Source organism: Burkholderia sp. PAMC 26561, from assembly GCF_001557535.2.
Taxonomy (GTDB): Bacteria; Pseudomonadota; Gammaproteobacteria; order Burkholderiales; family Burkholderiaceae; genus Caballeronia.
The window spans coordinates 346028-403698 of record NZ_CP014308.1 but is presented as its reverse complement, the minus strand read 5'-3'; the positions used below and the strand labels follow the sequence as shown (position 1 = coordinate 403698).

Genomic DNA, 57671 nt, shown 5'->3' with positions numbered 1-57671 from the left:
TCAATATCGATGAAGACGTTGGCGAACTGGGTTCGCGCCGCAAAGGACGGCAAGCTGGAGAACGTCGGGCAAACCCAGAAACCACTGACAGAGATCGAGGCGGAGCTGAGCCGGCTCAAGCGAGAGTTGGCAGAAGTGAAGATGGAGCGCGATCTGTTAAAAAAGTTTGCAACGTACTTCGCGAAGGAGTCGCGGTGAAGTACGACGCAATTGAGCAGATGCGACAGCAGTACCCTGTGCCGCCGATGTGCCGGTTCCTGGGCGTGTCCACGAGTGGCTACTATGCCTGGCGCAAACGGCCGCTGTCGTTGCACGCGCAGCAGGAGTCTCGGCTCGAAGCGCAGGTGCGTGCAGCTCACGAGCGTAGCCGACAAACCTTCGGCCCGGAACGGCTACAGAAGGATCTGGCGAACCACGGTGTCCAGATTGGTGTTCACCGCATCAAGCGTCTGCGGGCGAAGCTCGGCCTTCGCTGCAAGCAAAAGCGCAAGTTCAAGGCGACGACCAACTCGACGCACAACCTGCCAGTCGCACCGAACATCCTGGACCAGGACTTCAGTGTGAGCGCACCAAATCAGGCCTGGTGCGGTGACATTACCTACATCGCGACCGATGAGGGATGGCTGTATCTAGCCGGACTCAAGGATCTGTTTAGCGGAGAGATCGTCGGCTATGCCATGAGCGAGCGCATGACAAAACAGCTGGTCATGCAGGCGCTGTTTCGGGCTGTCGCGTCGCACCGGCCACCGACGGGCCTGATACAACATACTGATCGCGGTAGTCAGTACTGCGCCCACGCTTATCAGAATCTTCTCAAACAGTTCGGCATGCAGGCATCTATGAGCAGACGCGGAAATTGTTTCGACAATGCACCTATCGAATCGTTCTGGGGCTCGCTGAAGAACGAACTTATCTATCATCGCAAGTTCGCGACTCGCGACGAAGCCATCAAAGAAATCACGGAATACATCGAGATCTTCTACAACCGGCTGCGCACGCAGGAGCGTCTGGACTATCTGTCGCCGGCCGCTTTCACGCAGCGATTCCATTTGAGTAAAATCGCTGCTTAACCCGTTGGCGTCCACGGATTCCGACCGACCTCAGGTATTCCCAAACTCCCTATCGCATGACCTGAACAATTGCGGAGGGTTCGATGAACGGTATTCACGATCTTGGCGGTATGCACGGGCTCGGAGAAATCCACTACAGGGCGCAGGAACTCGCGTTCGCCGACGAGTGGGAAGGGCGCGTCCTCGCGATGTTCCTTTCTCTATTTGCAATAGGAACGATCAATCTCCATGCATTTCGTCATGGCATGGAAAGGATGAATGCAGCACATTACCTTTCCTCGAGCTACTACGAGCACTGGCTGGCCTCAGTGGAAAAGAATCTGGACGAGGCAGGGATAGTTTCGACGGCCGAAATCGAAGCTCGGATGGCTCAACTTAAGGGGAATTGAACATGCCCGTAACCAAAGAAATGGTACCTGGTGTCTTGGCGACCGGCGCATCGGAACGAGTAGACCAGCCTGTCGCCCCCAAGTTCTCTGTGGGCCAGCGTGTTCGTGCAAGAAATCTAAACCCAGCCGGACATACGCGCGTTACCCAGTACGTGAAAGGCAAAGTCGGTACCGTCGAGGCCGACTATGGGGTATTCATTTTGCCGGACACGATGGCTCACGGCAACGGGCCCGCGCCACAGCACGTGTACAACATCAGCTTTGCGGCCGAGGACCTTTGGGGAAGTGTCGCAAACGCTAACAGTACGTTACGCATCGACCTTTGGGATGACCATTTGGATGCTGTCAGTAACGAGGACGACCGATGAATAAATTTTCTGGATCAACGTTGCCGGAAATTATTCGGGATCAGGAAGAGAGGGCTTTCGACGCACCGTGGCAAGCACAAGCCTTCGCGCTCGTTCTGCGACTGAACGAGAACGGTTGTTTCAGTTGGGAAGACTGGGTCCGTGTGTTCAGCGAAAAGATATCAGCCTCGCCGGCTCGACCCGGGGAATCCGTAAACGATGCCTACTTCCGGCAGTGGGTTGATGCGCTCGATGCAATCCTTATCGAAACAGGTCAGCTTGCACCCGGCGATTCGCCCACCCGCGCGGCCATGTGGAAGGTTGCATATCTCAACACCCCGCATGGTGAAGCAGTAAGGCTTGAGCATGCTACTTGCCCACCGGATCACGAGCACATTGCACCGCGCCGCGGGGAGCCGTTAGTAGTCAGTTCGGCGGTCAAGAGCTTCGCCTGAGTCGGCCTTTTCCTGGTTTTTCGAAGTCTGCCTAGCGTGCAGAGAGCTGAGTCGGTTTCGTCAGACGCCAGCCACAGCGTGTACTGCGTTCGCGCCTGGGAATCGTCATCCCTGCATTGTCGGTATAGATCCAATTTTGGAGAACTGAAATGAATGAAGCTTCTCTTGATCCGCTAGTGGAGCCGGTGCCCGTCCCGCTCTGCGATATCGCGCCGTGGGCAATATTCGTTGGCCTGCTGCTTTTACTAGCCATCTATTTCGTGGGCGCCGAGCAAGGGGCAACCTCGATGATTCAAGGCTTGTACGTCCACGAATTTGTGCATGACGGCCGGCATCTTCTCGGTTTTCCGTGCCACTAAATGAGGTGCTGTCATGATCGGAAAATTGCTTATTCGAGGATTGGCCGCGGGTTTCATTTCAAGCCTCATCACGTTTGGATTCGCCACCATAGCAGGCGAGCCCACAGTCGCCCGCGCGATAGCTTTCGAGGAAAGCGTTGCCACGGCAAAGGGCGATGCTCCAGAGCCGGAACTCGTTAGTCGCAAGACGCAGGCTGGAATCGGCCTCTTTACGGCAGTTGCCGTGTATGGAACGTCCGTTGGCGGGCTGTTTGCGTTGGTGTTTGCCTACGCGCACGGGCGATCGGGAAATTTGAGCGCTCGTGCGTTGTCTGGGTACCTTGCAGTAGGGGCGTTCGTAGCAATCGTGCTGGTGCCTGGCATCAAATATCCAGCAAATCCGCCGTCGGTAGGCGAGCCTGGGACGATAGCCTATCGTACCGAGCTCTATTTCCTGATGTTGCTTGTCTCTGTTGTCTCCATGGTCTTTGCTGTAAAGCTCCGCGGTGGACTTGAGCGTCGGCTCGGAGGATGGAATGCATCCATTGGCGCGGGAGCCGTATTCGTCGCCATTATAGTCGCCGTGATGGCATTTCTGCCTAACATCAACGAGGTGCCGGCAGCATTTCCTGCTGTCCTCCTTTGGAGTTTCCGGATGGCAGCTTGGGGGATGCACGCGATCCTTTGGGGCGGAACCGGGCTGCTGTTCGGAGCAATGAGCGCTCGCTTGTTGTCTGGCGCATACAATAGCCAGCGGCCACGACACTTGCACGCCTAGCCTTTGTTCGCGAGAGCGTCCTTTGCGAGGACGGCTCTCGACTGCAACGAGAAGCGGTTGCCAAACCATTTTCCGCACGGAACAACTGTTCGACAACGGGGCTCATTAAATTGCGGTCCGCACGCGTTCGATGAACAGGAAATACAGATCCCTGTCCGACGCTTGATCGCATCTCTTGACTCTAGATCATGTAAATTTCACTATCGTTTTCAGGACAGAGTATTTTCTTGATCTATTATGGTGTATATGCAACAATTCATGCATTGATAGATTACCCAGATGAACATCACCGAAAGCACCTTCGCCTTGGCAGTCTGGTGTGTCTCAAAACGTGTTTATCCGGCTGTCGATGCATGCGGTTTCGAGGCGCGAATACTCATGGACCCACGAACCGTTGCTGGCTAGCTAACATCACTGAAAATGTCGATGTGGGCTATCTGTGCGCATCGTAAACGCAATTGAGACTTTTATCTTGGACGCGAAATGAGAACACTGATTGAGAGGCAATTTTACCGACCGGAAGTCGTCTTGCCGTTGCTGATATTGACTGGCTTGATGGTTACGCTTGACTTCAATCTTCTGCAAGTAAGTCTGGTTGTGGTGCTACGTGGATTACGGCACCTCCTGGGTACGTTTAGCAAAAGACGCGTGGGTCTGCGGGCGTCAGGTGGCCGGGGAAATGCCGGGGAACGGCGATGTCCTGTGATTGGACGGCTATGCGACTGCTGAAGCGCCTCTTCGACCTTTAGCCATTGACCGGGTCCGCAATGGACGTAGGCGCAGTCGGGTCGCCGTTTTTGGAAGCGCGTACGCTCGCATATTGAGGTCAACAGGACCAGTCCCATACCTTTGCATCATTCGTTCAGTTTCTTGCCATATGTAACAATTGATTGGGCAATTCTTGATCGTTGTCTCGGTGTAGTCCACACCGACCCGGACATACGTGTGCACGGACTGCTCATAGTTAGCGCTCTGAGCGCCAAAGCACAAGGACCTTGATGGATGCTGCTAACAATGTAAGAAATGAAAAAGCATAGCGATGAATTTACACAGGCTGCAAATAAAAGAAGCACAGCAGCTTGCCCACCCATCTAACATTGTTATTAGGCCGTATGGGGGAGCTAACGACATTACATCGCAACGTAAGTAGTGCATTGATTTTGGCTGCTCGCCGCTGGCGCCGAACTTGCGCCGCTGTGCTAAGGAATTCAATGTTTCAGAGGCTTGTGCGGCCGCATTGTTAGCGGCCTAAAGACTGGATGTGGCGGTGCGTCAGACAACTCTGGCTGAGCACGTGGGGATTGAAGGCGCATCGCTCGTGCGTTTGCTGGACCAACTTTGTGATGCAGGACTTGTTCGGCGCGTTTCCGATCCGGAGGATAAGCGGGCCAAGATTGTCTCTTTGACGGATCGCGGCCGCACCGCTGCCGTGGAAATGGAGCAGCGGATAATCGCGTTGCATTCGAGAATGTTGGGCGATGTAAGCGCCTCGGAATTTGAAACGACATTGCGCGTATTAACTGCTTTCAGTGCAACAGATCAAAGTGAAGATGATATGAGCGACGAACTCCGGTTAGCGGGGGGAAGTTTGCAAGAGGGCAGTGCTGGTCCATTCAACGGATCCTGACACGCATATGCCAACGCGGGTCCGTTGACGAGTTACGACGCGCTGACACAGGATTTTTTAGTATCGCGGCACCGTTTGATGTCGACATTTGTATGCGATGCCGGACGGCGCTTTCATAGCTTGGCGGAAGTTGTGGGAGCACCGGCGGTCGCGTAGAAAATGGCGAGGTCCACCAACCAGCTCAAATTTTTCCCGCTCGGCGTCTCAGCGGGCTACGTCGACTCGACGCCCATCATCTTGTCTATCGTCGAGGCAAGTATCATCGCGTTGCGATTTTGCGGGGGGAAACGTCCAATAGAAGGGCGGTAGACCGCTTCCCCCGAGCGATTGTTGCCCCGCTTACAGCACACGAACCAGACGCGCGAGCCGACCCAAGTCGCCAGAGTTGCGCGCCATAGTGCGCAACAGTTGGATCGCACCACTCGACTGTTACCGTGGTGGGCGAAGTACGGTCGGTGACTCGAACTACGTAGTTCTTGGACCGGGGACACGTAGAATCGAAGGCAGACTTTGCATTTGCGACCGGCTTCTTCGATCGTACTCCATTCTCGCTGGAGACGGTGCGTAGCGCCTCAATCGTCTGGATCCAGGGGCTTGCTTCTTCTAGCTCGTTCAACATGCTTACGTCCTCACAGATTGCGTAGCCTTGGCCGCTGGGCGGATACTTGATAGCATTAAACTAATCGCTTTAGTGACGTGTGAACTTCGTCATTAAAAGTCACAAGGTGAGGGCGTGCACCGGCATTACCGACTTGTCGCGGGCGTGGGATAGTTCAATCGCCGCACTATAGGTGCGATGCAGGTTGTCCAGCGCAGAACTGACAGGTGTGGACTACCGTTCGTTCACTATGCGCAAGTAGTCATCGCTCGACAAGATATCCTTAGGTAGGTATTAGGCCGAATTCATAAAAATTTTTGAACTGACGAACTGTGGCGTCGCGGAGCAGTCGTTTTAGTTCGAGTGACCTTGCCGAATCTCTGCGCGGTTAGCTGCTGTGGTCGGTCTGGCCTACTCTCTTGGGGTGTGGCGCTGGAGTTGTCCCGCGGGCACACGGGCGCAAACCCCAAAAGGTTTCATGCGCTCCTAGGCCTGCGTCGAATCATTCGCCAGCAACAAACATAGCCTCGTCATCTCCAACAGGGGCTTGCGCCGGATCTCGCGAATAGAAAGCTAACGTCAGCAATAGCGATGTAATTGCAACGGCGGCGGCGGCAATGGCCGCATACGCAAAACCTGACTGGAAGGCTTCGCGCAATGCATTGCCGACGGAGACTTTCAAATCGTCGGGGATAGCATGTAACGCAGCAGCGGCGTCGCCGGCAGAGAACCGCTTCGATATCTCAGCTGCGCGCAAGGGCTCAATACCCAGTTGCTGTGCGAGAGGCGCAAAACGTTTAGTTGCCTTTACTACCAGGATAGCGCCAAGGGCCGCGACACCAAACAGCAACACGGTGAATCGCGTTGTACCTCCGATACCGGAACCCATCCCCGCCCGACTTGCCGGAATAGCACCCTGCATGGCCTTGGCCGTCTCGCCGTTCAAAATCCCAGCACCGATACCTGCCGCCAGCATACCGATCGCGAACGGCGTGTAAGAAACATCTAGATGGGCAAGCAATGCCAATGCAAGGTCGGCAGTCGCAGTAATGGTGAGGCCTAGCCCCAGAGAGAACCGTTGCGACCAGTGAAATCGGGCAAGCAGGCGTGGAACGAGAAACATCGGAAGCGCGAATGGCAGCATCGAGATGCCGGCTCTCATCGGTGACAGGCCGAACGCGTTTTGCAGATAGAGCGGGAGGTAGAAGATCAAGACCTGAGCGCCGGCCGCGTAACCCATCATTGCGAACGCAGCGCCGACGAATGATTTGGACCGGAACAGCGCCAGATCGAACATCGGTCGCGAGACGTTCTTTTCTACAACAATAAACGAGATAAGTAGCGCGATGCCAAAAACCAGGCGCAGGAGCACCGTCGTGGTCAACCATCCAACCGCGTTACCGTCGATCACTGCCCACGTCAAAAGAAAGAGGCCGCTACTAAACGTCCCGATGCCAATATAGTCCAGTCCCTTCGCGTCAGGGTCGCGAGACTCCGGGACAAGCTTCAGAATCCCGGCGATAAGTGCGACGCAGATTGGGATGTTGATGAGGAAGGCCCACTGCCAGCCGAAGACACTGGAAATCACACCCCCGATTATTGGGCCACACGTGATTGCGATACCTAGACTGGACCCCCAGAACGCAAATGCCTTCGCCCGCTCGCCACCTTGGAAAATGTGGTTGATCAACGCCAACGAAGAGGTCATGACCAGGCTGGCTCCGACACCTTGCACTGCTCTTGCCAGGTCTAGTACCAGCGGCACTTTAGCCAATCCGCAGAACAGCGATGCCAGCGCAAAAATGGCCATGCCCACTACAGCGGCGAGGCGTCTGCCAACTTTGTCACTAAACGAACCGGCCGGAAGCAACAGAGCCGCAAATGGAAGGACATATGCTGTGATAACCCACTGGACTTCACCGAAGTCCGCATTCAACGATCGTGAAATCGTAGGTAGTGCGACCGCGACGATGTTTGAGTCAAGCATTACAAGTGATGAGACCGTTGAGACGACAAAGAGAATCGCTCGCTTGTTGGCGGGTGAGGTTGTTGCGTCCATAATCGAATTTCCTATCTTGTTAAACGACTCCGCCTGCATCAACCTATGTACAGCATGCGATCCGCGTCCGACTGCATCCGAATTGCGGAATGGCAGGATTTGCAACGCACCGGAGCCGCGTTTTTGCTGGCGAACAATGGGTTTTATATCTACCGAGCAGAAGCCGCCCCGGTCGGTTGCGTGAACGGCATCTGAAGACGTCGCACGCATGCTACCTGCTTAAACCTTATGTCACGCGATTGCTGAGCAGGGGTAAAGTGCTCCACGATTTCGGCCAACCTTTGAATGAACTGAACTAAGCAAGCGACGTGTAGCCGTGGCCAAGTCGACAGTGCGTTCAAACTATGACAGGCCGCCAGCGCCACACCGCTCGTGTTACCAGCTTGTTTCGAGTAGAAGTGAGAGTATAAGCACGTATTTGACCGGATTTTTCACGAACTAAATATGCCTTTGACCGGTTTTCGGCAGCGCCGCATAACTCTGCGCACGCAATACGATCGAACCAGTAGATTAGCAAACTGACTATGCGAGGACAGATAGGCGTATTTGCATATGCAACGTAGACGGTCAATATTGGATAGGGGTGTCTGGGATAGGACAAATACTCACGGCGGGGCATAGGCCATACCTAAGGACGATTGCGCAGCCGTGCGACGGACAACATAGTCAGTTCGTGGCAATGTACTCGCGGGGGGCGTTGTTGCATTAATCCGGTTGTCGCGCGGAGGCGTGACGTTTACGCGCAACGGTCGGGGCGGCACCTCTGTTAACTCTTTGTGGAACTGCGTAGATTCTCGATATTTGGCGGGAAGATGCGCAAGGACGAACGCAACAGCTGCGAGCCCAAAGGGGTCTATCGCGTCAGGAATTGGTCGGAGTACAACGCGGGGCTGATCGCACGAGGCAGCGTGACTATGTGGATCAATGAGAGCGCATTGACGATGGTAAGCGAAGCGGAACCCGTGGTGCGCGGCAGGCCGCACGTCTACTCGGATGCACTTATTCAGGCACTGCTCACGCTCAAGCAGGTGTACCACTTGACGTTGCGAGCCGCCCAGGGCTTCGCGCAAAGTCTGCGGGAGCTTGCGTTCGCCGAGCTCCCTGTGCCGAACTACACGACACTGAGCCGGCGCGCGCAGGATCTGAAGGTGGCGCTACCCGTCACACCCAGTGGTGAACCGCTGCATCTGGTCGTGGACAGCACGGGCGTCAAGCTCTACGGCGAAGGTGAATGGAAGGTTCGCAAGCACGGCTATTCGAAGCGGCGCACCTGGCGTAAGGTCCATCTGGGACTGGACGCGAAGACCGGTCAGGTGCGCGCGGCACTGATGACGCATCAGGATGTCGATGACGCGAGCGTATTGCCCGGGCTGCTGGACCAGATCCCCGCAGACGAACCTATCGAGACGATCGGCGGTGACGGTGCGTACGATACGAAGCGCTGCCATGCAGCGATTGCAGCGCGCGGCGCCGCGCCCTCGATTCCACCGCGCGAAGGGGCAAAGCCCTGGCCTGAGTGCACGCCCGGCGCAAGCTGGCGCAACGAGGCGATCGGAGACATCGTGCGAGACGGTCGAGGCGAATGGAAGAAGCGCAGCGGCTATCACCGGCGTTCGCTCGTCGAGAACACGATGTACCGCTTTAAGATACTTACGGGTAATCGTCTGTGGTCGCGCCGCATCGGTTCGCAAGCGACCGAGATGGCGATCCGCGTCGGCGTCGTGAACCGAATGGCGGTACTTGCACGCCCTCAGTCCGTTCGCATTGCTTGAATTTAAGATCACAGGAGACGTTGTGTCTTCATGCTCGATTTACGCAACAACGCCCTCGCGGGGCCTTGGAGTTATTACAGCTCGGGTTTTGCGGCCAACTCTTTCCAGGAGAATTTTGGACGATGTCGCGCGACGTGTTCTCCAGCTAAGACGCGAGACATCGCGAGTATGGACGACTCATACCTGCATACATGCCAGCTACGTTTACCTCGAGCAAATCCCTATTTTCCAGACTGTCGCGCTTACTCTTAACGGCGGTCTGCGCAAATAGTGACTAATCCAAATCAGGATCTGAAATATGAGTGGCGAACTGTTTTTGATTACCGGTGCTACCGGCGCAACCGGCGGGCATGCAATCGCAGAGTTGCTGGCAAAAGGTGCCGCGGTACGGGCCATGGTACACAGTCAGGACGAGCGGGCGGAAAAACTTAAGGCGTCGGGTGTGGACGTGGTACTGGGTGACCTTCTCGATCCGCAGGCAGTTCGTAGAGCGGTTGACGGTGCAACTGGCGCGTACTTTGTCTACCCCATTCATCATGGAAAACTGGCCGATGCCTCGGCCTATTTCGCGGAGGCGGCGAAGCAGGTCAAGTTGCGCTCAATCGTTAATATGTCTCAAATATCAGCGCGACCAGACGCAGTTAGCTATGCAGCACTGTCCCATTGGTATGGCGAACGCATATTTGACTGGGCTGGAATTCCGGTAACGCATTTGCGCCCGACATTCTTTATGGAATGGCTTATGTACGGATTCCAACTTCCGCTTATCGCAAACCACGATTTGCTGAAAGTGCCGGCAGGCGAAGGTAGGCACGCCCCTATTGCCGCTGAAGATCAAGGGCGGGTTATCGCGAACACTTTGCTGAATCCGGCCGACCATGCGGGGAAGACCTACAATCTGTTCGGCGCCGCCGAGGTGAACCATGCAGAGCTTGCAGCGGCGGTTGGCGAAGCGCTTGGGCGGAAGATGACCTACGAGAACGAAAGCTTCGACGCATTCGAAGCACGCCTCGCGCAGGTCGGAATGACACCGTACTTCATTCAACATATCGTAAATGTGTACCGCGACTACAACGCGGGTGTGTTTGCCGGAACAAACGACGTTGTTCAGCGGCTAACCGGACGCGCCCCGGTGACTGTGGGAGAATATGTCAAGGCGAACCTCAGCCGCTTCCAACCAGGCTAGGTATTGATGAGACTGCGCGCAGGAATGTCGTGTAAGTTTGAGTCGGTCGGCTGCCGGCGCGATGTTCGGCCGACCTCATTTTACCTCCGCCGCTTACATCAGATCACCGTTTGCACCTGCGTCCCGGATGCTCATTTAACCCGGGATGTCAATGGTCTGCTAATCTAAGGAATTGCTTAGGGCGGCGTTTACGTAAGGGCAGGTGGCTAGGACCGAACGAGCATCAATGCCGGTGTGAGTGAAAGATCAACATACAACTGACGAACTCCGATCAAACGCGGTCGTGTTTGAGGCGCCCGTTGCAGACCCAAAGGCGAAGGTAGCTAAGATTGCATTGAGGGCGGACAAGCTGCGCGCAAAAAACGCCTTTCCCGCGGCAACCTCCTTGCCGTGTAACCCTATCAAGTGACATTTGTTCGCCACGTTCCTGTAGATGTCGAGCGAATTCCGTACACCGCTTCGGATCGCTTTGTTTCGATGCTGTTTTGTCGCAGGACTGATATCTTGTATCAAGCTTGAACTATTCGTGGAGGTCAAAATGCGTAGAAACACCGAACTTCTCATCAGTATCCTTTCCTTCATGCAAGACGATGACAAGCCGACGCAATGCTGTAAGGACATCGAGAAAGGCGCGGGCGAAAAAGAGGGGCACAATTGGTCCGAGGTGAGACTCCATTTGGCATTGCTTAAGGATATGGGGATGGTGACCGAATGCACCACGCCAGCAGAGTATCGGTTGACCAGCGCCGGATACGACGTGATTGAAAGTCCAGATCCAGTTGGGCAAATTCAAACCTGGGCTAAAATGTCTAGCGGCAATAACACGCCCAGCACTCCGTCTTTTTCCACGGAAAAACATCCGCTACCTCCTGCAGTTCGCAGTCAACGTTTCAGTTGATTTAACGCGATCACTGGGCACTACCTGGTGCTTCTCGCTGGAAACACGATTTCATGAACTTGGGCGTTACGTTGCGCCGAATTTTTCGCCAGCGGGCGGCTTTTACTGGTTAAAAGCGTCGTTCAGCCGCTTGCGGTCGAGCCAATTGCAAAAACATTACGAGCCAGATACCGATGACGCCTGGCGGGCTCAAAACTGAAGCGCAACACCAAAGCGTTTGCAGTCAATCGAGTTGTCTCGCTCTATCGATACGGTGGCGATAAGTCGATCTACGCCGAGCCGAGTCCTAGCGAGTCTGCGTCGCCAATCAGTTGGACATTTTGGTTAAAGGGCTAAGGCGCTCAGCCGGCAAGATGAGGCTTGATTGTCGGTATACGACCGCTCATCTTGCGGTACTGACGGCCTAATTTGTTGTGGCGAGTTGCTCCGGCGCATCCCATCCACCGCCCAACGCGCGGAAAGTCCGAACAGCTGCTCTAGCTGCATCGGCTCGTGTCGCATCGAGATCGTCGCGCGATCCAAGAAGTTGTCGGTCGGCATCAAGCACATCGGTCAGCGTGATCGAGCCCGCGCGGTAAGCTTTTTCTGACAGGTCTCGCGCCCGGGTTAGAGCCGATACCTCCTGTTCCAATTCTCGTACGCGTAGTTCCGTTTGCGAGAGCGTGATGAATGCATCCTCAACGTCCTCGGTAGCTTTAAGTGCCGCTTGCCTAAATTGCGCTAGTGCTTCGGCGTTTGCTCCACGTGCTTGCTTCACATCAGCATCGACCTTACCGAAATCGAACAAACGCCACTGGAGTGCGCCGGTGCCAATCGGTTGGAAAGATTTCGCACTGAGAAAGTGATTACTCGTAATACTGTCAAATCCAAGCGCGCCCGAAAGCGAAATCTTCGGATAATAATCGGATATAGCTACGCCAATTTCTTCGCTTGTAGCCGCGAGATGACGCTCCGCCGCAATGATGTCTGGACGTCGGCGCAGAACGTCGATGGGTTGGTCGCTTGCGCCGATGGCTGGGATGTCAGGAATCGCGCCGGCATTGGTGCTGAGCTCGGCGGCATACGTTCCCGATTGTGCACCCATCAAGACGTCGAGACGGTTTAATTGCGCCTCCAGATCGATGCGTAAGAGTGGGATACTTGCACGTGCCTGGCGAAGCAACGCCTCGGCTTGCGCGACTTCGCGTGGAGTGGCTGCGCCCGCCCGCACGCGCGCTTGCACGAGCTCGAGAAGATGCCCGTCAGTTTCGATCTGATTCTGCGCGACTGCTAGGCGCATCTGTAAGCCCCGTATCTGGAGATATGCATCGGCAGCGTCAGCAGCAACCGTGATACGCGTTCCAAGTTGATTTGCTTCGGCTGCCTGCTCTTCATCGCGGGCCGCTGAATGCGCGCGTCTCAGGCCGCCAGCCAGATCGATCTCCCAGCTAGCGGTCGCACCAGCAACGTACTCCTTTTGGTCTCGGCTATAATTGGGGAAAGCGCTCGCCAGTGTGCCAAGCGGACTCTGCGTACTTTGGTGCTCAGCCGTGTATGAGGTGTTAGCTTCAATCGTCGGAAGCAGGGCCGCGCCGGCAGCTTGTGCGGCTGCCCGAGATTGCGCGACGCGCGCGATAGACGCCTGAAGATCGAGATTCTGGTTCAGGGCGCGCTTCACAATCTTTTCCAGCATCGGATCATTGAATCCTGTCCACCAGGCGTCAAGTTTAGGTGCGGGCAATGTCGTCTGCCGGTTTGCCACCGCTTCGTTATTGTGGAAAGGGGTCATTTCCGTCTTGGGAGCGACGTAGTCCGGACCGACTGCGCAGCCAGCAAGGGCCGCGCTTACAATCCAACCGCTGATGATCGCTTTAGGCGTTCTGGAGACAAAGCGATTCATTTGACGTCTCCGGTACCCAACCGTTGAGGCGCGGAAATTGGAGTCCGTAGGCCGAGTTTGCGAACGAAGGCGTAGAACGCTGGAGTGAACGCCAAGCCGAAGATTGTCACACCGAGCATGCCGAAAAACACCGTCGTCCCAAGCGACTGCCGCATTTCTGCGCCGGCGCCGCTGGCTATGGCAAGCGGTGCGACACCGAAAATAAAGGCGAACGAGGTCATCAGGATCGGGCGCAGCCGTACATGAGCGGCGTGCGTCGCCGCTTCCTCGGCGCCCACCCCGTCTTCTTCCTGGCGCTGTCTTGCAAATTCAACAATAAGAATTGCGTTCTTCGCTGCGAGTCCAACGAGCACTACAAACCCAATCTGTGCCAGGATATCAATCGGCATACCTCGGATGTTAAGACCGATTGCTGCCGCAAGAAGACACATTGGTACGATCATGACAATCGCGAGTGGGGTTTTCCAGCTTTCGTACTGCGCGGCCAGCACAAGGAACACGAAAATCGCCGAGGCAGCGAAGATCACAAGCGGAGAAAGAGCTTGTTCTTCCTGCTGGTGCGCAAGATCAGTCCATTCGAACGCAATACCGTTCGGAAGCACCTGATTGGCCAGTTCTCCCATGCGTTTGATCGCTTCACCCGAAGATACACCCAATGCGGCTGAACCCATGACTTCGGCCGCTGGATAAAGGTTGTACCGCGGTATGCGGTAGGGCATGGTGTTTTGCTTGAAGGTCGTGACTGTACTGATGGGCACCATCACTCCAGCCACGTTACGCGCCTTGAGCCGTCCAAGATCTTCAGGCGTTCTGCGGAATGCCTGGTCACCTTGAACTCGTACTTGGTAGGTGCGGCCCAGATAGTTGAAGTCGTTCACATACTGCGAGCCCAAATAGACTTCCATTGCGGCAAAAACGTCCGACGGCGTGAGTCCAACTTTCTCAGCCTTCAGACGATCGATATCTGCATAAACGGACGGTGCACCTGCGTTGAAGAGCGTGAATACGCCCCCAAATGCCTTGTCCTTGTTGGCGGCCGCAACCAACGTATTTGCTGCCTGCGCAAGCGCTTGCGGACCGAGACCGGCTCGGTCCTCTAGCATCAGTTTGAAGCCGCCAGCAGCCCCCAGACCCTGAACAGGAGGGGGATTTATTACGATGACGACGGCGTCTTTGATAACAGACAGACGCTTACGGAGTGCGACCAACATGGTTGCGGCGTTCACTCCCTTGACGTGTTCTCCATATAGCGATGGCAGGGCTGTAAAAATGGTGCCAACGTTGGGCGCGACGGTGCCGGTCGTAACGTCAAAACCGGTCACAGGGGACGTATGTTTGAGGCCTTTCGTTTTCAGAGCGATATCGGTCACTGCGCGAACGACTGCGTCCGTGCGCTCCAGGCTCGAACCTGGTGGCAGCAGCGTAATGATGGCTTGATAGCCGATGTCCTGGTCTGGTATGAACCCGGTCGGCATCCGGGACATTTGAAAGGCTGTTGCGGCAATCAACCCGGCGTAGACGATCAACATTACGGTCGTAGCTCGGACAAAACGGCCAGTAAGCTGACCGTACCGATGGGAAAGCCACTCGAACGACACGTTGAACCTACCGAAGATGGCGTCGTGGAAGCGGCGAATTGCCGTCGCCCCCGCTGGCTTCTCTTCCTTCTGATGCTCTTTCAGCAGAATCGCGCACAGCGCAGGGCTCAAGGTGAGGGAGACAAAGCATGAAATTACAGTTGATGCCGCGATGGTGATAGCGAACTGTTTGAAAAAAAGGCCGGAGATCCCGGGCATCAATGCCGCTGGGCCAAATACAGCGCAAAGCGTTAATGCGATGGCGATAAGTGCAGTCGACACCTCATTCATCGTCTGATGTGCGGCCTCTCGGGGAGTCATCCCGAGCGCCATGTTCCGTTCAACGTTTTCAACCACCACGATGGCATCATCAACCACGATGCCCACCGCCAGAACCAGTCCAAATAAAGATAAATTGTTGATTGATGCACCAAAGAGTGCCAAGATCGTGAACGTCCCAATCAAAGACACCGGAATAGCCACCACCGGGATGATCGTGCTGCGCCAGCTCTGAAGAAACAGATAGACCACACCCACTACGAGGAGAATCGCGATAACGATAGTCTTGATGACTTCCTTAATTGACTGTCCGACGAAGGTTGTCGGGTCGTAAATCTTGATGTAGTCCACTCCCGACGGGAACTGCTTCTTCAATTCAGCCATCTTGTCCCAGACCGCGCTCTCCACCTGCACTACATTCGCATTAGGCGTAGCAATGACGAACCACGGAGCGGCAGGATACCGATCGGCGTAAGCTATAGAGCCGTAGTCTACGGAGCCCAGTTCGACACGACCGATATCTCGAACTCGTGTGACTCGTCCCTGCGGATCAGATTTGATAATTACATCGCTGAATTCCTCGGGCGTAGTAAGGCGACCAAGGGCTTCAACGTTGATCTCGTACGCCCCATTGCTCGAGATTGGAGGCTGATTGAGCACGCCCGCTGAAATCGGGGCGTTTTGCGCGCGAAGTGCGCTCAATATGTCAGAGGCAGTGATGTTGTAGGACGATGCTTTGTCGGGATCAATCCAAATACGCATGGCGTACTGCCGTTCGCCGTACATTTGAAAATCCGACACCCCGGGCAAACGCGCGATCTGATCGCGAATCTTGAGCATGTAGTTAGACAGATATTCCGTGCTGCGGGAACCGTCCGGCGAATAGACGTGTACCCCGAGAAGAAGCGCCTGAATCGTCTTTTTTACCTGAACGCCTTGTAACTGGACGTCCTGAGGCAAACGAGACAGCACGTCTTCCACGCGACTACGAGTGAGCAGGAGTGCCGTGTCCGGGTTCGTTCCGACCTTAAAAATGATTGTGATGGTCAGCTGTCCGTTGCCCGTCGACTGGCTTGTGATGTAGTCCATGCTCTCAACGCCGTTGACGGACTGCTCGATAGGCGTTGCGACTGTGCGCGCGATAGTATCGGCTGACGCACCAGGATACGAGGTCGAGATTTGGATTGTCGTGGGGACGATGTTCGGATACTGGGCCACTGGCAAAGACGCCATTGACACTAGGCCGATGAAAACTGCAAAAATATTTAGCACCGCTGCGAAGCGCGGATGCTCAATAAAGAAATGAGTCATTTTCACGACTTCGTCCCCTGGGGTGCCGCTTCGGATTGAAACTGAATCGATCCGTCGTGCGGCGAGACCTTCGCGCCCGGGTGGACTGTGGGAATACCATCGATGATCACCTTATCAGTCGGCGCGAGGCCGGATCGGATGACTCTTAGGCCGCCACGAAGATCGCCAACTTCTACCTTTCTCGGGGTGGCGACATCATCTCCGCCAACAACGTACACCATGCGATCCGTTTGATCAGCGAGGACCGCTATGTCAGGAATGAGTAAAGCCGGTTGCGGTGTTGTCACCGCTAGTCGAATGCGTGCGAATCCTCCAGGGGTCAGCGAAAAGTCACTGTTTGGAATGACCGCCCGCGCATGTATCGTTCCACTTGAACGGTCTAGAGAATTGTCGACGAAGTTGAGGACACCTTCTCGCGAAAAACCTTCGTCGCCTGTTGGCGAGATATTCACCATGTGCGCCTGTGAACCTTTTTGTTTTGCCCGTACGTTCTGAAATACAGCAAAGTCGTTTTCGCTCATGTCGAAATCGAGGTACATCGGGTCGAGCGAAACGATCGTCGCGAGCAGGGTCGTAGGGCTACTGGCAGCGCGGCTGCCTGAAATGAGATTACCGATTGAAATAAGGTGCGTGCCCATTCGGCCGCTGAATGGCGCGTAGATGCGACATCTATCCAAATCGAACTTTGCGTCGCGAACCTTGGCGTTCGCGTCGTCCAGCGATGCTTGTGCGGCGCTTCGCTCCGCGGCGGTTTGATCGACATTTTCGACCGTGCCGGCCTCCGAGCGCTGAAGTTCTTGAGCACGGATTAGTTGACGTGTGGCCAAGGTCATACGCGCTTTAGCAGACTCTAACGACGCAACCGCTTCACTCATCTTGATTTGATAAGGCTCGGGGTCAATCTCGAACAGCAGATCGCCTTTATGGACGATCTCGCCGTCTTTGAAACGAATTTGCATTAACGTGCCACCGACCTGAGCTCGGATCTCAACACGATCAACCGCCGAAAATTGACCGAGAAAGCCTAGTCGACTCTCGATGTCGCGCTGAAGCGGCGCACTGATTGCGACCGACGGAGGTGGGGGCGCGACGACTGTCGCGGCATTGGACGATTGTAAGTAGTACGTCGTTGCCGATACTGCAACAACCGCGGTCAGCACAACAGCCTTGCCCACCCAACGCGTGCGTCTAGGATTTCCTGGGCCCACCGCAACACTAGCGTCCGCGTGAGTCGAGTCTGACCGGTCATTCATAGTGAACCTCATCAAATGTGCAGGCAGCGCATCGGTAGATGAAGCATCTGAAATCTTGCTCGATCGTGTCGCGAGTCATTTCGGCTGATCTCCGGATGTCGAGGTTGCATCCCTTGTATTCGATCTTAAGAGGTAACCGGAAACATATCTAACAGCGTTACAACTGCTAGGGACGAGCGGGCATTTTTCTGAAGCGGATTCTTCCTAGCGCCACGTATCATTTAAAAACGACAGGCCGTGACTGATCTTTACACGGACGCTTCGCGCAAAAGGCTCGGGGGCACCACTGTATCGATACGTCCAGTCGCGACGTCATAGACAAGTCCCGAGACAATGAATTCGCCAGGCAGATTGGGGTTGGCCTTCAATTTGGCGACGTCAACGGCAACCGCCTTGTACGGGTCATCGATCTCCATCGCGTCAAGCCCTTCCTTCGTCACATTAAAGTACTTTTCGAGCAAGGCGGGTGCGTGGTGATGGCAGGGGACGATTCCGCAGTCCGTGTGATGCAGTACGATTAAGTTCCAACCCGGGCCGACTTCTTTGCCGTTCGCCGTCGCAACCGAGCGAACGATAGCCATGGTCTGCAGCGTGGCCATATCGATGCGACCGCCTACATTGCGAACCACCACAGTCTCGCCTGGCTTCAGTTGAAAAATGTCGACGGGGTCCACGCGTGGGTCGACGCAGCCAATGATCACCGTTTTCATCGTAGGCATGATCTTCAAATCAGGCGAAAACTGGTCCTTGGCGAATGCTTCGTTGCGTTCTTTAAGAGTTTCAAGAAAGCTCATAGTGACCTCTGAAATTGGCTTTTGATTGGACGGTCCGACAGTGTCTTTTGACGGTGCTGGCGGTGTTGAAAGACGACGTAGACAACGCTCGAAAACTGCTCCGCACCGGTCCCGTGCATCGTCAGGAAAGACCGGCACTTTTTAGACGAAACAATCGCCCGAAGCGAAGATGCGGCAGGGCTCAAAGTCGATTGGTTGATCGCTCAGTTGGCGCAATCAACCGCGTTATGAAATCGGTACTAGTAGCAAATCCTGGATTCCGCTAGCTGAGGAACGTAGCACTCGGCCTTTTGCTCCAGATCAGGAGCGCATTCTGACGAATGGAGAACACGTGGATAAAGATAGCAAGGGGGGCGAGGAATGCCGGAACCCAGACGAACGGCCATGCGGCAAAGGCTGTGAAGGGCATGCCGGGCCAATTAATATGCAGCGGACCAGGCATCGAACTCAACGTGGTTACTATCGTGTTGGATAGGATCAGGATGCCAAGCACATTCCAAGCGATGACGACGCCCGGCTTCAGATTTAACCTGGCGATGGCGAACGCGACGAACGGCGCGGTCAGTCCAACAATCACGTCGAAATTGCGGCCCTCGAACGTAACCTGTTCGGGTGCTCCTCCAGATGCATAAAGGCCCCAGAAGGCGAACTCCACTCCTACGCGAAAGGTCTGCATTGCGACAGGCCAATGACGAGGAGTTGCGTCAAGCAATTTCCGAAATCCGTCAACCCGATTTACCAGAATGATTGTAATCAACGCCAGCAGCGGGATGGCTGGTAGACGGGGCGGGCGGGCATTCCAGACGGCTAGAACGCCAGCGTGAGCCAGAGCACCGGTGACAATCAACCATACGCACAGCGCAATCAGAACAGCTGTGACTATGCTCTTTCTTTTGCCGTCTCCAGACGACCGTGCCAACCCATGGTTCAGCCAGAAAATCACACAGACTACACAGACCACGGTCACGAGCGTCAGCTCTGCATATATGAAGTTGATCACATGGCGCCCCGTTTTTTAAATTCGAGTCAATGGGAGATGCGCGCGCGCGAACACCTCCTAGGTTCGGTTTCCTGATTACAACGCCGGCGGAAGCTCAAGCGTTGTCTTTGCGACGTTGTTCAGCAGATTCGTTACGGTCATCAGTGCGACGTCGCCAATCACTTCAACAATCTTTGCATCGGTGAGGCCAGCGGCTCGTGCAGTCGCCAAATCCTCGTCAGTCACTTGGCCGCGTGTCAAGGCGATCTGGCGCGCCAGCACTGCGATTGGATCGAGCTTCCCGTCGCGGGCGGCGCGGATGTCTTCTGGTGTCATTCCGCCCTTCGTGGCCATCATGTTGTGAACGCTCATGCAGTAGGCACAGCCGTTCACTTCTGATACGGCAAGTGACACTGTCTCGCGCTCTTTGGGGCTCAGGGAGGACTTTTCCATTGCCAGATAAAACTCGACGTATCCAGAGAGCAACGCAGGCGAATGGGCCATCGTCTTGAATACGTTAAGCAAAACGCCGAAGTTGCTTTTGACTGCTTCCAGCACAGGGCGGGATGCGTCCGGAGCTGTTTCGATCGTAAGGGCAGGAATGCGCGTCATGGTGATCTCACGTAGTTGAGGAACAAAAAATTTCGACTGTTTGATGACAGCCTGATTTCGAAAGTGGCGGCATCCCTTGGGGCGAAGTGTGCGCAACAAATACTAGTCGTCGCTCGAATCAGATTGCGCATCGAACCACGGCTTCGTCTGCATACGACGCCAAACTGCCTGATACACGGACGAGCGAAACGGGCCTTGTATCCGCGTTGCCCTTTGGCCGTTGCTGCATCAGTACAGTACAGGCTACTACCCTTGTGCCGGTTCAGCGACTTGTCCATTGGTATGCTTGAACCGGTCTGGGCAGGTCTTGGTCGGACGATAGACTGTCAGATTGAAGGTGGTAGGCGGTGCCCGCTCGCGGTTTCCGTTGGTTGACTTCTTCGTCTCACCAGACGCTTGTTCTGGTGAACGGAAAGTCGGACGTTCGACTGATGAAATCTTCTCGCTGAGCCTGATAAGGAAAACTACTGGAGACCGCGATCAGCTGCCTGCTTCTTCAAGCGTTTCGACGTTTGTCTTGATCGGTTGGGTAGTACGTTCGTGAATATGCGAATGCGAAGTTCGGTCGATTTGCAGGCTGAGCAATTCCGGACGGCTATAGTGGCCGCGAGAGTCCATCATTCGCTTACGCTTATCGATTTGCCAGAAATCGAGGTCCGCAATCACTTCGCCTTCTCCCGAGCGAAGTGGTTCACCCATGTATTCGCCATCTGGGGAAATAATCGCGGTGAAGCAGCCGCTCGAGATCGGTTCAATGGAGCAACCAGTATCCTTCATGATTTGGGCTTGCTGCTCTTCATCCAGCCATGCAGTCGCATTTACAACGAAGCAGCCGGCTTCCAGCGCGTGCTGGCGGATGTTGACTGAAATCTGCTCGGAGAAGAGATCACCGGCAAATGAACCGGGATACATAGCCGAATGGATTTGCTCGCCATCGGCCATCAACGCATATCGCGCCAGCGGATTGTAATGCTCCCAACAGGCAAGTTGTCCGATGCGGCCGACGGCGCTATCGACCGCCCGTAGTCCCGAGCCATCGCCTGACCCCCAAACCATACGCTCATGATAAGTCGGCGAAATCTTGCGACGACGTTGAATCAGAGTACCGTCTGCATCGAAGAGAAGCTGAGTGTTGTAGATGGTCCCGCCGTCACGCTCGTTCACACCAATTGAGACCACCATCTTTGCTTGGCGAGCTGCCTCGCCAATTGCTTGAGTCGACGCCGAGGGAACAGTTACAGCCTGCTCCATGAGCTTATAGTGCTGGGCACCCATCTTGTATGGTGCCTCGACAAACGAGTAATAAGGGTAGTAAGGGACAACGGTTTCGGGGAAGGTGGCGAACTGCACCCCTTTTTTGCCGAGTTCGAGAATTTTCTTAACCACCTTGTCGACCGTTGCTTCACGGCTATACAGGACCGGGGCGATTTGAACAGCAGCAGCTTTGACGATGGTCATGGGATTCCTTAGCGGAAGAAATAGGAAAAAGTGTTAGTAAAACTATGTAGAAAAAACAATACCGATGAAAAATACAGGCAGGCCGCGCTCGGCATTTCCCATCACCGTGAAGCACTTGTGTGCCGGTAGTCACGCATTTGCTCTGTGTCTGCTTGGCATTCAGATCTTCAGTCAACCTGCCTGTTCGTCGGCCACACGCCGCAATCTGAGGCTGGTCTGTGCTTTTGCGTTGCATTGTCTCGTAGGGACGGACGCAAAGATTGTCGGCATTATGTAGACGCGAAGTAAGTGGCCAATGGTATGGCCGACAAAAACCACCTCTATTGATCGTCCGGTTCTTCTCTCTGGCAGGTTAATATCTTTGTTAAATGGTGTATATACAACAAACATCGTAAAAAAAACGTTGCCCTGAAGCAACGTCAACTGTGTCGGCTGCTGATTTAAATAGGTGCAGACCATATGTTTCCGGACGCATCGCGCAGTGCTCGGGCGGCGTCCGTCCCTAGTAGCTCGCAGGCCTGTTTCTGTGCCGCGCGCCAGGCGGGCAGCACCGCGTCAATCTTCTTTTCACCTTCCGACGATAGCTTCACCTCGCGAATACCTTTTGCATCAGACGACACTGCATCGACAAGACCTTTCGCCATGAGCAAATCAAGATTTCGGGACACTGTTGAGCGTTCCAAGAGCAAAACTTCACCGAGCTTACGCGGAGAACATGGACCCACCTCTCCTAGCGCAGCGAGCAGGTTCAACTGGGCAATCGTGATGCTGTGAACTGCAACGGCCTCGTCGTAGAGTGACGACACCGCACGTGCGATTAACCGTGCGCGCACAGCAAGGCAATCGCGGATGATCTCTCGGGTTGGGGTCAGTGGTTTCATGAGTTAAGTGTTGCATATGCAACAAGTAAATGTCAACAGCTTTTGCGAGCTACGTCGGAAAAGCGCTGGGTAATCCTTTGCAGTGTCACTTCATTTTCCATTTTTTGCGGTGCGATCTAGCGTTCGGCTGCGCTTGGGTTGAGTTCCATGCGTTGGTCAACAGGGAGGACTTGGCGAGGGGAGGCGGTGCGTTCAGGTTTGACTACACAGTCCTACGGGCACTTCACCCGCGCCGAGTGCATCTTTCGTCGCGCCCGGCCTGCAAGGCAGCCATACTTAAAGACAATAGCTTGCGCAGGTGCGGCAATAGATACTGTGTATAGCGCCGCGCTCTTCCGCGAGACTGTGAAGGAATGTGAGTCAGGCAAGCAATGATGACGTATCCCTGACGAGTGAAACGCTTGCTCGCCTTGAGCCGTACTCGTGGGCTGGCAACATCCACGAACTTGAAAACCTTATGGAGCAGATCGCTCTTCTGTCAAGGAAGCCCCTGCTGGATGCTGATGACGTTGAGGCATACTGCCCCAACGTGGCCGACCGAAATGTCTTACCGTCTTTCGCATTGACGAGCGATCGTGCAACTCACCGAAAGGCGGCCACGGGGATGTGGGAACGATGCTGTCAGAGTTGCTGCGGCAGGGCCCGCGCGTCCGTATGCAGTCATTGGCGCGTACGAAGCGAAAGTGCTAGTCGAAGCGTTGACGAAGAGCAATGGTAATCGAGCGGGGGCTGCCCAGAGAGCGGTAATGTCGATTCGCCAATTTTTTCTGGAGGTGGAGAAAGCTCGTGGTCGAGGCAAGCTTTGAAATTGGTTTCTGGCCGGGGGAAACGGGCTATCGACGAATGGGCGCCGAAGTTGGTCGTTGACGCCAGACAATCAGCTTGACGCCTATATGGTGTATGCAACAATGCATCTCGATCTAGGATCTGATTCAGGTTCGCAAATTCAGTTGTTTGTCTGCAACGAATGCGACGCATGTCAGCGGGCTCGCCAGCCGCTAGTAGAATTCCCTGAGCTAAAGAAGTGTTTGATTTTCGGGGCGTCTGCATCGCGTAAATACGACGGATGCCTGTGTTGCGGGGTCAAGCAACACTGGTCACTGAAAGCATTGTGAATCACTATGAATGTGATCATTCAAGACGATCAATGACTCCAGCAGAGTATTCGTAGAGGCTGCCGAAATGAATACAGTTTTGGTTACAGCAGCGAATGGCGACACAGGAAGAGCTACGCTTCCATGCCTGCTTGAGAAAGGCTTCAAAGTTCGCGCGTTTGTACGAAAAGATGATGATCGTGCAAGAAGCCCGCGAGGCCAAGGGATCGAAGTGGCGATCGGAGACATTTCAAACCTGCGCGATGTTCGCCTTGCGATGTCAGGTGTGCAGCGTGCCTATTTCTGCCATCCACTCGCCGACGGAATAGTTTTTTTTCGCACAGGCGGCCAAGGAGGAAGATCTCGAGCTGATTGTTAACATGTTGCACAAGCAATCCCGTCCCCATGCGCGCAGCAAGACAACGCAGGACCATTGGTTGTCCGAGCAAATCTTCAACTGGTCTGGCGTACCCTCAACACATCTACGCATAACTTTCTTCGCAGAATGGCTACTTTATATTGCGCCGTTGATTAAATATGGGCGATACGTGATGCCTTTCAATAAGGAAAGTCGATTTGCACCGATTGCAGCAAGCGATATTGGCCGGATTGTTGCGGGAATTGTCGCAAATCCTGATATGCATGCCGGCAAGGCTCACGCGCTACATGGGCCAGTCAAATATAGCCACGCGGAGCTCGCAGCGCTCACGGGAAAGGTGTTGGGTAAAAACCTGACGTACGAGCATGTGACGGTCTCAACGGCCCTTGAATTGTTCGGATTTCAAGATAACAAGGTGATGCACAGGCAATTTGAAGCTGTGACGATTGACCAGCAGGAACGTCTTCTCGAAGGAACGGACAGCACCGGCGTCTCAATTATCGGTCAACCGCTGGTTACAGTTGAACAGTTCATTGACGAGCATCGCTCGAATTTTGTTCTTGCGTCTGAAGTCGCGTAACGATCGGCTTGGAGCTCACGGTGGAGTTTGGCGCGAACAGTTCGTAGGACCGGCGACCGAATAGATAAATGGGCCACCTTTGGCTAAGCCACAATTTACGTCAAGCGAGACATTCTGCGGTCGCATATACAAGAAGTTGTCTCGACTGGCATCAAAGTGTCCAGCATATGCGCGCGCCATGGGACCGTCCGATGCTCGGTTTGAAAGCTACGTTCAGACGGCGTACATGGCAACGCATCGCACGTTAACCGCTATTTTTTTCTGCGTGAGAACGGCCGGCCCTCGCACCGCAATCTCGAACATACGAGACCAATATGGATTACGTTGATAGTTTGCGCATCTTTCGTTCAGTCTTTGAGTCGACAAGTTTCACGCGAGCCGCTGACAAGCTTGGAGTTACGACACCCGTTGTTTCACGAGGAATTGCATCTCTTGAACAACGCCTTGGAACTCGTCTCTTCAATCGAACCACGCGTCAGATCTCAATGACGGAAGCGGGCGCACGATTTTACGACAGATGCGCAAAGCTGCTGGACGACCTTGATTCGCTTGAAGCCGACACGCTGAGCGAGACGAAGGAGGTCACTGGCGTCCTTCGTCTGGTGGCGCATACGACCGCTACTGTCAACCGGCTGGTCCCGCTGATCGCGAGTTTCAAGACAAAAATCCCGAAGATTACACTGGACGTAACGCTTATTGAGCGCCCCGTTGATCTCGCGGCGGAAGGATACGACCTCGGAATAGTCCTTCCCTACATGTTGACCAGTGAGACCACCGTCACACGGCTGCTTGAGCGTATCCCCCTGGTCATTGTGGGAACGCCAGCATATCTAAGAAGGAACTCGAACCCCGTCACTCCGCCGGATCTCAACCAGCATCATTTTGTGACGATGTCGACGTATATCAGACGCCCAATCGTCACCTTCAAGATGGGGGGCAAAGAAATCGCTGTCCCGCTTAAGTCCGAAATCTCGTCTAACAATGTGATATTCAATCGCGAGATGGTAATTGCCGGGTTTGGGCTAGGGGTCGTTCCAGAAGCAGTCGTTCAGTCTGAACTTTCTGCGGGAACTCTAGTAAGAGTGCTTTCGGATTTTGACTTGGTAGACGGCACTATCGAGATACGCCTGGCGTACACCACCCGGGTGCTACTACCGGCAAAGGTTACGGCGTTTATCGAGCATGCAGCTGCCTTTTACGAAAACGTACCACAGGTACACCGGCAGTGAGCGGAGTTCACGCTTCAAATTCAAGAATAACCCGAACGGGCATATTCGCAAAAGAGCGCTTGGTCTATTTTTACGGGATGCGTGGAGACGCTGAAAATGAACATCGGTAACGAGCACGGCATTCCACTTCGGACGGATGACGTCTGGATCGTTGGATATAGTAAGGAGATCAAGGTTAGAGTTTATGATCCCCAGAGTGGAGGCACAAAACTTCCGCTTGTTATCTTTTTCCATGGCGGTGGCTTCATCAGCGGGTCAGTTGATGACAGCGAGCTAACAGCTACCGCGATAGCCCAGCGTATTCCGGCGCTAGTGATGTCTGTAGGTTATTCGCTGGCACCCGAATTTCCATTTCCCGCCGCTCTAGAGGATGGGTACTTGGCGCTGGCGTGGGCTGTGCAGAATTCAAAGACCTTAGGCATAACACCTGCAGGCCTCGGCGTAGCGGGCTATGAGGCGGGAGGAAATCTAGCGACTTGCCTGAGCGCGCTCGTGCGAGATCGAGGGGAATTTAAGTTGTCGGCTCAGGTGCTGCTTGCACCTCTTCTCGACCCGAGCATGACGTTGATCTCTGAAAGCCGTGTGTCTTCTTCCGCGGACCCTGAGTCGTCGAACTGGGCGCGACAATACCGCGCTTACCTGCCCGATGTCCGTCACCGGATGCACCCATATGCGGCACCGCTCGTTTCGGTAAGGCTGGGCGGCCTCGCTCCGGCTTTCATCGCGACCGTGAAGAACGATGTGCTCCGTATTGAGGCTGAAAGATATGCTACTAAGTTGATCGCTGCAGGCGTCCCCACGGCAGTCATCCGGTATGAGCAGGAGTTCCATCCGTCCACCGGTACTGGTGAACAAGTTTTCGACGATATAGCCTCTTTCTTCCGACGGCGATTGGTCGCAGACCAAAAAGTGCTACTGGTTAGTGCCCAAAAGAAAACAAATGAGTCCCGTCGTATGTTGCGTCATGTGCGAGCCAAATGTGTTTAGCGCGATTTAATACAAGTATATGCACGTAAAGTGCAAAATCTACTCTCGCTTCAGCGGAGTGCAGAATGACGCATTTTATTACCAAGATCCACCCGCTTTTCCATCAATACTTTCTTTCGAGGGCATCTTGAACGATACCGAAAAGATTCGCGAACACTATCAGGGTGATAATCTTCGCGCCCGCGTTGAAGCGGCGCTGGAAGCGGCTGGCCTCGGAAGCGGGCATTTGTCTCAGACAGTCCTTGCACCACTCGACCAGTTTCATATGCGAGGATTAGCCGCTACCGTCGATCTCGCTGCGGCCGCCGCGATCAAGTCGGGCGATAAGGTGCTGGACATCGGTTCTGGCCTTGGCGGGCCGTCAAGATACCTCGCCTCTACCTACAACTGCCACGTGCAGGGCATTGACCTCAATGCGGAGTTTGTCGACGCTGCGATATTTCTTTCCGAGAGGGCAGGTCTTACAGAAAAGGTTGCTTACACCTGTGCTAACGCTTTGTCTCTTCCTTTCAAGTTGCAAACCTTCGATGCTGCGTGGACGCAGCATGTTGCGATGAACATTGCAGATCGTGACTCACTGTACGCCGAGATTTTTCGCGTTTTGCGACCGGGCGGCCGATTGGCTATTTATGACGTGGTAGATGGCGGCGCGGGTGCTTTGCACTTTCCCGTCCCGTGGTCCCGAAGTTCGGAAACGAGTTTTCTGCTCACCAACATTGCCTTGCTTGAAGCTTTGGAAAGGCAGGGGTTTAGGGTTGTATCTTGGGTAGATCAAACAACGGCGGGCATCGCTTGGGCGATAGAAAGAGCGAGAGCATCCGATGCGGTGCGGAGCCGGGATCCACTTGATCTAAATCTCGTAATGGGTACCGACTTCGGGGCAATGTCACAAAACTTCGTCAAAAACCTCGTTGAGAGCAGAGCAGGTCTGTCTCAAGTCGTAGTAGAACGTCCTACCTGAACTGTTGCGCTTGCAGTGCCGGGCAAGCCGTCTTGCCCGCGGACCGAGCTCTCCCGATATCCAGAAAGACCAGTCTGTGCGAATTTAACTACCCAATTGAAGCGCTCAGACTTCACATCCTCAGCGCTGTCATCTTTCTTAGTGCGTTAGATGGTTCCATCTCCGTCAGCGAGCACCCATTTCCGAAAGTTTAAATCTACGCGACCGAAATCTCATAGTTGTCCGCAAACTCGAGATTGGTTCGATACCTTTGGACACTGTTCTATTCGAATTCATTGTTGCAGCATGAGTACCTTGTAGATGCAGACTGACTGCAAGCTCGATGTCCCTGCTAAACGCGACAGCGAAAAGCCCAATTAATTTATGACCTCGGCGGTATCCGTCGACATCTATATTTCCAATCTAGCGAGATAAATATGAAGATCCTGTCGCGTCCAATGATCAGCTTTCTCACTGCGTTTCTATGCCTGAGTTGCATATCGATCCTCTCCGGTTGCGGTAGTTCAGTAGCGTCAACACCCACGCCTGTACCTGCGACGGTGGTACTTGTTCACGGGGCGTGGGCCGACGGTTCAAGCTGGTCCGGCGTAATTCCTCTTTTGCAGGCGAAGGGGCTAAAAGTCGTTGCTGTGCAGCAACCCCGGTCTTCCGTTGCAGATGACGTCGCTACAGTCACGAGGGCGATTGACGCGCAAAGTGGGAAAGTGATATTGGTCGGCCATTCGTTCGGTGGCGTGGTTATTACTCAGGCAGGAAATGACCCGAAGGTTGCAGCACTCGTGTACGTGTCCGCATTTGCACCTAACGACGGACAGTCCGTAAACGACATCACTGCGCCGTTCCCTGCGCCATCCTGGCAGTCTGAAGAAATTCAAGACTCAGCCGGCTACATCAGTTTGTCGCCAGCGGCGATATCCGGCGCGTTTGCACCGGATGTATCATCTAGCGAGCAAGCCCTCCTGGCCGTTGTGCAGGCGCCTCTTGCGGGCTCATGTTTTGCCGACAAGATAGCCACCGCAGCGTGGAAGACAAAGCCGTCGTGGTGGATTTACGGCGATCAGGATCAGATCATTCCTGCGGCGCTCCAGCAAGCTGTTTCGAAGGCTATCAATGCTACGACTACCGTCATTCCAGGGGCAGGTCACGTAACCTTGATCGCGCATCCGGATGCCGTTGCGGCCGTCATTCTCGATGCAGCAACGAAAACCGGAAATCTCTAGGCTCGGGCGTTAGCACGCTTAGGGGGAAAGGGAAAAAAGCAAGATTGGCAGCGTTGGAGTTACTACGTATGCCGACCAAACCCGCGGGGGCGAGTACCACTTTCCCTGCGGTTGCGTGCCCTGCGCGAATTTTTTGCGGGGCCTCCACGTCGTCAAATCAGGAGGTTGAGGGTTATTCTTACTTTTATCGTTATCGTAGCCATTGGCGCGTTCATTCTTTACGTCGCAGCGCCTGAAATTGTCAAAGGCGTCAAGGCGGTAACTTCGCAGCAAACCTCATATTTTCAGTTTGACAGCGTTCTTCCGACGACCAGCGGGGAATCGGACGCCGCAAACCGGATTGGATAGAAGCGATGGCAACACTACTGGTTAGCTCGACTCGCCGCTCTTGTGCACGACCAGCGCCCATCGTGTGCTGGTTGAGAGCGCAATGCTGGGTCGGATTCACTCGCGGCTCCGGGGCACACCGCCGGCCCTCGTTCCGGCACGCACCATTTCCCGAATGCCGATACGACGGGCTTCAAGTCTAGGGACTGCCGAGGCGCTAGCCTCGGCTGCACTTACATCTCTACTTCGAGATGCACCAATCGTCACTGCGTCGCTGCCGGGTTTGAGCCGCTGGCCACCCGCCCGCGAAATCCACGATTGCTCCAGTGAGGAAGCGGGATTGCGTTGACGCGAGATAGCATATAAGTTTACCGATTTCCTCAGGGCGTCCCAGTCGACCCGCTGGCACCAGCGATCTGACATAGTCGCGTCCCTTGGCGTCGTCGATAAACGTCGCGCGTGGGTAGCATGCCTCGCTGTAGAGAAAGTTAGGCACCACTGCGTTCACGGCGATGCTGAACGGGGCGAGTTCAATCGCCAGCGATCGAACAAGACGGTCAACAGGACGGAGCGAGAGCCATTAACGTGAACGATGTTCGTTTGTGGTGGACTACCGTCGGTGACGTCTGCGATGTCACGCATAGCGTAGTGGGCACAGCGGCGAACGTGTCGGATGTATCGCAGGCCCACGCGCTGCTTCACGGGCATGAAGAAGATGCGTTCGGCGACGCGGGCTACCTTGGCGTAGACAAACGCGACGAGATGATGGGCGCGACGGTGAAGTGGCACGTGGCGGCCAAACGCGGAAAGATCAAAGCGATGCAAGAAGGTCCGCTGAAGGACCTGATGGTCGCACTCGAACGAACTAAGGCACAGATCCGCGCGCGGGTCGAACATCCGTTTCATGTCGTGAAGAACCTGTTTCGTCATCGCAAGGTCCGCTACAAAGGTCTGGCCAAGAACACCGCGCAACTGTTCAGTCTGTTCGCACTAGCAAATTTGGTGATCGCAAAAAAGCAACTGCTGTCGACTCACGGGAGCAATCCGTCACGTATGTGAAAAATGCAGAAAGTTAAGCTGGAATACGGCGACATTCACCTCGACAATCTTTGGATTCCTTAGCCAACTAAAAAAATTCAGCCTGCTTTATTCATTGTGCGAACAACAGGCGCTTTGATCAGCGTCTCCCTAGCATGGAATATCCACGGTCACGAGTTTAACTGGTCAGCTAGGGAGCCGACGCGGTTCTTGCCCACTCGACGCGTCGTTGACGTGACCGTTACCTCTGTTGGTCGCTTGTGAGACCGTGACAGACTGTGACTCCAGCGTTTCGAAGCGCCTTCCGAAAGAAGAATTACGGGGTCGGCGATTGAATACTAGATGAGGATGCAAATTGCATCTTCATCTATGGATGCAACATCATGTTAGAAAAAATCGAGCAAAAGGCGTCGGCTCAAATTATGCCGTGATGAAATTCCTGCGGAGCCTTCCTGGATGCTCTGTGCATCGATCCTGTTGCGGATCTCACGGCCTTTTGCAACATATATTTGCAACGCACACGCCCTGACAAGAAGTATATGCACGTATCCGTGATGGCATTTCTTATCAATCAGAGTCTGAGCAGCGGTTGAAACAGTTCAATCACAAGAGGAGAAACCGTTTAACCAATTCGCGCAGATCAGCACACGTGGCGATCCGCTTTCAGCTCATAACGATGCGGCGGTTCTGATTTTTCAACTGCGACGTTGTTCAGATCGGTAGCGCACGAGAGGCAGCAAGTTTCAGCGAAGACGTCTCGAGTAGATTATTCGTCCTCCAATAGATGAGTAAAGAATTAGCCGGTTGGAGGGTCAAATGATTTGATCGCCAACTACTGATACTCATAGGACTTCGAATTTACTCGCGGTCTCAGAGCGACTGCTCCCGGTCATAGAATTGGTGCATACAGCGCACGTTAAACACGCGGCGCACACATACGACGCGCGGCGCGCCGGCGCGCACCGACGATTGTGCCGCATAATGTGGGACGTCGCGGACCGGAGATGGCAACAAAATTTCTCTTTTTGAGTTCAATTACTTTTGCGACTACCGGCGCATCCGGTCGGTGATCGCGCTGACTCTTGTCAGTACGGTAACAATGAGATGTAAACGCAAGCTTGATACTTCGGGGGCGCACCACTAATCTGTGCACATGCACACTAACTCACCCGAAAACGACGATTGCTTTGCAATTCGGCAAGCCGCCAGACATATCTCTCAGCTTTATGAGCGATATCTCTCGCAAGCGGATGTCACGTCATCCCAGTTCAATATCCTTGCGACCATCAAACGCGGGTCGAAACTCACAATGATCGAGTTAGCGCAAGCAATGGTGATGGAACGGACGACCTTGGTGCGAGCGTTGAGGCCTTTGCAGCGGAACGGACTGGTGGCCAACGAGGCGAACGGAAATGGCGTGCGGCGGTTGGAGTTGACGCTGACGGCGAGTGGGCACGCCAAGCTGGAGGAAGCAATGGTCTATTGGCGACTAGCCCGCGACGAATTTCAGCGTCAGTTTGGGCAGCAGCAGGCCGCTGCGCTGAGGGATGAGTTGTTTCGTCTCACACGGGAAGTTTCGAAAGATTAGCAAAAGATGAGGCCGATAGCCTACGCAGTTAAGCCAGTTTCCCATTTAACAAAGTGTATATACACAGGTAAAAACATGTCGAGTCCGTCTACCCCCATTTCTGATAATCCAAACCCGGCCGCCGAAACAACCAGGACGCGACGCATTCCGTGGATGCGCCTCGCTTACGGTGCGGTTGCGCTGGCACTTGTCGCGGCGTCTGGCTACTGGTACTTCGTGCTGCGCTTCGTGCAATCTACTGACGACGCCTATGTCGGCGGCAATGTCACGGTAATGGCTCCAAAAGTGAACGGTTTTGTAGATGACATTTTCGTACAGGACAACCAGCGCGTCACAGCGAACCAGGTGCTGATTCGCCTTGATGCACGTGACTACGACGCGAAGCTTGCCCAGGCGACAGCAGAGGTTGAAAGTGCCAGGTCTACTGTCGCGGAATTGCAGGCGCAATTGGTCCTGCAGGCTGCTGTGATTAATCAGCACGAGGCGGAAGTGCGTGCCTCATCCGCCGAATTGACGCGCAGCGGCCAAGACCAGGCTCGCTATCGTGAACTCGTCAAGGACGATGCAGTGTCCAATCAGATCGTCGAGCGCGCTGACGCTGATTTCTCCAAGGCTCAGGCTTCTGTTCAGAGTAGTAATGCAGCCGTTCTCGCTGCAAAGCGCCAACTGGATGTTTTGGGGGCGCAGATTAATGACGCTCAAGCACGCGTCAACACGGCCCTGGCGGGTCAGCGAGTCGCGCAACTTAACGTCGAATACACAACGATTCGTTCGCCTGTCGACGGTTATATCGGGAACCGCACGGCACGGGTCGGGATGTTGGCCAACATCGGTGCTCCGCTACTGACCGTGGTGCCTTCTACCGATCTCTGGGTAGATGCCAACTTCAAGGAAGACCAACTGAAGAAGATGCACGTTGGCGATAAGGCGGACGTTGAACTCGACGCGTCGAGCCAGCCATTGCACGGTTACGTCGAAAGTCTCGCTCCTGCCACCGGCGCCACCTTCAGCGTTCTGCCTCCAGAGAATGCAACTGGCAACTTCACGAAGATCGTTCAGCGTGTCCCGGTACGTATTCGCCTTGAAGTGCCGCATGGCATGGAGAACGTGCTACGCCCCGGTCTGTCGGCGACTGTCAACGTTCACCTCGCAGACGGCACGCAAGTCGCCAGCGGCCATTGAGCGAATAAGGTCAATATCATGACAACCTTTCAACCACTCGACCCTGCGTCACAGCCCCTACAACAGCGAGTTTTTGCATTCGCGCTTATGTGTCTGGGATTCTTTATGGCCACGCTGGACATTCAGATTGTCGCTTCGTCACTGCGGGATATTGGTGGCGGGTTGTCCGCAAGCCAGGACGAGCTGTCGTGGGTGCAGACCGCTTACCTGATTACGGAGATTCTTGTGATCCCGATGTCTGGCTGGCTTTCGAAGGTGTTTTCAACTCGTTGGCTATTCGTTGCCTCAGCAGTCGGCTTCACCGTCACAAGCATGCTGTGCGGCATCGCTTGGGATATTAATTCGATGATACTGTTTCGTGGCTTGCAGGGCGCGATGGGCGCCGCAATGATTCCAACGGTATTTACAACGGCGTTTGTGCTTTTCCCAGGCAAGCAACGCATTGTGGCCTCAACTACGATCGGCGCGCTTGCCTCGCTTGCCCCCGCTATAGGACCGGTGATCGGTGGCTGGATCACGGACCAATGGTCATGGCATTGGCTGTTTTACTTGAACGTCGTGCCCGGTGTGCTGGTCGCCGCGCTGGTACCGAAGTATGTCCACATCGACAAGCCTGATCTCTCCCTGCTGAAAAAGGGCGACTATCTGGGGATGCTGTTGTTGTCCGGTTTCCTTGGCTGCCTTGAATATGTACTCGAAGAAGGTCCCCGCAAAAACTGGTTTGGCGACCACGTCATCATTGCCTGTACCTGGATCTCTGCGATTTGTGGCTTCCTGTTCCTTGTTCACGCCTTAACAGCCAAGGATCCGATTATTGATCTGCGAGCGCTCCTCGTGCGCAACTTTGGCATTGGCAGCATCCTTTCATTCATCATCGGAATCGGGATTTTTGTGGCGGTGTTTCTCACACCTCAGTTTCTCAGCCAGGTGCGGGGCTTCAGTTCGCTACAAATAGGCATCGCGTTGCTTTCGGTTGGCGCATTCCAACTGGTCGCCTTGGTTGCGTATGCGTTCGCAACCAAATACATCAGCATGCGCAAGCTCCTAGTGTTTGGCTTAATCTGCTTCGGACTTGGCTGTTATCTGTACGTGCCCCTTACGCACGACTGGGGCTGGCAGCAACTGCTGTTGCCACAGGCACTGCGTGGTATCGGTCAGCAGTTCGCGGTGCCCCCGATTGTGACAATGGCGCTCGGTTCGTTACCGCAGTCACGCCTGAAGTCCGCAAGTGGACTGTTTAATCTGATGCGAAACCTAGGCGGTGCGATCGGTATTGCGGTAAGCGCAACGATGTTGAACGATCGCCTTAACTTTCACTACTTGCGCCTGAACGAAAGCGTGACCGTCGGCCGCCCACAGGTGGAATCCATCTTATCTGAGCAGTCCGCGCATTGGACTGCGGTGGCGGGTGACGTCTTGAACACAACGCAGTCAGGTCTCGCAACTCTTCATTCACTGGTTTTGCGCGAAGCATTGGTGCTTACCTATTCAGACACATTCTTCGTACTGTCACTGTGTTTTGTCGTCGCCGTAGCCAGCCTTCTGTTCTCTAACCCTATTTCGAACGCCGCGCCTCCGCCGGATGCACATTGAGGTAAATCATGAAAAAGCACTTGTTAGTAGTTCTCGCTAGTCTTTCGTTGGCCGCATGTGCCGTTCAGCCAGCCACGCATGCGAATCTGCCAGATACGGTTAAAACCGTCGTGCCGACAAACTGGAACGTTGAGGCGCCTCAGGATGCCGTCGATGCAACAACCTGGTGGTCGCAGTTCGGCGACCCGGTACTCACAGAACTGGTCGACTCCGTACTCACCGGTAATCTTGATCTTCAAGCAGCAGCCGAGCGGGTGAAGCAGGCACAAGCCAACACAACGCAAAAGCGTGCTGTCTTAATGCCGGAGCTCGACGCAACTGCAAAGGGTTCTGATACTCGGCAAAACGCTCCCCCTCCGCTTGGTTATGTACGCGAGGGCGGTGTAGGGCTTGCGTTGAGCTGGTCGCCTGACGTGTTTGGCGGCGAGCGGCTGGATTTGCTTGCGGCACGGGCGCAACTCGTCGGGCAGCAGCATGCTGAAGACGCGATAAGGCTTGCACTAGCAGCGGATACAGCATCGGCCTACGTAGATTTGCGCTGGGCGCAAAAAGAAATGCAGATTTTGAACGACAACCTTGGGATTCGGCAGCATGCCTTGCAACTCACCCAGGAGCGTCTGAAATTCGGATTGTCGACGCAGCTCGACGTCGCGCGCGCGCAAAATCAGCTGGATGAACTGCAGGCCAGAATCCCGCGTGCTCAATCGACGATTCAGCACGAGCTCAGCCTGATTGCCGTCTATACGGGCCGCACGCCCGAATCGGTCGACAAACTGGTGCTGGCGGCGCCTCGCCCCGTACCTACGCCCGATGGCGCGGTGCCGACGACTTTGCCGTCTGAAGCATTGTTGCGCCGTCCGGATGTGCTCGTGGCTTATGCCAAAGTCGAGCAGCGTGCCGCAGAGGTGGGTGTATCGAGGGCCGAGCGGTACCCAAAATTCCAGTTGAATCTTAGCGACGGATTGTTGGCCGCGTCCTATGTTGGATTGCCTACGCTGACCGATAATCTGTTCAGTGCGGCGTTAAGCGCGACAAGTCCCATCTTCAACGCCGGCCGAATCACGGCGAACATCCAGCAGAACGAAAGCAAGATGCGTGAATCGCAGTTAGATCTTCAGCAGACGATGCTTGAGGCGCTGAAGGAAGTGGAGGACACCCGGAGCGATCTTGTTAGCACGACGCAGTCCACAGAAAGTCTGACGCACGCCCTTGGAGCGTCAGACCAGTCACTGAAGCTGGCGAACCAGTTATACAAAGGCGGTGCAACGGATTTCTTGGACGTGCTGTCGGCGCAACAGACCTATCTTCAGGATTCGGACTCACTGAACCAGGCGAAACGAGAGCACGCGCTGGCAGCGGTTGCGTTGTATCGGTCGCTTGGCGGTGGCTGGAGCCAGACTCTCTCGGTTGTCGCGTCGAATGGGACGGCTCATTGAGCGGCAAAGTTTGGTGGTAGTCGGTCTCGCACCGACTACCGAAAGAAACGACAGGCGCCGAGCGGTTCATATCAATGACAGCGCAGGCCAGCTGAGTTTCCCGTGCTTAGTATCGGCGAGACCCATCTTTAGCTATCGAGCTTTCGCGCCAACCGAATGAGCGTAGCGCGATTGCCAACTCCCATTTTCTGGAATGTGCGGTCCACGTGAGTGCATACGTCGTGAACGAAATTCCAAGCCGTTCCGCAATCTGCTTATCGAGCAGTCCTTCGACGATGAGGGACACCACCTCTCGTTCGCGTGCGGTCAATGCTTTAACAGCGTGCTCGGAAATCGCGTATGTCACATGCAATTCGGGCGTGGTAGTGCCGGTTTTCGAGCGCGCGAGCGCTGAAGCTAAGGATGGGCGGATGAGTTCAACCAGCGCGAAATCGTGCGCCGAAAAATTGTCCCGGTGACGTGTGCGCCAGATTCGCAGATCTCCAATGTTTTCATTTCCCAACCGCGAGACTACGTCCATGCCCCAATACAAACCGATGAGGCGTAGAGGTTCAGTAACGAGTTCCATTTCGAAACAAATTGGTACGATATCCGAATCGTCGATTTAGCATTGCAGCAGTGAGTTCTGAAAAAGTCCATATGAAGTGCATGCCCATGCGGAAGGGGCACATTCGAAAGCTTTTGGGGTAGGGCGATAAAATGAAGCAGTCTTTTCAACATGGTCTTGTCGTTAGCGGTGATTTGAGCGCGCGTGGTGCCTTGAGATTAGATGGCGCAGGATGTGTGCACTGAAAATCAATGGACACCTTCCATGACACAGAATGATTCAGATTCAGATTTTTTGCCGCTTAAGGTCATCAGCGTGGGTCGGGACGGCAAACGGCGTTTTGACAAACGGGACAGGCAGAGATTGATTGAGGCTTGCCTGCAGCCCGGAGTATCGGTGGCGGGCATGGCGCTGAGGGCTTGGGTGAACGCAAATTTACTGCACCGGTGGATCTGCGAGCACGAGAAGACGTACCGCGGCGAGGGCGCGACGCAGGAGTCAAGGGACGCGGCAGCTTTTGTTCCGGTCGTCGAGATTGCTTGCGCCGACCCACAACCGCCACTTCCCCAGTTGCCGCCGCCGCACCGCGACGCCACGCGTGTCGCGCAGCGCCCGTTGGCACCATCGCGCATGACTGTGGAAATGCCCAATGGCATCACACTCAGACTCGAATGCGGTGCCCACGACGCGACGCTGGTATCGGCGATGATCGAAACGCTGGGGCGCGGTGATGTTCCGACTGGACGCTGAACTGCGGGTCTATCTGCACCGCGACGCGGTTGATTTTAGGAACGGGATCAACGGTCTCGTTATTCTGGTCGAGCAGTCCATGCAGCTTGACCCGTTTGCCCGGGCGGTCTTCGCCTTCCGTAACGAGCGGGCCAACCGCATCAAGCTGCTGTTTTACGAGCGCTCGGGTTTCTGGCTGATGATGAAACGGTTAGAGGCGGACCGTTTCGCCTGGCCACGCCGACAGCAGGCGGTGATGGAATTGACGAGCGAGCAGCTCCACTGGTTACTTGAAGGTATCGACATCGACGCCGTGCGTCGTCATCCTTCAAGGCAGTACCGACACGTGAGCTGAACGTGTTCAGTAGCAGCGCGCCGGGCGTATCGCGCGCGACGCCCGCCGCGATTGTTACACTTTGACGTAAACCCATCCGGTGTGCGGCGTCGGTATCCTTTAGGACACGGATATCGACGCCAGTCATCCGTCCGCTGAGGACGATCTCAAACAGCTCTCGCCCGATGAGCTGATCGCGCGCATTCTCGAGCTTCAGTCCCACAACCAGCAACTTGTGCAACGCGTCGGGCAACTCGAGGAGTTGTTCCGTCTGGCGCAGCTCAAGCGCTTCGCGCCGAGCAGCGAGAAACTCAAGGATCGCATATTCGACGAAGCCGAGCAGATCGCCGCGACTGAACTCGGTGACGATGATTCGGATGACGCATTCGCGCTGCCCGATACGGGATTGCCGAAGCTTGATGAGCCCGAGCGCGGCAAGCGTGGGCGCAAGCCGCTGCCGGCAGAGTTGCCGCGCCGGCGCATCGAGTACGATCTGCCCGCTGAGCAGAAGAGACATCGGCGACTTATTGCCGTTTAACTTCGCCAAACGCACGCAGCTTGCGACAACCCACGTCTGAAGAGACTACGCTCGGGGTCCAATCGGCGTTCGACACGCTGCCGGCCTGAGTCGATCATTGATCGTGACGTGCACGTGCTCCGCTATAGCCGCGTGCGGAACCAACGCGGCTATAGCGACCTCCGTTAAAATAGTGGCTGCTCGCTCTCCAGCATCGACCAGCGGAAGTCATCCTATGACCAGGACAAATCTCAGGGCCATCAGCATTGCTCCCGACCACAATAAGGCTCATCTGTCGAAGGGGCAAAAGGCATTCAACACGCTGATCAAGCAGATCGAAAAGCGGCGTGCTCGGCTGAGTGCCTGGGAGGCTGCAATGCCTGCCTTCCATCGGAAATACCTTAGCGAGTTCGCGCCCCTTGAGCAAACTTCCATCGAGTTGCGTACCAAGCTCGTTTATCGCCTGGAACAAACATACGATATGAAGGGGCTGACTAAATCCGAGCGGCGCACGATTGCCGACCTGATCAGCGACTTGGCGGGGGAGTTGGTCGCCGAGAGCGATGATCCGGAACTTAAGACGATTTACAACCGTTACAGCGAATCTGACTTTGACAGTGAAGCTGCCGCCGAGTTTGATGATATGAAATTCGCGCTCGAAGCCATGCTCGGCGTTGAGTTAGGCGACGACGTTGACATGAGTTCGCCCGAGGATGTGCTGCAGCGCGCGCAGGCGCAAATGGAGCAGCTCCGAAAACAAGACGCCGTCGAAAACCAAGCTCGTGAAGAACGACGCGCGAAACGAAAAAAAACCCCTAAACAACTCGCTGCAGAGGCACGAGAACAAGCGGAGCAGGCAGAGCTCAGCTTATCGATTCGCGAGGTCTACCGAAAACTAGCCAGCGCTCTTCATCCTGATCGAGAAACTGATCCGCAGGAACGTGAGCGGAAGACCGCTCTCATGCAAAGGGCCAATCAGGCGTATAGCAAAAACAGCCTGTTGCAATTACTTGAGTTGCAGTTGGAGCTGGAACATATCGACCAAAGCGCCATCAACAACATCGGCGAAGACCGGTTGAAACACTACAACAAGATACTAAAGGAACAGGTCGGTGAACTCGACCACGAAATCCTGCATGTCGAGAACGGATTCAAGCACAGCTACGGAATTCCACCCTTCATCGACGTGTCGCCCGGCACCATCATGCGCAATCTTGCCTCTGATATCTTCTCGCTGCAGGAGAGCCTCCACGCCCTTGAACATGACCTGCTCGTATTCGAAGACATCAAGCAACTGAAGGAATGGCTAAAGATTGTGAAGCGGTCATTGGCCGCGCCGCGTTACGACGATATGCCGTTTTAGCGGACCGCTAATCCTCACGCTTCCTTCGTAGTGTGGAGAAAACACCGCTTACGTCTTGTCGAAATTGAGCTGTATGTCGACGAGAAAACTTGCTAGCTTCGACCACTCCCGCCTTGGTAAGCGTGAAAGGGTTCGCCCCGGTCTTGTCGATCGTAGTTTTTAATTTGTGTGCAGCTATGATATTGACGTTGTTCCGCCATATGCGGGCGTCCAGCCACCACGTGATTTTGTTTGAATCTGTCGTGAAGGTTCATTCATCGTCGCCGAGAATGGTGGAGACGACGTCCCCATTTGCACGCACCGAATACGAATCAATCTGTCGAATGCTTTCGGCCAACTAATCCCAATATTGGGATTCAAACGTGGTCACCGCGTCAGCGCGGGCGTTGATATCGCATCAATCAATACGGCTATTTTCGTACCAATGCATGAGGGGACTTCCCGAACGCTGATTTGAATGTGCGACTGAAATGAGAAAGATCGCTAAAACCGAAGTTTAGTGCCGCTTCAGTAACATTCCTTACTCGTCCCTCGGTCAGCGCAAGATGGCTGGCGCTCAGGCGTTGCTGCCACAACCATCTTATGGGCGTGGTGCCTTCGGTCGCGAAGACTCTGTTGAGAGTTCGCGGGGCCATATTCTGGGCCCGCGCAATCGTCTCAAGGTCCATACCGGCCTCATGCAGATGGGCGAGCATATAGCCCTTAACCTGCTCCAGAAGGCGGTGGTGTCTGGATGTCAGGAGAAGCTCATTCGAGGCCTGTGCATCAAGTGTGGTGGCAAGGATGTCGAGTGCGGAGCCACCAAGGCGATCGATGGTGGGATCCTTCAATTGCTCGTCAAGCCCCATAATCTGGCGAACAATAGTTCCCGCTAACTCGCCAAGCTTTGATTCGCCGGAAATGCGATTAGCAATAAGTCGACCGGCTGAGGGTAGGCGCGTTTCAAGCATCGGGCGAGGGATGTTGAGCATAATGCCCGAGTAACTTTCCTGGAATTCCAGGGTGAACGGCCGCGCCTGGTCGTAAAGGAACAGGTCGCCGGCCCGCGCTGTCATTTCCCTGCCCTCCTGCGACACGCTAACGCCACCTTCTTCCACCAGAAAGACCATGAAATGGTCGCGCGGATCCTTGCGAATGTCGGATGGGCTGCGAATAAGACGGGCAGCGCCAAAACCAGCCGACGAAACGCCACTCAGCGAAAGCGGTCCGAATTGCCTGCGTGCAATGCTTGCGCTGAAGAGCTCCCCAGTCTCACGTTTATATTCAGAAGCCGAATAGTCTCGGCACGTGACGTCGTGCCAGTGATCGATGCTGTCGCCGGCTGCCACCACGAGCTCATCGCCAAGTGCCGTCATGTCACCTCCCGGTCAGTTTCGAACCAGAAACTGCGAAGCCGCGAGGTGTTTCCCTTCTCGGCCAGCCGGCTGCCGACTCTTCTAAGTTTAGGGTGCGTTCGTATATTTTGGAGAGTGGCACGATCAGCAAAGCATATGGCATTTCGGGTCGAGCGGCAACTTAAGGCACGGCGATAAGCTGCACCGTGCCTACTGAAGTTTCCTTTAAACGAACGGAAAACCATCATGTCAAAAGATTTCACGAATACATCCAAAAATTTGCACGACCTCACGGTTACGGAAGCTGCAGCTGCCATTAAGGACGGCTCGGTTTCGGCCAGTACCTATGCAGCGGCACTGTTAAGCCGAAACCGCGACCTCAAGGGTAGGAACGCTTTCATCACGATCTACGAAGACGTAGTGCTCGAAGCGGCAGCGAAAGCCGACGAGCATCGCAGCGCTGGCAAGATATTGGGGCCGCTCCATGGCGTGCCGATCGCGGTTAAAGATAGCATGAACACTTTCGATCTGCCGACGTCCATCGGCACGAAGGTCCTCGCAGGGTTCAGGCCGAAGAAAGACGCAACGATTGTGGCATCACTGCGCAATGCTGGCGCGGTTATCTTTGGCAAGAACAACCTAGTAGAAATGTCCTACGGTTTGACGGGCTTGAACGCGCACTACGGTCAAGCAGTCAATCCGTATGACCTGACGCGAGTGACTGGTGGCTCTTCGGGTGGCGCCGGCGCCTCCGTTGGCGGCCGTCTGGTGCCCGCCGCGTTCGGGGGTGACACTGTCGGCTCAATCCGGGTTCCCGCGTCGTTCTCCGGCGTAGTTGGCTTCCGTCCGTCGACAGGTCGCTGGGCCGGCACCGGCGTCGCGCCGATTGCCAATACGTTCGACACGCCGGGACCGATGGCACGAAGCGTTGCAGACGTGGCGCTGCTTGATGCAGTCGTTACGGGCTCGTCACTCTCCCTCGCTAGCTCTTCTCCCAAATCGTTGAAAGGCGTACGTTTCGGCTTTGCTCCTCAAACACACCTGGACCTGGTCGACCAGGAAGTTGAACGTACGTTCTACGAGTCGCTTGCTAAGCTGAAAGACGCCGGCGCAGAAGTTGTAGAAATCGATCTTGGCGACGATTTCCAGACCCTCGCATATCAAGCGAACTGGCCGATTTTCTTCCACGAAACGATGCCGCACGTTACGGAATATGTGAAAGAGATCCAGGCGCCTGTCTCGTTCGATGACATCTACAAGGGCCTCGGCGCAAACGTCGACTTCTTCTGGAGCGATGCAGTCGTACCGGGGGCGCCCAATTATGTTTCCGTCGCGGACTATCAGCACTCGCTCAACGTGTTGCGCCCGTCGCTTCAGCAGCGTTACGCCGATGCGTTTCGTGCGAACGGGATTGAGGCAATTCTGTTCCCGACGACGCCGCTTGTGGCCCCTCCGATCGGCACCAACTCGGTGGTAACGATTGCGGGCAAGGAAGTGCCAGCTCTCAACATCGCGAAGAACGTGTTCGCTTCGAGCTGTGCCGGTCTGCCTGGTATCAGCATCCCGATGGGGCTCTCCTCCGGCGGTCTGCCGATCGGTCTCGAACTCGATGGAAAGGCGGGTGATGACGTTAGACTTCTGGATATTGCTGCTCTGGTGTCTTCGGTCCTGGGTTCGATTCCGGCGCCGAACGTCAATTGAGATTCCGACACAACGCGTGACATTCGAAGGCTTAGGTCAGATCAGTTCACATTGAGCTAAGTGGCCGCTCGACCCTTGCCGGTGATATAGGGTAATGCTGTCGGCAGGTAAAGTCGGAGACTTTACCTGCCGACAGTCGTTTCTGGCTGTCCATCGCTCGGAGCCTTTCGAGCACGTCGCATAAGAAGTTCTAGCGTACACTTTGCTCGGATATTGCGTGGTGCGAGGGAAAACGGACCATGTCGAATTGCAATGCCAGTAACTGCGTTTTGAGTGCTTCGCTTGGTGGTCATATGCAACGGAGCATTGCACGACGTCCGGCGACGGCGACCTAAACATGGGATAAACATTTGAAGAAAAACCCATCATGAAACGCTACGAGGCTCTCGCCAACTCGATCGCTGATGGGATCCGGTCGGGGCAAATTCCGATAGGCTCCCGCCTGCCGTCGCTCCGGCAGATCATCGCGCAGCGCGGTGTCAGTCAGTCAACGGTTTTCCGCGCGTACTATCTGCTAGAAGAGTGGGGGCTGATCCGCGCCGTAGAACGCGCGGGCTACTTCGTGACGCCCGGTGCGGCGGTCAAACAGGTGCCCTCGCATCAGGACATGCCGCTTGCCGATTCAACGAAGGTCGATATTAGCGATCTGGTGTTTTCCGTGCTCGATGCCGCGAAGCACCCCGACATCGTGCCGCTCGGCTCGGCGTTCCCGTCACCCCTGTTGTTCCCTTCAGCCCGTCTGCTCAAATCGCTGACCCATGGCACGCGCGCGCTCAGTCCATGGAGCACGGTCGTGGATCTGCCGCCCGGCAACGACCATCTTCGCCGCCAGATCGCGCTGCGCTATGTGGCCACCGGTGTATCGATCCCGCCTGAGGAGATCGTCGTGACCAACGGCGCGCTGGAGGCGCTAAATCTGTGTCTGATGGCCGTCACGCGTCCGGGCGACGTTGTCGCGGTCGAGTCGCCGGGCTTCTACGCGGCCCTGCAGGCCATTGAGCGGCTCGATTTGCGCGCAGTCGAGATTCCGGTCCATCCGGTCACAGGCCTCGACCTCGACGCGCTCGCCGCTGCGCTCGACAAGCATCCGATTCGCGCATGCTGGTTCATGACCAATTTCCAGAATCCCACCGGCGTCACCCTTTCCGACGAAAAGAAGAAGTTGCTCGTTGACATGCTTGCAGCGCGCGACGTACCGCTGATCGAGGACGACGTTTATTCGGAGTTGCACTTCAGCCGTGACCGGCCACTCCCTGCGAAAGCCTTCGATGGCAACGGACTGGTCATGCACTGCAGTTCGTTTTCGAAGACGCTTGCGCCGGGCTATCGTATTGGATGGGTGTCCGCTGGACGCTTCGCGGATCGCGTGCAGCGGCTCAAACTGATGACGACGCTCTCGGCCAGCATCCCTGCGCAGGCGGGCATAGCGGACTACCTGGAGCACGGCGGGTTCGACCGGCATCTGCGCAAGCTGCACGCCGCGATGCAGACGCAACGTGCAGCCATGGAGGCGGCTTTGCGGCGCTACCTGCCGCGTGAGGTCAGATGGGTGACGCCCTCGGGCGGTTACTTCCTGTGGCTGCAATTGCCGGACGCGGTCGATGCAATGGCGCTGCACCGGCTCGCGATCGGCCGTGGTATCAGCATCGCGCCTGGTCCGATCTTTTCTGCCAGGCACGCATTCCAGAATTGTGTACGGATCAACTTTGGGCATCCCTGGAGCGTCAGGATTGATGGAGCCATATGCGCCCTTGCCGAGATTCTCGATGACCCGGCGGTCCACGCATCAATCTGATTTATTTTCAGCGCGACCGTGATGAACCCGTTGCTGTTAAGCCATATTCCCCAATAGCAGCCGAGTTGGGCGGCCAATGTAGCGACCGCGACTTAGAAGCCCTGCATTGCGCTTGTCGAGTGCGCGACCAGGTGCACAAAGCCCAATAAGATCGCGCCGATGACCACTGCCATAAACACGGCCACGAACGGCAGCAGGAAAAAGTTCACGTTGGCGAAGTCCGCCTCATGCGACGCACGCTTACGCACGCCGAAGAAGCTGGATAGAACGATACGGACGAGTCGGAGGAATTCCATGGCGCTGCTCCTGTTGGTTTGGAATGCATGCATCATCCGGGAACCCAGGAATCGGAAACAGCAGCAGATTCGCGCAATGCGTAGTAAGCACGGGGCGCAATTCGTCGCGGTCCGCTATCTAAGTGGCCAATCTTCTCGCGCGTAAGCGTAATTCGCAACGGTGTAGATCGGATACTTACGTATGAGGTTGCATCCCGAAAATCGACGTGACGCCCCGCGGCCTTCGCGCTCGCACGTCAAGCGCAATTTGAGGCAGCGTTTGCAATGCTGAATGACAGTTTCCTACCAATCTGGCCATGATCGAGAGGAGCCTCACCAAATCGATATCTGTACGCCCATGGCCGGTCGGTGGTGAATCTCTTTTTCGGACTTTTCGATAACACTAAGCATCAGATCTGTACCCAACTGTCGCGACCGATGGGCATTGCGCCAGGCGTGGCTGTTGACAAGGCCACGCCCGGTGCCTGACCATCAAAGCAGTTCGATTGCCACGGCGATGCCTTGCCCGCCGCCGATGCACAGCGAGACGAGACCTCGCTTTAAGCCATCGCGACGCATCGAGTGGATAAGACGCGTCATCAGGATTGCTCCCGTTGCCCCAATCGGATGCCCGTGCGCAATGGCCCCGCCTTCCACGTTCACGATTTCGTGGTTCAGTCCGAGTTTTGCGATTACGGCGAGCGGAACCGCCGCAAACGCTTCGTTGATTTCAATCCGATCAACGTCATTAAAGGTCCATCCGGCGCGTCCTATCGCCTGTTCCAGAGCGGGGACAGGGCCAAGCCCGAACATTCCCGGTTCGACGGCCGCGACGCCGTAGCCCCGCAGTCGCGCGACCGCATTGAGACCTTTGGCGTCGGAAAACGACCGGCTTGCCACAACCATTGCGGACGCCCCGCTATTCAACCCAGGGGCGTTGCCGGCGGTAATCGTGCCGTCCTTGCGAAAGGCGGGGCGCAGCTTGGCCAGAGTTTCGTACGTTGTGTCAGGTCGCGGATGCTCGTCCTTGTCAAACGTGACAAGACCTTTACGCCCTTTAAGTTCCACCGGGACGATTTCCGTAACAAACTTCTTTGCTACCTGCGCGTTTCCAAAAAGCTGTTGTGAACGCTCGGCCCAACGGTCCTGTTGCTCGCGTGTCAGACCGACAGCGCTAACGAGGTCTTCGGTATGCCATCCAGAGTGCTCTGATGAAAACGCATCCACGAGTCCATCCGTAAGCATGCTGTCGAGCACTTCGACATTCCCCATGCGAGCTCCCCAACGGCCGCTCGGTAAAAGATACGGGGCTCTGTCCATGTTCTCCATTCCACCGACGACTACTGCGTTCGCTGCCCCGAATGCGATTTCCTGTGCGCCAGCAAGGAGGGCCTGAACACCCGAACCACAAACCCGATTGACGGTCTGTGCCGGTACGAATACAGGAATTCCGCCATTTATCGCTGCCTGACGAGCAGGGTTCATGCGGTTCCCCGCCTGAACCACATTGCCCATGACGACCGAAGAAACTTCTTCCGGCTTGATGCCGGACCGGCTAACCGCAGCCTTGATTGCAATCGCGCCAAACTCAGTGGCGGGCACGTCCTTGAACGACCCACCATAAGTGCCAATCGCCGTACGTACCGGCTCACAAATTACGGTATCAAGCTTATCTAGCATTCGAATGTTCCCGTCAGTAAAGAAATCGTCCAGCACTTTCTGCTGGAGGTTCGAACTCAGTCTCAAGCAGGGTATTTGCACTAGATCCCTCATCCTCAAGACTGAATGTTTGGTCGGTTCGACACCGAGGACTAAGCGCGTTCAATCCACGACGCGGAAATCATCGCCGTACGTCCCGCATGTGTCAGATTGTCGTCAAAACCTACGAGCGTTGTCGGGCGAGCTTCATGAACTGCTCTGTAGCGGCGGGACACACGCTCTAATTCGGGGACGCGCCCATCCTTCCCCCTATCGAGTCGCTGAGTTCATGCAATACTATACGAGTATATGCACTTATATGCTTGGGACTATCATCAGCGAGCAGGAGGTCCTACAGTTTGTTCGGTGGTCTAGGTAGCAGAAGGGGTGACCTTCACGAATCGAGGAGTTGCGGTAGCGGCACGCTTTTGGAAGGTCCCACTGCCATGCAAATGCAAATTGACGAACGGTGCTTGCCGTGAGTGAGTTTGACATACAGATTTGCGTGCGAGCTAGAAGAGCAACGGAGTTGCTATCACGATCGTCGCGTGCAGGTTGGACCGGGGAGAGGCCTGCGGGCGGCCTTCGAAGCTATTGTTTCGCCGCTGCGCCCGACAGCATTTCTGACAGAAACGAGGTAAATAGTCTAACTTTCTCGGAAGGCATCCGTCCGGCAAAAAGACGGCGGTGACCTCCATTGGGGGTAAAGCGTAGCGAGGCATTAGCGAGATCAAAGTACCGGAGTCGAGCTCCGGTTTACACCCGGAGTAGGGGAAGGGCGTTGCTGCCGCAATTGAAAACCTGGGTCGGTGAGAATCTGCAACCTCAAGAAGCCACGCTAGGTCTTGTTGTGCCGATGCACATCCGGCTCTTTACGCCTTGGGATTCTAAGTGAGCGTCGAATCGCTTGCGACGGATACTTCTCGAGACGACGATTGACTATTCGGAAACCCGAAGGCGGATTTTGGTCGAACTGAGACGATCGCGGCCTGATCCAGTTCGACTGCCGCCGAATACAGTCCAGAACCCTCAGTAGAATTTCCATGCGAATTTTCCGTGAGCCGGATGGGCCTCTCTCGTGTGCAACAAACGCCCGTTTTCTCGGGTCTGTATGCTAGTCCCCCCGCGTCAGAATACTTGTCGCCCCGATAGAATCGATGAACCGGGGGCGATGATGAGAAAACGAATTGGCAAAATACGGACAAGCATTCAAGGACAGAGCGGTTGCGCGGTTGCTGCCGCCGGAGAGCGCGGCGTTGGAAGACGTTGCACGTGAGGTTGGCGTGGGAGTGGCGACGCTGGAGCGCTGGCGCAGTGATGCGCTGTCCAGGCCCGCTCGCGAGCGGGCCTGGACAGCGGCGGCCCGATTCGATGCCGTGCTGACGACCGCTGCGATGGACGAGGCTGGCAAGAGCGCGTGGTGCCGCGCCAACGGCGTGTATCCACAGGAGCTGGCCACCTGGCGGCAAAGCGCCACGCAAGCATTGGCTAAGCCCGAAGAGGCGCGTGCCAGCCCACAGCAAACCCAGCAGGACCGGCGGCGCATCAAGGAACTCGAGCGCGAGCTGCTGCGCAAGGACCGTGCGTTGGCTGAGACGGCGGCCCTGCTGGTGCTATCAAAAAAAGTCGCGGCGATCTTCCGCACGGGCGAGGACGAATGATCGGCCTCGAAGATCGCCAGTCCTTGGCCCATGACATCCATACCGCGCACAAGGCCGGCGCACGGCTGCGTCTGGCCTGCGAGACGGCCGGCATCGATGTGCGCACCCTGCAGCGCTGGAATGCCTGCGAGGGCCTCGTCACGGGCGATGGCAGGCCCAATTCGGTACGCCCGCAACCCGCCCATGCGCTGAGCGCCGTCGAGCGTGCTGAAGTGCTTCGCGTGGCCAACGAGGCGCGCTTCGCCGATATGCCTCCTGCGCGCATCGTGCCAATGCTGGCCGACGAGGGCGTCTACATCGCCAGCGAATCCACCTTCGCCCGCGTGCTGCGCGAGCACGGGCAGACCGCACACCGCGGCCGGGCCAAAGCGCCAAAGGCTGGCCGGCCGCCGACCACGCACATCGCTTGCGCACCACGGGAAGTCTGGTGCTGGGATATGACGTACTTGCCCGCCGAGGTCGTCGGTCAATGGTTTTACCTGTACCTGATCCTGGACCTGTACAGCCGCAAGATCGTCGGATGGGAGGTGCACGAGCGCGACGATGCCAGTCACGCTGCCCATCTGGTGCGGCGCACGGCGCTGGCCGAGGGCATCGTTACTCTGGCGGACAAGCCGGTGCTGCATGGAGACAACGGCTCCACGCTCAAGGCCACGACCGTGCTGGCCATGCTCCACTGGCTTGGCGTGAAGCCATCGTACTCACGCCCACGCGTCAGTGACGACAACGCCTATGCCGAGGCGCTGTTCCGCACGGCCAAGTACCGCCCGGAGTTCCCCGCCACGGGCTTCGCCGAGCTCAATGCTGCACGCAACTGGGCGAGCGACTTCGTGCATTGGTACAACTTCGACCACCGTCACAGCAGCATCCGCTACGTCAGCCCGGCGCAGCGCCATGACGGAGACGATCACGCGATCCTCGCCGCTCGTCACGAGGTGTATGTCCAGGCGCGGGAACGTAACCCGGCCCGCTGGTCAGGCTGCATGCGAGACTGGACGCCCATCGGTGCCGTCACGCTCAATCCGGAGCGCGAGTCAGTCGTCACGATGGCCTCGCACGCCACACTTAAACAGCCTTTGGCTGCATGACTGAGGCGACAAGTACCTTGACACGCGCCGTAGTCTTCAATTGAAGCCAGCGCGTACGCGGCGAAACAGGGTAGTGTCAGGTGACTGTCAATGATTTCGGTGCTGCGGTGGGCAAGACACATGCGAGTGGTGTCAGGTCGGGCATCCGAAGACTTTAGAAGTTGCCCTCGCATGTAGTGCCGTCGACAGGAGGCTATCGTGACAGCAACCTCGGATCATCCGATGGACGGAATTGAAGTCCGGCCATTGAAGTTTGACCTTTCGGCGAAAACTATCGCGGATTGCGTTTGGAGCAGAACCTCTCCCCAATTTTCGGTTTTTATGAATGCCGTTGGAATTCACGTACCTCATTTCGAGAGGTATCTTATTGCGGCGTTACGTCAGGCCAAACCGCAGATCAAAGACGAAAAGCTGCGCAACGATGTGTGCGCAATTATCGGACAAGAAGCAAATCATGCGAGTAACTACGAACAGTTTTCCCGACGCTTATCGGGCCGGTATCCGAAACTCGCCGCAATTGACACGCGTTCGGCCAACTATTTTTCAAAGCACACTCAAAAAGATTCCGTAAAACGACTACTCGGGTTTACAGCAGGCTACGAGACGTTTTCTTTCCTCGCCGGACTGATCATCTTGGATAACTACGACAAATGGTTCGCGGATGCTGACCCGGAAATTAAGGCCTTCTGGATTTGGCATCAAGTCGAGGAGGTCGAGCACGGTGCTGTCGCTTTCGACGTCTACCAGTATTTTTATAGCACCGACGAAATTTACCGGAGATGGATGATCACTGTTGCGATGATGCGGGTCGCACTGGAAACAGTACAAGCATATGTTCATATGGCACGAACCGAGGGCTGGTTTCGGAACCCGTTTATTGGAATCGCCCGAATGAGTTTCTGCTCTGTGATGATGTGGCGTTTTGCAAGAAACGCATTTCCCGCCTATAAGAAGGGATACCATCCCCGCCTCCATCCGTTGGTTACGACCAGTCAGAATGAAATTCAGATGGGCTGGCGTCGCTTCCAGAAGGCGGGCGGGGATGTTCTAGCTATCGATCAGGATAAAATGTTGCGCATCCTTTCTTCGGACGACGCGCGTGAGTATCCGTAGAAAGGTCTGGCGATTGACGTGGCATGGTCGTACCTGGGATTAAGAAAGGTCAGAAAGAAGACTGTCGGCGATGAGAAGGTCTGCGGTGCTGAGACCTTCTGTAAAACGGGAACGTACGTCTTCGATGACAGTTCGAGCCTCTTCATGACGGGATTGATTTTTTCGTACTCGCGCGAGACTTAGCGCCGCGCGCAATTGCCACGCGAGCAATCCTCGTTCACGCGCTGAGTCAATCGACTTTACAAATTCCTGTTCCGCTAGCGACTCCGAATCACGGGTGCCAAGCCTAAGAAAAATCTCGCCTGCAATTCGATGGAGCTCCGGCGAAGATGTCCTGTCTCCCGTACGTTCTGCGTGTTCAATCGCGTTCGCTACTATCTTTGCTGCAAGGTTTGCTCTGCCATTTAAGGTTAATTGCGAGCAAAGCTCCGACAACGTCCCTGTCAGATAGGGATTGAAACGCCACCCAGAGTGGACGCTAGCGAAGACGGGGTCAATAAGCCGATCGTACGCAGTGGCATCGCCCTGTGCCGAGATAATCAGACCTTTCCATAAATCGACATATGGCGTCCAGGTCGCCATGCCGTGAATGCGAGCGATCTCAGACAAGCAGTTAACCTGATCATATAGCTGAGATATAGGCCCCGTTAGCAAACTGAGAGGGCATGAGCACATCAACCGCGAGTACCAGCAATTCAAGGCATGACCGAGCGTATCCGCCCGCTCCATAGCCCGCCGCATCGCTTCCTTCGCCTGGTCCGCATATCCCTGGACCCAAAGCGTATGAGCAAGGGCACATTCTGCGGCAACATGCCCATCAACCTGAAAATCGTGGCTTAACGCATTCGATGCCGACGGGGCACGGGAGAGAAATGCTGCCAGATGCGAGCGCGCCTCGCCCAAATCACCAAGACAAAACCGCGACGCACCGAGCATCTGTATGCCGCTTGCTGCGTCCTCGGGCCGTTGCGCAGTCTCAGAAATCTGGGAAAACCGCTCGGCAAAGGACAGCGACTGATCAAACGGCCCAAGCAAGTGGGTTGTAGCCCACAGTCCGTGCAAAGACTTTAGCTCTAGTTCGACATCGGTTGAACCGCCTGCTAGCTCAAGCGCACGGTTGAACTCGGTTTGAGCGTCTTGAGCCAAGCCCTCATAGAGCAGTACCGCTCCCAGGGCCAAGTGCAATTTCACAGATCTTTTTGCGTCGACGATGCCTAGGGCGTCTATCTGTGCGATTGCATTTGCGACGTTCAAATGGCACTCGGCCACATATTCAACCTTCATCCAATAGGGAACGGCGGCTGTCACCAGTCGTATGCCTAACGCAGGGTCACCGCCGCTCGCGAAACACCATCCAAGCGCGAATCTGAGGTCGTCGTGGTAGTGCCGGAATGTATGTAAAAGCTCCTCCGGCTCGCCGCGCCCCCAATCAGACTCAACTCGCTCGAACTCCGCAAGGAAAAACTCGGCATGCCGCCTTGCGATCGTGGCGTGCTCTCCAGACTCGAGGAGTTTTTCGGCGGCATAGGTTCGGGTCGTTTCCGGCATACGATAGCTCGCCGTGCCACCAATCTGTGTAGCCGTAATTAACGATTTCGATACCAGATTCACCACCGCGTCCATGACTTCGCGTGCGAGCAACGTGGAATCCGACGCATTGGTCAGGGCCGTCTCAATCGAAAATCCGCCGACAAACACACTGAGTCTAGCGAATACGACGCGCTCAGGTAGCGGTAGCAAATCGTAACTCCAGTCAAAGGTATGACGTAAAGTTTGCTGTCGCGAAGGTACCGCTCTGCGTCCTTTGGTAAATAGCGCAAATTGGTCGTCGAGTCTGTCAGCAACGCCTTTTGCTCCAAGAAGCGCCACATTTGCGGCGGCGAGTTCGATCGCTAGCGGGATGCCGTCGAGCCGCTTGCAAATGCGCGCTTTGTATCTGACGACCTCTGCGTTACTGTCCATGGCAACGCCGGCCGACTTGAGTCGGCTGTCTAGGAGACGCACCGAAGCACTATTCGCTAATTCCTCCGGCGAACTCGACTCGTTCAAAGGCACCGCGAGCGCCGGAACCTGATAAGCATGTTCACTCACAATCCTGAGTGGTTCCCGACTGGTGGCTAAGACAGCGAGAAATGGCGCGCATCTCAAAAGTGTTTCGACCGTACTGGCTGAAGCGTCAATCAAATGCTCACAGTTATCGAGCACCAGAAGAATTCGTTTGTCACCTAGAGCGGCGATCGCCCGGTTTTCAAGAATGCATCCGTCCGCCGGTGGAAATCCAAGCGCAGCAGCAATATTCATCGGGACATAATCTCCGGACGGGAGATTCTCAAGTTCCGCAAAGCACACTCCGTCGAAAAATGTGCTTGAGAGGCTCCGTGCTGCTTCAATCGCAAGACTTGTCTTTCCTACACCGCCGGCGCCAACAAGAGTTACCAGCCGATATGCCTTTACGAGTGCAGCGATCGTCGACAACGACTTTTCGCGGCCAATCAGTGGAGAAAGCCTCTCAGGCAATTTCAGGCCGCCGCTGGGTTGGCGAGGGTCGGTATTGCTATTGATCTCCGCTACGAACTGATAGCCCCTTCCCGAAATCGTGCGGATTGCCGAGCGCTCCGCGCCGAGCGCCTTCCGTAGCGAAGACATGTGAGATTCGAGGGTGTTTTTGTCGACGACCCGGTTTGGCCAGACCGATTCAAACAGCTCATCTTTGCTTAGGATTGTGCCCGACCCCCTCGCTAGCGTCACGAGGAGGTCGAATGCGCGCTCTCCGATAATCAAGGGTTCCCCACGGCAACGAATTGAGCGTTCCGTAACCGAAACTTCGAAAGGACCAAAGGCGAAGGATTCAAATTTGACGTGATCGCTATTCATCTGCGAAGCGCTTATGAGAAGATTAACGAAACACTTATTGAACTAAAGTAGTTCTGACAATCACGACTGATCGCCCACCTCAATTATGGCGGAGCTATGAATGACCTTGTCAACTCCAATTTGCACGACGCAGGCCAACACGCTCGCGACGGCCTAGGTGCGTCTAACATGCCACGAGCAGTGACCCCCGGGCTGGCTAGTTCAGTATCGCGCTGGGCTTGGCCAAGTTGCTGGCACCGCGTGCGGTGTCACGTTCGGCGGGGCTCGGTAGCAGTGCGGCGCTTGTCCGGCTTTACGGGTTGCTGGAGCTTATATGCGGAATCGGCATCCTTGCTGCAGAGAAAGTGGCGCCGTTCCTTTGTGCACGCGTACGTGGCGATGTTCTGGACGTTGGAACTATCGTGCGCAGTCAAATACTGTCGATCGGCAAGGCCGAACTAGGGCGTTCGGAGCGGTAGTGCGAGTGCTTGGCGTCACAGCGCTCGATGTGTACGCGGCGCGTGGAATCCGCGAGGAGCTATCCAACGATGTTACGCCACCGATGCGCAATCATAGCAACCGCACCGGTTTTCCGTCCCCCGCCGGACGTAACGCGTGGCGGCGCTTGAGCGGACTTTGAGACTCCGCGCGACATACGCACGCCCGACGCACTGCGTGCCATGAACCCTTCCGAAAAAGAAATGACTAGTAGCCTTGACGCAATTGGGTACAGTCGCGTGAATGACCAAGATCGCCGAGACGACCGCCCGACAACTTGCCGCCGGTCCGGTGAGTCAGTCTTTTATTTGACATAAAAGGAATGATCATTCGGGATGCTGTAGGGGCAATATCCTAATGTCGTGTTTTAGCAAGATAGAAATGTCGTGTTCTGCTGTTGGTGCAAGCTGGGAACTTTCGATCAGACGATGGGAGTTCGCCATGAAACCAACCGGACTGGTGACACTAAATATGCGCGAACTCGATCGTCTCAAAGTGATTCAGGCTGTCGTGGACCGGATGCTCAAACCGGGCCTGGCGGCTGAGCGTTTGAATTTGACGGTGCGCCAAGTCGAGCGTTTGGTGCTGCGGTACAAGCAAACGGGCGCAGCCGGTGTGGGCTCGGCAGCGCGAGGTCGTCCAGGCAATCGAAAGCTTGATGAGGTAACGGCATGCCGGGCACTGGTTTTGATTCGCGACCGATACGCCGACTTTGGCCCAACGCTTGCCTGCGAGAAGCTGCGCGAATGTCATGGTTTAACGCTTTCCAAGGAGACGGTTCGCCACCTGATGACCGACGCCGGCCTGTGGATTCCACGCAAGCAGCGCCCGCCCAAGATCCATCAGCCGAGGAACCGGCGGTCTTGTCTGGGCGAGCTGATCCAGATCGATGGTAGCGATCACCGGTGGTTTGAAGACCGGGCGCCAGCGTGCACGCTGCTGGTGTTTATTGACGATGCCACAAGCCAACTGATGACGTTGCACTTCACCGCGACCGAATCGACGTTCAGTTATTTCGAGGCCACGCGCAAATACATCGAGGCGCACGGCAAGCCCGTGGCACTCTATAGCGACAAGGCCAGCGTGTTTCACTGCAACCAGCACGCGAGCACGCCCGACAAGGGCGTGACCCAATACGGGCGGGCCTTGTACGAGTTGAACGTGGACACGCTGTGTGCCAACAGCAGTCAGGCGAAGGGACGCGTGGAGCGGGCCAATCTCACCTTGCAGGACCGGTTGGTCAAAGAGTTGAGGCTGCGCAAGATCGATACGAAGGAGGCCGCCAACGCGTATGCGCCCCACTTCATGGCCGACTTCAATGGGCGCTTCGCGAAGATCCCGAAGAGCGCATTTAACGCGCATCGGCCGCTCAGGGGCGATGAAGACCTCGACCTGATTCTGACGCACCGGGTATTGCGTTGCGTGTCGAACAGCCTGACATTGCAGTACGACCGGGTCATCTACATGCTTGACGACACGCCGCAAACGCGTGCCCTCGCCCATCACTACATTGATGTCTATGAATACCCGGATGGGCGTATCGAAATCCGGGCACATGGCAGCGCGCTGGCCTATCGCCAATACGACAGGCTATCAGCGATGGACCAGGGTGCCGAGGTCGACAACAAGCGCCTTGAGCATGTGTTGGCGCTATCGCGCCAGGTGCAGATGGAGCGCGACAACCGGCGTATCTCGGGTTCACCGTCGCGGACCAATCAGGGTGAACCGGTGAAACCGAAGATGCGGGCCAACAACACGCGCAAACAACGCGAGCTCAAGCAAATCGACATGAACGCGATGATGCTAAGAAGCGCCGAACTGCGGGCAGCCGCGGTGGGGAAATGAGCTTTTTAAAGAGAGATTGATAAAGTCAAAACCCGACATTTCTAAAAAGTTTGAACCCCGACATCTGAACTTAGCCTCGACAGATGCGTAATGATAGTGCGCGTGCGGTAGCAGACAGGCTCCCATCGGGCAGGCGGTGCGGCAAGATTGGATACACCTGGTCGAGGTTCCCGCCAGACCGCATCACTCTGCGCTTCGAGCCGTTCGCGGCGCCGTCGATCGCGCCAGGATGGGCCGGGCGGATGCTGCGAATGGAAGAGGTGATCGCGCGCGACGGTCGCATTCATGAGACGAAGGACCAGTATTTCATCCTGGCGGATGGCACCGCCACAAGTTGGCTAGTCCACCGCCTACGATTACCAGCGCCGGGATTAAGAAAATAGGGACACGAAAATATTCCAGATTTTTCCGCTTCGACTTTCGCTTCGGTACAAATGTATGTTTTACGAGGTCGCCGGACCTGCCGTGGAATTGCTCACACTTTGTTTCAATTTGTCGCATTTCCCCGAGAAGCCCGTTGGGCCGTGGTTGCGGCGTTTTAGAACGACAGGCCGCGCGTTGGCTTGGTAAAGACTTTAAGGGAAGCTCCGTTAGAGGATTTAACCGCTTAAGGAGCGCACACCATGAAGATCGATTCCAGCAACATTCCCGCAGGATTTGAGACCGACAACTTGCGCGTGGCTGCCAAGAGCAAGGTACAAAGCACAGGCGCGGTGCAGCAAACTAGCGCGGCCGATGCAACCAGCTCGACGGTAAGCTTGTCGTCGTTGTCGAATCTGAGCGTGGCAGGCGCGTCGGACATCGACACGGCAAAGGTCGAATCAATCAAGGCCGCAGTTCGCGACGGCAGCTATAAGATCGACTCCGGCAATATCGCCAGCGGTATGCTGAGCAGCGCGGGCGAACTGTTGAAGACGCAGTCGCGTTGATAGAAACGTGCTTCAGCGAAGGGTTTCTCGCGCCAGGCGAGGGCGTTCGCCAAAGATTGTCGTTTGCGTACTCGTTGGAGCAGGCAATAGGGTTCAGCGGTCGGCGCGTTTTTTCGTCGGCGCGCGCAAGGATCGTATCGTTGAGCTTTTGATTTTTGATTCGCTAGCCTGAACATTCCACACGACCGCGTTCGCGTTGTCTTAGCAATGAGGTTGCTGAAAGAGGTTTGCCCGCCGATCAAACGATCTCTATGGTTGGATCGAGGGATCACATATTGATGGTTGGCCAGGACCTCGATGATCACGCCGAAAGCACGACTGGCGGTGACGAGACTATCGACCGGCATACAGCAACGTCGAGGTCACCGCTTTTGCGGCGGATTTCGCATAGCGCCACCACCCGCCCTCTCGTAAGACCAGGATACAGCCAAGCGCTGGCGGTATTTCAGCGATTTCCCCCTAAGCCTTAAGTAAGGATCGCCGGTTGTAGGATACCTAATGAATTGGATGATTGACGAGAAGCCCGCTGTACCTCATCCGTTCGCGTAAAACGGTCCCGGTGTTCCCTTTGCGATACTGGCTATGACGTCCAGTGAAACAGCAAATCGGCGCTGGTCGCGAGCCATGTCAATCTGGATCGCGTTCGCTTGATTGGTTCTTTCTATTCAGCTTCTGGCCCGCTGGGCCTTGTCAGTCAATTCGTCGACGCAATTTCGTTTTGTACTGGGTGCGCATTTGACGCCAGAGGTCAGGAATTTCTTGCATTGATTCCTCGATCTCGCGAAATTCCATAGCAATGTGAAACCAACCCAGAATCTGAAAGTAAATCAAACCTATCGTCTCCGCAATATTGCTTACAGCGTGCTTTCTTTTGTCCCGATCCACAGCAAAACCCGATGCGGCGCGTTAGCACAAATCAACATTCTGTCAATCCCGGCAAAATAAAAATGCGAACAACGCGCCGGTGCGAGGCCCATACGCAATTCGGAATTATAAGCGCGTGATACTGTGGCGGCGAAGCGCTTAAGACCTATCCAGCATCTCGCCAGGCAAACAAACTTATGACGAGTGCAAGAATTCCGTCGGGGCTCGTCCGGCAGTTCCACTTCGCTTTTTTGCAGCGAAGATCATTGGTAGAAAAATGCACTTAGCACGACCATAGACGAACTGAGCCGGCGGCCGGACGCACTCTAGTGCATTCGTCTTTCAAGGCATCGACAACCCAAAAAAGGATTTG

46 protein-coding genes and 2 pseudogenes (1 of these 48 cut by a window edge) are annotated in these 57671 nt (G+C 55.4%); 32 read left to right on the top strand and 16 right to left on the bottom strand.

What is annotated here, in order from left to right; genetic code table 11:
* From AXG89_RS24765 to AXG89_RS24735, 7 genes are all read left to right on the top strand, one after another.
* A protein-coding gene (locus AXG89_RS24765) for an IS3 family transposase (protein WP_119024672.1) occupies window positions 1–1070 on the top strand; the annotation gives its coding sequence in 2 pieces (ribosomal slippage) (window positions 1–169 and window positions 169–1070; 1176 coding nt in all) (it extends 105 nt beyond the left edge of the window).
* An 83-nt stretch (window positions 1071–1153) separates the two neighbouring features.
* Complete coding sequence (locus tag AXG89_RS44065) at window positions 1154–1459, top strand: SH3-like domain-containing protein (protein WP_218778177.1); 306 nt, start codon at window positions 1154–1156, stop codon at window positions 1457–1459.
* Window positions 1460–1461: 2 nt separating this feature from the next.
* Window positions 1462–1827: an SH3-like domain-containing protein gene (locus tag AXG89_RS44060; RefSeq protein ID WP_218778176.1), complete on the top strand. Its 366-nt coding sequence runs from the start codon at window positions 1462–1464 to the stop codon at window positions 1825–1827.
* Window positions 1824–2261, top strand: a complete 438-nt coding sequence (locus tag AXG89_RS24755) for a nitrile hydratase accessory protein (protein WP_062173484.1) — start codon at window positions 1824–1826, stop codon at window positions 2259–2261. The genes AXG89_RS44060 and AXG89_RS24755 overlap by 4 nt, the downstream gene beginning before the upstream one ends.
* Before the next feature lie 149 nt (window positions 2262–2410).
* The gene (locus AXG89_RS24750; RefSeq protein WP_062173482.1) at window positions 2411–2620 is read left to right on the top strand and encodes a CbtB domain-containing protein; all 210 of its coding nucleotides are present in this window, start codon (window positions 2411–2413) and stop codon (window positions 2618–2620) included.
* 13 nt (window positions 2621–2633) lie between these two features.
* Window positions 2634–3377, top strand: a complete 744-nt coding sequence (locus AXG89_RS24745; RefSeq protein ID WP_062173480.1) for a CbtA family protein — start codon at window positions 2634–2636, stop codon at window positions 3375–3377.
* Between the two features lie 1267 nt (window positions 3378–4644).
* A complete protein-coding gene (locus AXG89_RS24735) occupies window positions 4645–5004 on the top strand; it encodes a MarR family winged helix-turn-helix transcriptional regulator (RefSeq protein WP_306299796.1) in 360 nt (119 codons plus the stop codon).
* A gap of 259 nt (window positions 5005–5263) precedes the next feature.
* On the opposite strand, the gene AXG89_RS44780 is transcribed toward AXG89_RS24735, so the two are convergent.
* Together AXG89_RS44780 and AXG89_RS24725 are read right to left on the bottom strand one after the other, a co-directional pair.
* Window positions 5264–5623, bottom strand: coding sequence for a DUF3331 domain-containing protein (locus AXG89_RS44780; RefSeq protein ID WP_082771604.1), 360 nt, complete (start codon window positions 5621–5623; stop codon window positions 5264–5266).
* A gap of 481 nt (window positions 5624–6104) precedes the next feature.
* Window positions 6105–7871, bottom strand: a complete 1767-nt coding sequence (locus AXG89_RS24725) for an MFS transporter (protein ID WP_218778175.1) — start codon at window positions 7869–7871, stop codon at window positions 6105–6107.
* Window positions 7872–8473: 602 nt separating this feature from the next.
* On the opposite strand from AXG89_RS24725, the gene AXG89_RS24720 reads away from it, so the two are divergent.
* From AXG89_RS24720 to AXG89_RS24710, 3 genes are all read left to right on the top strand, one after another.
* Window positions 8474–9433, top strand: coding sequence for an IS5 family transposase (locus tag AXG89_RS24720; RefSeq protein WP_062173478.1), 960 nt, complete (start codon window positions 8474–8476; stop codon window positions 9431–9433).
* A gap of 298 nt (window positions 9434–9731) precedes the next feature.
* Window positions 9732–10619: an NmrA family NAD(P)-binding protein gene (locus tag AXG89_RS24715; protein WP_062173476.1), complete on the top strand. Its 888-nt coding sequence runs from the start codon at window positions 9732–9734 to the stop codon at window positions 10617–10619.
* A 538-nt stretch (window positions 10620–11157) separates the two neighbouring features.
* The gene (locus AXG89_RS24710; protein WP_236873556.1) at window positions 11158–11517 is read left to right on the top strand and encodes a hypothetical protein; all 360 of its coding nucleotides are present in this window, start codon (window positions 11158–11160) and stop codon (window positions 11515–11517) included.
* Window positions 11518–11920: 403 nt separating this feature from the next.
* Here the strand turns inward: AXG89_RS24710 and AXG89_RS24705 are convergent, their stop codons facing one another.
* From AXG89_RS24705 to AXG89_RS24670, 8 genes are all read right to left on the bottom strand, one after another.
* Window positions 11921–13396, bottom strand: coding sequence for an efflux transporter outer membrane subunit (locus tag AXG89_RS24705; RefSeq protein ID WP_062173472.1), 1476 nt, complete (start codon window positions 13394–13396; stop codon window positions 11921–11923).
* Window positions 13393–16569 carry an efflux RND transporter permease subunit gene (locus AXG89_RS24700; RefSeq protein WP_062173471.1) on the bottom strand — a complete coding sequence of 1059 codons (3177 nt, stop codon included), beginning with the start codon at window positions 16567–16569 and terminating at the stop codon, window positions 13393–13395. Before AXG89_RS24700 ends, AXG89_RS24705 begins: the two co-directional genes overlap by 4 nt.
* Window positions 16566–17738 carry an efflux RND transporter periplasmic adaptor subunit gene (locus AXG89_RS24695; protein WP_236873555.1) on the bottom strand — a complete coding sequence of 391 codons (1173 nt, stop codon included), beginning with the start codon at window positions 17736–17738 and terminating at the stop codon, window positions 16566–16568. The genes AXG89_RS24700 and AXG89_RS24695 overlap by 4 nt, the downstream gene beginning before the upstream one ends.
* 326 nt (window positions 17739–18064) lie before the next feature.
* Window positions 18065–18610 carry a carbonic anhydrase gene (locus tag AXG89_RS24690; protein ID WP_062173466.1) on the bottom strand — a complete coding sequence of 182 codons (546 nt, stop codon included), beginning with the start codon at window positions 18608–18610 and terminating at the stop codon, window positions 18065–18067.
* Between the two features lie 262 nt (window positions 18611–18872).
* Window positions 18873–19610: a hypothetical protein gene (locus AXG89_RS24685; RefSeq protein ID WP_062173464.1), complete on the bottom strand. Its 738-nt coding sequence runs from the start codon at window positions 19608–19610 to the stop codon at window positions 18873–18875.
* 75 nt (window positions 19611–19685) lie between these two features.
* Window positions 19686–20201, bottom strand: a complete 516-nt coding sequence (locus tag AXG89_RS24680; protein ID WP_062173462.1) for a carboxymuconolactone decarboxylase family protein — start codon at window positions 20199–20201, stop codon at window positions 19686–19688.
* Window positions 20202–20681: 480 nt separating this feature from the next.
* Window positions 20682–21659, bottom strand: coding sequence for a nitrilase-related carbon-nitrogen hydrolase (locus tag AXG89_RS24675; protein ID WP_062173460.1), 978 nt, complete (start codon window positions 21657–21659; stop codon window positions 20682–20684).
* Between the two features lie 440 nt (window positions 21660–22099).
* The gene (locus AXG89_RS24670; RefSeq protein WP_062173458.1) at window positions 22100–22540 is read right to left on the bottom strand and encodes a MarR family winged helix-turn-helix transcriptional regulator; all 441 of its coding nucleotides are present in this window, start codon (window positions 22538–22540) and stop codon (window positions 22100–22102) included.
* Window positions 22541–22895: 355 nt separating this feature from the next.
* Here AXG89_RS24670 and AXG89_RS44775 point away from each other — a divergent pair, with 355 nt between their 5' ends.
* The 7 genes from AXG89_RS44775 to AXG89_RS24645 all read left to right on the top strand — a co-directional run bounded on the left by AXG89_RS44775 (window position 22896) and on the right by AXG89_RS24645 (window position 28990).
* Entirely contained in the window at window positions 22896–23258 is a 363-nt protein-coding gene (locus tag AXG89_RS44775; protein WP_442861757.1) for a hypothetical protein, read from the top strand.
* A gap of 464 nt (window positions 23259–23722) precedes the next feature.
* The gene (locus tag AXG89_RS43210) at window positions 23723–24013 is read left to right on the top strand and encodes an NAD(P)H-binding protein (RefSeq protein WP_236873554.1); all 291 of its coding nucleotides are present in this window, start codon (window positions 23723–23725) and stop codon (window positions 24011–24013) included.
* Window positions 24014–24071: 58 nt separating this feature from the next.
* Window positions 24072–24593, top strand: a complete 522-nt coding sequence (locus AXG89_RS43205) for an NmrA family NAD(P)-binding protein (protein ID WP_236873553.1) — start codon at window positions 24072–24074, stop codon at window positions 24591–24593.
* A gap of 314 nt (window positions 24594–24907) precedes the next feature.
* Window positions 24908–25822 (top strand): LysR family transcriptional regulator, encoded by a 915-nt coding sequence (locus tag AXG89_RS24660; RefSeq protein WP_062173456.1) that lies wholly within the window; start codon window positions 24908–24910, stop codon window positions 25820–25822.
* 96 nt (window positions 25823–25918) lie between these two features.
* Window positions 25919–26809 (top strand): alpha/beta hydrolase, encoded by an 891-nt coding sequence (locus AXG89_RS24655; protein ID WP_062173455.1) that lies wholly within the window; start codon window positions 25919–25921, stop codon window positions 26807–26809.
* A gap of 127 nt (window positions 26810–26936) precedes the next feature.
* The gene (locus tag AXG89_RS24650) at window positions 26937–27770 is read left to right on the top strand and encodes a class I SAM-dependent methyltransferase (RefSeq protein ID WP_119024717.1); all 834 of its coding nucleotides are present in this window, start codon (window positions 26937–26939) and stop codon (window positions 27768–27770) included.
* A gap of 416 nt (window positions 27771–28186) precedes the next feature.
* Window positions 28187–28990: an alpha/beta fold hydrolase gene (locus AXG89_RS24645; RefSeq protein WP_062173451.1), complete on the top strand. Its 804-nt coding sequence runs from the start codon at window positions 28187–28189 to the stop codon at window positions 28988–28990.
* 568 nt (window positions 28991–29558) lie between these two features.
* Here AXG89_RS24645 and AXG89_RS24635 read toward each other — a convergent pair.
* Window positions 29559–29825, bottom strand: coding sequence for an SDR family oxidoreductase (locus AXG89_RS24635; RefSeq protein ID WP_236873552.1), 267 nt, complete (start codon window positions 29823–29825; stop codon window positions 29559–29561).
* A gap of 125 nt (window positions 29826–29950) precedes the next feature.
* On the opposite strand from AXG89_RS24635, the pseudogene AXG89_RS24630 reads away from it, so the two are divergent.
* The 5 genes and pseudogenes from AXG89_RS24630 to AXG89_RS24610 all read left to right on the top strand — a co-directional run.
* Window positions 29951–30376: pseudogene (locus AXG89_RS24630) on the top strand (transposase); the annotation flags it as partial.
* 1132 nt (window positions 30377–31508) lie between these two features.
* Window positions 31509–31943, top strand: a complete 435-nt coding sequence (locus AXG89_RS24625) for a MarR family winged helix-turn-helix transcriptional regulator (protein WP_062173447.1) — start codon at window positions 31509–31511, stop codon at window positions 31941–31943.
* A gap of 75 nt (window positions 31944–32018) precedes the next feature.
* Window positions 32019–33125 carry an HlyD family secretion protein gene (locus AXG89_RS24620; protein ID WP_062173445.1) on the top strand — a complete coding sequence of 369 codons (1107 nt, stop codon included), beginning with the start codon at window positions 32019–32021 and terminating at the stop codon, window positions 33123–33125.
* A gap of 18 nt (window positions 33126–33143) precedes the next feature.
* A complete protein-coding gene (locus AXG89_RS24615) occupies window positions 33144–34718 on the top strand; it encodes a DHA2 family efflux MFS transporter permease subunit (RefSeq protein WP_062173443.1) in 1575 nt (524 codons plus the stop codon).
* Window positions 34719–34726: 8 nt separating this feature from the next.
* Entirely contained in the window at window positions 34727–36154 is a 1428-nt protein-coding gene (locus tag AXG89_RS24610; RefSeq protein WP_062173441.1) for an efflux transporter outer membrane subunit, read from the top strand.
* Window positions 36155–36260: 106 nt separating this feature from the next.
* Here AXG89_RS24610 and AXG89_RS24605 read toward each other — a convergent pair whose 3' ends face one another.
* Window positions 36261–36722 (bottom strand): LuxR C-terminal-related transcriptional regulator, encoded by a 462-nt coding sequence (locus tag AXG89_RS24605; RefSeq protein WP_082771601.1) that lies wholly within the window; start codon window positions 36720–36722, stop codon window positions 36261–36263.
* 201 nt (window positions 36723–36923) lie between these two features.
* Between AXG89_RS24605 and tnpA the strand changes: the two genes are divergently transcribed.
* From tnpA to AXG89_RS24585, 4 genes and pseudogenes are all read left to right on the top strand, one after another.
* Window positions 36924–37451, top strand: a complete 528-nt coding sequence (tnpA, locus tag AXG89_RS24600) for an IS66-like element accessory protein TnpA (RefSeq protein WP_062173437.1) — start codon at window positions 36924–36926, stop codon at window positions 37449–37451.
* On the top strand, window positions 37432–37785 hold the full coding sequence (gene tnpB, locus AXG89_RS24595; protein ID WP_062173435.1) for an IS66 family insertion sequence element accessory protein TnpB: 354 nt from the start codon (window positions 37432–37434) through the stop codon (window positions 37783–37785). The genes tnpA and tnpB overlap by 20 nt, the downstream gene beginning before the upstream one ends.
* A 169-nt stretch (window positions 37786–37954) precedes the next feature.
* A pseudogene (locus AXG89_RS24590) lies at window positions 37955–38275 on the top strand (transposase domain-containing protein); the annotation flags it as partial.
* Between the two features lie 241 nt (window positions 38276–38516).
* Window positions 38517–39644, top strand: coding sequence for a J domain-containing protein (locus AXG89_RS24585; protein ID WP_062173431.1), 1128 nt, complete (start codon window positions 38517–38519; stop codon window positions 39642–39644).
* Window positions 39645–40054: 410 nt separating this feature from the next.
* Here the strand turns inward: AXG89_RS24585 and AXG89_RS24580 are convergent, their stop codons facing one another.
* Window positions 40055–40999 (bottom strand): helix-turn-helix domain-containing protein, encoded by a 945-nt coding sequence (locus tag AXG89_RS24580; protein WP_062173428.1) that lies wholly within the window; start codon window positions 40997–40999, stop codon window positions 40055–40057.
* 225 nt (window positions 41000–41224) lie between these two features.
* Here AXG89_RS24580 and AXG89_RS24575 point away from each other — a divergent pair, with 225 nt between their 5' ends.
* Window positions 41225–42679 (top strand): amidase family protein, encoded by a 1455-nt coding sequence (locus tag AXG89_RS24575; protein WP_062173427.1) that lies wholly within the window; start codon window positions 41225–41227, stop codon window positions 42677–42679.
* 367 nt (window positions 42680–43046) lie between these two features.
* A complete protein-coding gene (locus AXG89_RS24570) occupies window positions 43047–44474 on the top strand; it encodes an aminotransferase-like domain-containing protein (protein WP_062173425.1) in 1428 nt (475 codons plus the stop codon).
* A 92-nt stretch (window positions 44475–44566) separates the two neighbouring features.
* Here AXG89_RS24570 and AXG89_RS24565 read toward each other — a convergent pair whose 3' ends face one another.
* Both AXG89_RS24565 and AXG89_RS24560 read right to left on the bottom strand, forming a co-directional pair.
* Complete coding sequence (locus AXG89_RS24565) at window positions 44567–44770, bottom strand: DUF2970 domain-containing protein (protein ID WP_062173423.1); 204 nt, start codon at window positions 44768–44770, stop codon at window positions 44567–44569.
* 471 nt (window positions 44771–45241) lie between these two features.
* Window positions 45242–46429 (bottom strand): thiolase family protein, encoded by a 1188-nt coding sequence (locus AXG89_RS24560; protein WP_062174093.1) that lies wholly within the window; start codon window positions 46427–46429, stop codon window positions 45242–45244.
* A 1205-nt stretch (window positions 46430–47634) separates the two neighbouring features.
* Here AXG89_RS24560 and AXG89_RS24555 point away from each other — a divergent pair.
* Window positions 47635–49196, top strand: a protein-coding gene (locus tag AXG89_RS24555) for an IS3 family transposase (RefSeq protein ID WP_119024700.1) whose coding sequence is annotated in 2 segments (ribosomal slippage) — window positions 47635–48073 and window positions 48073–49196 — 1563 coding nt in all. Because the reading frame shifts where the segments join, the coding sequence is not laid out codon by codon here.
* A gap of 198 nt (window positions 49197–49394) precedes the next feature.
* Entirely contained in the window at window positions 49395–50309 is a 915-nt protein-coding gene (locus AXG89_RS24550; protein WP_144029440.1) for a metal-dependent hydrolase, read from the top strand.
* 39 nt (window positions 50310–50348) lie between these two features.
* Here the strand turns inward: AXG89_RS24550 and AXG89_RS24545 are convergent, their stop codons facing one another.
* Window positions 50349–53183, bottom strand: coding sequence for a winged helix-turn-helix domain-containing protein (locus AXG89_RS24545; RefSeq protein WP_082771600.1), 2835 nt, complete (start codon window positions 53181–53183; stop codon window positions 50349–50351).
* Between the two features lie 918 nt (window positions 53184–54101).
* On the opposite strand from AXG89_RS24545, the gene AXG89_RS24535 reads away from it, so the two are divergent.
* The gene (locus AXG89_RS24535; protein ID WP_062173412.1) at window positions 54102–55505 is read left to right on the top strand and encodes an ISNCY family transposase; all 1404 of its coding nucleotides are present in this window, start codon (window positions 54102–54104) and stop codon (window positions 55503–55505) included.
* Window positions 55506–56128: 623 nt separating this feature from the next.
* The gene (gene flgM, locus AXG89_RS24530) at window positions 56129–56434 is read left to right on the top strand and encodes a flagellar biosynthesis anti-sigma factor FlgM (protein WP_062173410.1); all 306 of its coding nucleotides are present in this window, start codon (window positions 56129–56131) and stop codon (window positions 56432–56434) included.
* Window positions 56435–57671: the final 1237 nt, after the last annotated feature.

What these genes read in the sequence shown, in the direction of transcription:
- AXG89_RS44065 (WP_218778177.1), top strand. Translation starts at nt 1,154, where the DNA reads ATGAACGGTATTCACGATCTTGGCGGTATGCACGGGCTCGGAGAAATC.
- AXG89_RS44060 (WP_218778176.1), top strand. Translation starts at nt 1,462, where the DNA reads ATGCCCGTAACCAAAGAAATGGTACCTGGTGTCTTGGCGACCGGCGCA.
- AXG89_RS24755 (WP_062173484.1), top strand. Translation starts at nt 1,824, where the DNA reads ATGAATAAATTTTCTGGATCAACGTTGCCGGAAATTATTCGGGATCAG.
- AXG89_RS24750 (WP_062173482.1), top strand. Translation starts at nt 2,411, where the DNA reads ATGAATGAAGCTTCTCTTGATCCGCTAGTGGAGCCGGTGCCCGTCCCG.
- AXG89_RS24745 (WP_062173480.1), top strand. Translation starts at nt 2,634, where the DNA reads ATGATCGGAAAATTGCTTATTCGAGGATTGGCCGCGGGTTTCATTTCA.
- AXG89_RS44780 (WP_082771604.1), bottom strand. Translation starts at nt 5,623, where the DNA reads ATGTTGAACGAGCTAGAAGAAGCAAGCCCCTGGATCCAGACGATTGAG.
- AXG89_RS24725 (WP_218778175.1), bottom strand. Translation starts at nt 7,871, where the DNA reads ATGCGTGCGACGTCTTCAGATGCCGTTCACGCAACCGACCGGGGCGGC.
- AXG89_RS24720 (WP_062173478.1), top strand. Translation starts at nt 8,474, where the DNA reads ATGCGCAAGGACGAACGCAACAGCTGCGAGCCCAAAGGGGTCTATCGC.
- AXG89_RS24715 (WP_062173476.1), top strand. Translation starts at nt 9,732, where the DNA reads ATGAGTGGCGAACTGTTTTTGATTACCGGTGCTACCGGCGCAACCGGC.
- AXG89_RS24710 (WP_236873556.1), top strand. Translation starts at nt 11,158, where the DNA reads ATGCGTAGAAACACCGAACTTCTCATCAGTATCCTTTCCTTCATGCAA.
- AXG89_RS24705 (WP_062173472.1), bottom strand. Translation starts at nt 13,396, where the DNA reads ATGAATCGCTTTGTCTCCAGAACGCCTAAAGCGATCATCAGCGGTTGG.
- AXG89_RS24690 (WP_062173466.1), bottom strand. Translation starts at nt 18,610, where the DNA reads ATGAGCTTTCTTGAAACTCTTAAAGAACGCAACGAAGCATTCGCCAAG.
- AXG89_RS24680 (WP_062173462.1), bottom strand. Translation starts at nt 20,201, where the DNA reads ATGACGCGCATTCCTGCCCTTACGATCGAAACAGCTCCGGACGCATCC.
- AXG89_RS24675 (WP_062173460.1), bottom strand. Translation starts at nt 21,659, where the DNA reads ATGACCATCGTCAAAGCTGCTGCTGTTCAAATCGCCCCGGTCCTGTAT.
- AXG89_RS24670 (WP_062173458.1), bottom strand. Translation starts at nt 22,540, where the DNA reads ATGAAACCACTGACCCCAACCCGAGAGATCATCCGCGATTGCCTTGCT.
- AXG89_RS43210 (WP_236873554.1), top strand. Translation starts at nt 23,723, where the DNA reads ATGAATACAGTTTTGGTTACAGCAGCGAATGGCGACACAGGAAGAGCT.
- AXG89_RS24660 (WP_062173456.1), top strand. Translation starts at nt 24,908, where the DNA reads ATGGATTACGTTGATAGTTTGCGCATCTTTCGTTCAGTCTTTGAGTCG.
- AXG89_RS24655 (WP_062173455.1), top strand. Translation starts at nt 25,919, where the DNA reads ATGAACATCGGTAACGAGCACGGCATTCCACTTCGGACGGATGACGTC.
- AXG89_RS24645 (WP_062173451.1), top strand. Translation starts at nt 28,187, where the DNA reads ATGAAGATCCTGTCGCGTCCAATGATCAGCTTTCTCACTGCGTTTCTA.
- AXG89_RS24625 (WP_062173447.1), top strand. Translation starts at nt 31,509, where the DNA reads ATGCACACTAACTCACCCGAAAACGACGATTGCTTTGCAATTCGGCAA.
- AXG89_RS24620 (WP_062173445.1), top strand. Translation starts at nt 32,019, where the DNA reads ATGTCGAGTCCGTCTACCCCCATTTCTGATAATCCAAACCCGGCCGCC.
- AXG89_RS24615 (WP_062173443.1), top strand. Translation starts at nt 33,144, where the DNA reads ATGACAACCTTTCAACCACTCGACCCTGCGTCACAGCCCCTACAACAG.
- AXG89_RS24610 (WP_062173441.1), top strand. Translation starts at nt 34,727, where the DNA reads ATGAAAAAGCACTTGTTAGTAGTTCTCGCTAGTCTTTCGTTGGCCGCA.
- AXG89_RS24605 (WP_082771601.1), bottom strand. Translation starts at nt 36,722, where the DNA reads ATGGAACTCGTTACTGAACCTCTACGCCTCATCGGTTTGTATTGGGGC.
- tnpA (WP_062173437.1), top strand. Translation starts at nt 36,924, where the DNA reads ATGGCGCAGGATGTGTGCACTGAAAATCAATGGACACCTTCCATGACA.
- tnpB (WP_062173435.1), top strand. Translation starts at nt 37,432, where the DNA reads ATGTTCCGACTGGACGCTGAACTGCGGGTCTATCTGCACCGCGACGCG.
- AXG89_RS24585 (WP_062173431.1), top strand. Translation starts at nt 38,517, where the DNA reads ATGACCAGGACAAATCTCAGGGCCATCAGCATTGCTCCCGACCACAAT.
- AXG89_RS24580 (WP_062173428.1), bottom strand. Translation starts at nt 40,999, where the DNA reads ATGACGGCACTTGGCGATGAGCTCGTGGTGGCAGCCGGCGACAGCATC.
- AXG89_RS24575 (WP_062173427.1), top strand. Translation starts at nt 41,225, where the DNA reads ATGTCAAAAGATTTCACGAATACATCCAAAAATTTGCACGACCTCACG.
- AXG89_RS24570 (WP_062173425.1), top strand. Translation starts at nt 43,047, where the DNA reads ATGAAACGCTACGAGGCTCTCGCCAACTCGATCGCTGATGGGATCCGG.
- AXG89_RS24565 (WP_062173423.1), bottom strand. Translation starts at nt 44,770, where the DNA reads ATGGAATTCCTCCGACTCGTCCGTATCGTTCTATCCAGCTTCTTCGGC.
- AXG89_RS24560 (WP_062174093.1), bottom strand. Translation starts at nt 46,429, where the DNA reads ATGCTAGATAAGCTTGATACCGTAATTTGTGAGCCGGTACGTACGGCG.
- AXG89_RS24545 (WP_082771600.1), bottom strand. Translation starts at nt 53,183, where the DNA reads ATGAATAGCGATCACGTCAAATTTGAATCCTTCGCCTTTGGTCCTTTC.
- AXG89_RS24535 (WP_062173412.1), top strand. Translation starts at nt 54,102, where the DNA reads ATGAAACCAACCGGACTGGTGACACTAAATATGCGCGAACTCGATCGT.
- flgM (WP_062173410.1), top strand. Translation starts at nt 56,129, where the DNA reads ATGAAGATCGATTCCAGCAACATTCCCGCAGGATTTGAGACCGACAAC.